Source organism: Allocatenococcus thiocycli (assembly GCF_921292965.1).
Classification (GTDB): domain Bacteria; phylum Pseudomonadota; class Gammaproteobacteria; order Enterobacterales; family Vibrionaceae; genus Vibrio; species Vibrio natriegens.
Genome location: NZ_CAKLCK010000052.1, coordinates 1 through 47,301, shown reverse-complemented (window position 1 = coordinate 47,301; position 47,301 = coordinate 1). Strand labels below are relative to the sequence as shown.

At 45.9% G+C, this 47,301-nt stretch carries 30 protein-coding genes and 1 pseudogene; 6 read left to right on the top strand and 25 right to left on the bottom strand.

Features of this window, described 5'->3' with window-relative positions; translation table 11 throughout:
* Positions 1–268: 268 nt before the first annotated feature.
* From L9Q40_RS21720 to L9Q40_RS21695, 6 genes are all read right to left on the bottom strand, one after another.
* Positions 269–2,287, bottom strand: a complete 2,019-nt coding sequence (locus tag L9Q40_RS21720; protein ID WP_498794614.1) for a polysaccharide lyase 8 family protein — start codon at positions 2,285–2,287, stop codon at positions 269–271.
* 107 nt (positions 2,288–2,394) lie between these two features.
* Positions 2,395–4,581 carry a 1,3-beta-galactosyl-N-acetylhexosamine phosphorylase gene (gene gnpA, locus L9Q40_RS21715; RefSeq protein ID WP_498794613.1) on the bottom strand — a complete coding sequence of 729 codons (2,187 nt, stop codon included), beginning with the start codon at positions 4,579–4,581 and terminating at the stop codon, positions 2,395–2,397.
* Between the two features lie 66 nt (positions 4,582–4,647).
* A complete protein-coding gene (locus L9Q40_RS21710) occupies positions 4,648–5,817 on the bottom strand; it encodes a glycoside hydrolase family 88 protein (RefSeq protein ID WP_065303149.1) in 1,170 nt (389 codons plus the stop codon).
* 255 nt (positions 5,818–6,072) lie between these two features.
* Positions 6,073–7,125, bottom strand: coding sequence for a UDP-glucose--hexose-1-phosphate uridylyltransferase (locus L9Q40_RS21705; protein WP_498794615.1), 1,053 nt, complete (start codon positions 7,123–7,125; stop codon positions 6,073–6,075).
* 14 nt (positions 7,126–7,139) lie between these two features.
* A complete protein-coding gene (galE, locus tag L9Q40_RS21700; RefSeq protein WP_065303151.1) occupies positions 7,140–8,156 on the bottom strand; it encodes a UDP-glucose 4-epimerase GalE in 1,017 nt (338 codons plus the stop codon).
* A 3-nt stretch (positions 8,157–8,159) separates the two neighbouring features.
* Complete coding sequence (locus L9Q40_RS21695; protein ID WP_498794612.1) at positions 8,160–9,785, bottom strand: SulP family inorganic anion transporter; 1,626 nt, start codon at positions 9,783–9,785, stop codon at positions 8,160–8,162.
* Positions 9,786–10,622: 837 nt separating this feature from the next.
* Between L9Q40_RS21695 and L9Q40_RS21690 the strand changes: the two genes are divergently transcribed.
* Positions 10,623–13,331, top strand: coding sequence for a glycoside hydrolase family 2 protein (locus L9Q40_RS21690; protein WP_498794611.1), 2,709 nt, complete (start codon positions 10,623–10,625; stop codon positions 13,329–13,331).
* A 103-nt stretch (positions 13,332–13,434) separates the two neighbouring features.
* On the opposite strand, the gene L9Q40_RS21685 is transcribed toward L9Q40_RS21690, so the two are convergent.
* The 8 genes from L9Q40_RS21685 to L9Q40_RS21650 form a co-directional block, all read right to left on the bottom strand.
* The gene (locus L9Q40_RS21685) at positions 13,435–14,598 is read right to left on the bottom strand and encodes an ROK family protein (RefSeq protein ID WP_498794610.1); all 1,164 of its coding nucleotides are present in this window, start codon (positions 14,596–14,598) and stop codon (positions 13,435–13,437) included.
* Between the two features lie 14 nt (positions 14,599–14,612).
* On the bottom strand, positions 14,613–16,616 hold the full coding sequence (locus L9Q40_RS21680) for a methyl-accepting chemotaxis protein (protein ID WP_498794609.1): 2,004 nt from the start codon (positions 16,614–16,616) through the stop codon (positions 14,613–14,615).
* Positions 16,617–16,729: 113 nt separating this feature from the next.
* Complete coding sequence (locus L9Q40_RS21675) at positions 16,730–18,403, bottom strand: dipeptide ABC transporter ATP-binding protein (protein WP_014235058.1); 1,674 nt, start codon at positions 18,401–18,403, stop codon at positions 16,730–16,732.
* Between the two features lie 10 nt (positions 18,404–18,413).
* Positions 18,414–19,589 carry an ABC transporter permease gene (locus tag L9Q40_RS21670; protein ID WP_498794607.1) on the bottom strand — a complete coding sequence of 392 codons (1,176 nt, stop codon included), beginning with the start codon at positions 19,587–19,589 and terminating at the stop codon, positions 18,414–18,416.
* Positions 19,590–19,605: 16 nt separating this feature from the next.
* On the bottom strand, positions 19,606–20,601 hold the full coding sequence (locus L9Q40_RS21665; protein WP_498794606.1) for an ABC transporter permease: 996 nt from the start codon (positions 20,599–20,601) through the stop codon (positions 19,606–19,608).
* A gap of 113 nt (positions 20,602–20,714) precedes the next feature.
* On the bottom strand, positions 20,715–22,634 hold the full coding sequence (locus L9Q40_RS21660) for an ABC transporter substrate-binding protein (protein ID WP_498794605.1): 1,920 nt from the start codon (positions 22,632–22,634) through the stop codon (positions 20,715–20,717).
* 68 nt (positions 22,635–22,702) lie between these two features.
* A complete protein-coding gene (locus L9Q40_RS21655; RefSeq protein ID WP_498794604.1) occupies positions 22,703–24,424 on the bottom strand; it encodes a DUF2264 domain-containing protein in 1,722 nt (573 codons plus the stop codon).
* 364 nt (positions 24,425–24,788) lie between these two features.
* Positions 24,789–25,991, bottom strand: coding sequence for an anaerobic sulfatase maturase (locus L9Q40_RS21650; RefSeq protein ID WP_498794603.1), 1,203 nt, complete (start codon positions 25,989–25,991; stop codon positions 24,789–24,791).
* 135 nt (positions 25,992–26,126) lie between these two features.
* Between L9Q40_RS21650 and L9Q40_RS21645 the strand changes: the two genes are divergently transcribed.
* Both L9Q40_RS21645 and L9Q40_RS21640 read left to right on the top strand, forming a co-directional pair.
* Complete coding sequence (locus tag L9Q40_RS21645) at positions 26,127–27,623, top strand: sulfatase family protein (protein WP_498794602.1); 1,497 nt, start codon at positions 26,127–26,129, stop codon at positions 27,621–27,623.
* The gene (locus L9Q40_RS21640) at positions 27,620–29,086 is read left to right on the top strand and encodes a sulfatase family protein (RefSeq protein WP_498794601.1); all 1,467 of its coding nucleotides are present in this window, start codon (positions 27,620–27,622) and stop codon (positions 29,084–29,086) included. Before L9Q40_RS21645 ends, L9Q40_RS21640 begins: the two co-directional genes overlap by 4 nt.
* A 112-nt stretch (positions 29,087–29,198) precedes the next feature.
* On the opposite strand, the gene L9Q40_RS21635 is transcribed toward L9Q40_RS21640, so the two are convergent.
* Genes L9Q40_RS21635 through L9Q40_RS21625 form a run of 3 tightly spaced genes read right to left on the bottom strand, consistent with a single transcriptional unit; the run spans position 29,199 to position 32,573 of the window.
* Positions 29,199–30,443 carry an ABC transporter substrate-binding protein gene (locus L9Q40_RS21635; protein WP_498794600.1) on the bottom strand — a complete coding sequence of 415 codons (1,245 nt, stop codon included), beginning with the start codon at positions 30,441–30,443 and terminating at the stop codon, positions 29,199–29,201.
* Between the two features lie 2 nt (positions 30,444–30,445).
* Entirely contained in the window at positions 30,446–31,876 is a 1,431-nt protein-coding gene (locus L9Q40_RS21630) for an ATP-binding protein (RefSeq protein WP_498794599.1), read from the bottom strand.
* The gene (locus tag L9Q40_RS21625; protein WP_498794598.1) at positions 31,866–32,573 is read right to left on the bottom strand and encodes a response regulator; all 708 of its coding nucleotides are present in this window, start codon (positions 32,571–32,573) and stop codon (positions 31,866–31,868) included. Before L9Q40_RS21625 ends, L9Q40_RS21630 begins: the two co-directional genes overlap by 11 nt.
* A gap of 253 nt (positions 32,574–32,826) precedes the next feature.
* On the opposite strand from L9Q40_RS21625, the gene ptsG reads away from it, so the two are divergent.
* The gene (ptsG, locus tag L9Q40_RS21620; RefSeq protein ID WP_498794597.1) at positions 32,827–34,269 is read left to right on the top strand and encodes a glucose-specific PTS transporter subunit IIBC; all 1,443 of its coding nucleotides are present in this window, start codon (positions 32,827–32,829) and stop codon (positions 34,267–34,269) included.
* Positions 34,270–34,364: 95 nt separating this feature from the next.
* On the opposite strand, the gene L9Q40_RS21615 is transcribed toward ptsG, so the two are convergent.
* The 8 genes and pseudogenes from L9Q40_RS21615 to L9Q40_RS21580 form a co-directional block, all read right to left on the bottom strand.
* Positions 34,365–35,288, bottom strand: a complete 924-nt coding sequence (locus tag L9Q40_RS21615) for a Fe(3+) dicitrate ABC transporter substrate-binding protein (RefSeq protein WP_498794596.1) — start codon at positions 35,286–35,288, stop codon at positions 34,365–34,367.
* Positions 35,289–35,374: 86 nt separating this feature from the next.
* Complete coding sequence (locus tag L9Q40_RS21610) at positions 35,375–37,516, bottom strand: TonB-dependent receptor family protein (RefSeq protein ID WP_498794595.1); 2,142 nt, start codon at positions 37,514–37,516, stop codon at positions 35,375–35,377.
* A 198-nt stretch (positions 37,517–37,714) separates the two neighbouring features.
* Positions 37,715–38,689, bottom strand: coding sequence for a porin (locus L9Q40_RS21605; RefSeq protein WP_498794594.1), 975 nt, complete (start codon positions 38,687–38,689; stop codon positions 37,715–37,717).
* Between the two features lie 735 nt (positions 38,690–39,424).
* Positions 39,425–40,267 (bottom strand): annotated as a pseudogene (locus L9Q40_RS21600) (IS3 family transposase); the annotation flags it as partial.
* Positions 40,264–40,773, bottom strand: coding sequence for a helix-turn-helix domain-containing protein (locus tag L9Q40_RS21595; RefSeq protein WP_498791700.1), 510 nt, complete (start codon positions 40,771–40,773; stop codon positions 40,264–40,266). The gene L9Q40_RS21595 and the pseudogene L9Q40_RS21600, both read right to left, overlap by 4 nt.
* Positions 40,774–40,873: 100 nt before the next feature.
* Positions 40,874–41,863, bottom strand: a complete 990-nt coding sequence (gene araH / locus L9Q40_RS21590) for an L-arabinose ABC transporter permease AraH (RefSeq protein WP_014235069.1) — start codon at positions 41,861–41,863, stop codon at positions 40,874–40,876.
* A gap of 17 nt (positions 41,864–41,880) precedes the next feature.
* Positions 41,881–43,398 (bottom strand): L-arabinose ABC transporter ATP-binding protein AraG, encoded by a 1,518-nt coding sequence (araG, locus tag L9Q40_RS21585; RefSeq protein WP_498794593.1) that lies wholly within the window; start codon positions 43,396–43,398, stop codon positions 41,881–41,883.
* A gap of 59 nt (positions 43,399–43,457) precedes the next feature.
* A complete protein-coding gene (locus L9Q40_RS21580; protein WP_081281040.1) occupies positions 43,458–44,456 on the bottom strand; it encodes an arabinose ABC transporter substrate-binding protein in 999 nt (332 codons plus the stop codon).
* 381 nt (positions 44,457–44,837) lie between these two features.
* Here L9Q40_RS21580 and L9Q40_RS21575 point away from each other — a divergent pair, with 381 nt between their 5' ends.
* The gene (locus tag L9Q40_RS21575) at positions 44,838–46,541 is read left to right on the top strand and encodes a ribulokinase (RefSeq protein ID WP_498794591.1); all 1,704 of its coding nucleotides are present in this window, start codon (positions 44,838–44,840) and stop codon (positions 46,539–46,541) included.
* Positions 46,534–47,268, top strand: coding sequence for an L-ribulose-5-phosphate 4-epimerase (locus tag L9Q40_RS21570; RefSeq protein WP_498794590.1), 735 nt, complete (start codon positions 46,534–46,536; stop codon positions 47,266–47,268). Before L9Q40_RS21575 ends, L9Q40_RS21570 begins: the two co-directional genes overlap by 8 nt.
* Positions 47,269–47,301: the final 33 nt, after the last annotated feature.

Below are 47,301 nucleotides of genomic sequence, written 5' to 3'. Positions count from 1 at the left end.
GTTGGTGTCAGCCTGAATCTTTGTCGAGTTAGGGGTAACAACACAGCCCGACAATATTAAGGTCGAGGCTAACAAACTATAGCGCATAGCAATGATCCGAGATGATGACCATGCAATTCAAACCCTTTCTAGTCGCATAGCCTTAATATAAGTGATGGGGCCTTCGGCTTAAATCCATGCTCCAGACCCCGCTTTAGCGGTGGCTTATATCCAATTGAAGTCTAGGTGCAGGACTCAAAGCGTAGCCACCAGCTCAAGTTAAAGAAAACTAATGCAAGTGTAGGTCAAAACGAACACTCTCTCCGAGTCGATCAAGCTTGTCGGAAGTCTCGACAAAAAACTGATGACTCTCCCCTTTCGAGTGAAGATCTAAATTGACTCTATCCCCTCTTCCGGGCGTTGATACGGCAAACTGAAAACCTGTCTGTGTTTTCTCACAAAGCAATAAACACGGCTTATCGACCTCTAAAGTTACACCTTCTTGCGTATCAGACTCAGGTATTTCAATACGGCCCGGGTGACGAAAAACACAGCCAATATGGCCTTGATAAACCACCGCCTGAAGCGCAGGCGTATTCTCCAATACCTTAACATAAGGTTGAGCGGCATAATGTTTCGTCTCTGCTAATGAAGACCCAGGTAACAGCGTGTATTCATAACAGGCATTTTTAGGTTGAACACCATGGTCAATTGACAATTTAAACACCCTGCCACTCACTTTGTCGGCACTCAAGTGGGCATTAATTCGCTGCCAACTGCCTTGTTGTATGTGACTCTGTAAGTGAGCATTCACATTACCTAGAACGTAACCCACATTTGCATGATGCAACCAACTTTTGGCTTTAACTGTCGTCGACTCCCCATTATGGTATGCATCATTTACACACGCTGGGAAATCATAGTGGCACTGGTTAATAGTGGTCATTACCGGTTCAGGGTGCGTCGAACTTATCCCCGCACCAAGAGCGATAATCACCCCCTCACAAAAGAACCAAGATTTTAGCCCCTTGGTTTGCATCACATCCAGCTCGAAACTGGTGATCCCCCAACGGCGATTGCTGACGCCGCCCGTCCAGTCGGTTTGTTGTTCTATTCTTCCCCATTCATGGGCTGGCATTACAATTTGTGGACACGTCACACCCGGAATTTTAGCCCAATCCCAATAAGGATAAATATCGTGGTACTCGTTACCCGTCACCCCAATATTCATACTGCCAAAACCCAACCAAAAACCCGTCAGATTTTCCTGATTACCAGTTTCAATCGGCGTGATTCGACAAGAATTGGCTTTCACAGACACAGCGTATTTATTATTAGCCATAACCGCGTAATCAGAACGCCAGAAGTGTTTAAACCCAGAAAAAGGGTAGTCATGCCCCTGAAGGTGTTCGAGATATCTCTGCAACTGAAGGCGATAATCAGGGAACAAAGCCAACAACATCTTCGCTTGAGTTGTCAGCATCGTTCGACAATGCGGTTTTTCCAAATCAGGTTTGGCGATAGCCCGGCCACAAGCGTTGTAGTCCCAGCGCCCGGTCCGAGTCATCCATACTGAGCCTTGGAGATAGTAAGTCAATAACAAACGTTGTTGCTGTGATGAAAAACGGAATCGAGTCTGCGCGCAAACATAAGCCCAGGGAAGCGCAACATTGATAAACGATTCACCATAGCCACCATTTTGTAATTGCGGACCGTGCTGTTGATAGGAGAAATCAGCCTGTATGCCCTCTTCCTGAGTGATGGCAATCGTTTCTGCTATCGCTTCCATCGCCTTTGCAAAAAGAGATTCATCGCTTTCTAACAACCCACGATAGGCTATTCCATTGGCAAGATCGACACGATTGGCGCCTGTCATTGACGCGTTATTGGGCAGATCTTCTATCAACTGCTTGATTAACGCTTCACTAAGCTCTTCACTGAGCAACAGAGCGATTGGCCCCATCAGTCGTTGCTTACCGATTTGGTTCCACCACCAGTTCCAGTTAGTTGGATTTATTTGATACCAATACGCCAAGGCCTGTTCAGCAATAGTACACGCGTTTAAACAGCGCTGACGTTTAAATTGGCAAGCGAGAACCAGCACACGCTGTAAATAAGCATGGATGATTTGTCCATCCTGTACGGCGTCTGCCAATTGGAGATCGGGCCAACCAGAATGAGGAGAAAAAGTGGCTTGCCACTGCGCTACTTGCCGTTGCCAGACTTGTTGTGTTTGAAGAGACAATTGCTGATCAACAATTGTTTGTGACACCTTATGTCGGATCTGCATCAAATGTTGTGAATACACGATGCGAATAACTCCTTAATTCAGCCAGAAAGAGGGATGCAACAGTCAACCTTGTTCACTGTCAGAAAATAAAAAAAGAAGGTGCTCTCACACCTTCTTTGACTTGATTAGTTATCGAACCAACTCCACTCATATGGCTGTAATGCCAATTGTTGTGGTTCACCTTGTGTATTGAATACCGTGACCTGCTGAGCTTGATCCGTGAAGTTCACGGCCGTGGCTTTGTTGGTCTCAGGATAAAAAGCAACATCGACGTACGGGTTGTTAGACAACCATGCGTGAGAAACCGTTTCCTGCTGGGTCAGCCACAACAGAATATGTTGTAGCAAACGCGCGTTTTCCATACTGAATGGCAAGTTACCCAGATACACAGCTCGACCAGCACCGTATCCGCGCGCGGTTAACGCCAAATGTTGTCCCTGTGCTGCCAATACCGTCAAGTCATCCGCTTGTGGGTACACATAGCTTGGGTTACCGAAGTCTTCGTCACCCTTAATGAACTGACTTAAGTAATGGTTTTCTGCGATTTGCAGTGGCATCGCTACACGTCCCATCGTCAGGGAGGTTTCTTTCTCTAAACCAAATACATCGCCAAGCTGGAAGTAACGGCCATTTTTCTGCCATGCAGAAGGCTCAGACACACCCAGTAAGCCACCGCCTTCAGCAACAAACTGACGCAGTGCAACGATGACTTTTGGATCGTTCCAACACTCACCACCACTCCATGCAGAGTTCGCATCACCCGTGTTGATGATAACTTTGATCTCTGGATCGATGCCTTTTTCTGCAATGTCATCAAAGCTGATGAACTCAACGTCAAACGGCAAACCAGACAGACACTCAAGGATGTTGTTACCTACCAGTTCCATCACATCAGGGCGAGGCGGAACGTAGAAACGCTGGTCTCGAGCCTGGTTTTGCAGCCAGCTACGTGCCGCGCCCCATGCGCTTAACACGGCAACTTTTCCTGCTACTTTCTTCGATTCACTGCGTTGTGTGAACTCAAGGTAGTCACCGAACTGACTTGAGATTTCCGTCACATGGTCAATAAAGTGCGGGAACTGGTTCGCAAGTGACAAGTAGCCGCCATAGCCAATACGGTCCAACGGTTTTTGCAACATCGCACGGCGAATCTTGGTCCAGTTAGACATAGATTCAACCACAGGATCATTCCCCTCGCGGAATACATCCGGGAAGAAGTAAGGATAAAAACGCGCTTCACGAATCTGATCACCACCTGAATCCGTTAAACGACGCAGAGCTACGCCATCTTCTACCGCGCCGACATTAATATCGATGCCAATCTTTTGGTAGCTCTCAAGGAACGGTTCCGTCCCGATCCAGTGATCACCCTGGAACATCGCGGTCTTTTTGCCTGCTTGATGAGCCATGTTGACCAGCTCTGCGGCAAACTCCACAACGAATTCCTGGACAAAGGTCATCCAATCTTGGTACTGCTTAGAAGGCACTTTATAGGTACCGTTGTAGTAACCGGCATCAACAAAATCTTCTGGAGACAACTTGTAGCCAAAACGCTTTTCAAAATCTTCTAGCGCTCGTGGGCTCACGGTTTCGCCATAGCCCGTCCAATCTCGATAGATGTCTTGGTTCTTTTCACCCGTATCGATAACAAACAAAAACGCAAAGGTGGTGAATCGAACCACTGTGGTATTTGGGTGCGTTTCCAACCAGTGTGCAAAATGGTTTAACAAATGTGCACGACATTCCGGATGGTATGGGTCAAGACTCTTAATACGAGGGCCTTTCCAATCGTTAGTCAGCGCGTTGTACATAGAAACGCTGTCCCAAACCTGACGCGCCATAAAGGTAATGGTGTACTCGTGATAAGGGATCGCATCAAAGATTTCAATACGTTGATGTTCCGCATCAAATTCCCACTTGTCAGCCGGAATCACTTCGTTCAAGGTACGGTTTCTAACTTCCCACCAAAGCTTCGGCTCACTGTCATCATCCAGTTCATATTTGTCTTTGCTGTAACCATTGAGTGGGTAAATCTCAACGCGATCACTCATCGCCGTCACAGGGAACGACATCAGATATTTACGATGTAAGTACTCCGGATGTTGGTTTGCGTATTCCTGATCGGCACGAACAAGGCACATCACTGAATAGATGTCGCTGTCTTGCTCAGCTAATGAATCTGGCATGGTTGTACCATCGCTGTCGCGAAGTGCATCCGCTTGCCAACGCTGATATAAATCCAGTACTACTTCTTCCTGCCCTTCTTCGACAGGCAGGGTCATATGACCTTTACGAGAGGCAACTTGGGTCATGATAGGCTCCAAAAAGTTGGGAGAGACAGGGGGCTTTCATCCCCCTGAATGGATATTCGAGTGTGCTTACCAGAAGAACTTCTGATAACCGTTTGCGCGCATCAAAGCTTCTAGATAGTAGTAATCACCGTACGGCAACATGTTGTCGCACAGACCAACTTTGACAAACGAAGCACCGTGCGCAAGCAAGCCAAGTGCAGATTCATCGCCCGTTAAATCACAGCTGTTCATCAGACCTTGCAACAGGAAGTTACCCCAATCTCGGTACTGCTTCGCTTCTTCTGGATCTTGAATACACTGCGAAATCAACAGTAAGCCCGCAGCAGTAATCGCGCCTGCTGAACTGTCTTTGTACTGAATTTCGTCACTTGGTAGCGAGTAATCCCAAACAGGAACGCCATCGTCTGTGATTTGCTCTACAGCGTAGCGAGCTAGCTTCTTCGCCAGCGTTAGGAATTTCTCGTCCTGGGTGTACAGATAAGTTTGAGCGAAACCGTGGATTGCCCATGACTGTCCGCGAGCCCAACAGGAATCATCCGCGTAACCTTGGAACGTCTCACCTTTGATCGGCTCCTGAGTGACCGGATGGAAGTTAAATGAGTGATACGTTGAGTAATCCTCACGCACAATATGCTTCGCTAGCGTCTCGCTGTGTCGAGTTGCGGCTTGGGCATAAACAGGAGAACCCGTCACTTTTGACGCCCAAAATAGTAACGCAGTATTTTGCAGAGAATCGATGATCGATTTGCCTTGCGTAATTTCAGGGCCAAGAGGATGCGTGTCATTCCACGCAACGATATAACCACCAATCTTTCTGAAACGATGGATAAGGTGATCAGCGGCGCGAATTGCCATCATTTTTGACTCTTCATCGCCGGTCAATTTGTAATCGGCCACGCAGCTTAAGCTGTATTGGAAACCTAAGTCGTGATCTAACCAGAATGGGTCAAGCAGCATGTCGGCAAAATATTGTTTGCGCAACTTGGCACTGTTTTTAAACTGCTGATCAGCCGTCATTTGGTAGCAGAGCCATAACTCGCCTGTCCAAAACGACGAAACCCAATCAAACTGGTCACAGTAATCCCATTGATGCTCCGACGTACCAATTTTTGGATTACGCTCACCAATTTTAGGAATATTACGCTTAATCGCTTCTACTACCGTGGTTAGATGGTTCACCACTTTTGTTTCGTCCAGTGTGCCTGGCAACGGACGCAAAGTAATCGTTTCACTCATACCGAAATTCTCTTAAAACCTTTGTAATGCAAACTCAGGGTTATGCTCGATGATATATCTATAGTTTACAGTGATACTTTTCTATAAACGCATAACTCGCTCACATTTTTAAAACGTCATTTCATTTTAAATATTAATTTCAAAAAAAAGCTGATTTCCAGCTTTCTATTACAGCGAATGGTCAAACTCGCCAACCGCCAACTACCTATATGTTTCAGCGGTTCGGAGAAGCGTTTCTTCTCCGAACGTCGCAAACTAGTCTTGTTGCTTGTAGTGCGTCTCTGAAGCGTTGCGTAGACGCTCTGCCGCTTGCTCAGGCGTTAGGTCACGCTGACTCTCTGCTAGCATTTCATACCCAACCATGAACTTACGTACTGTTGCACTGCGCAGTAATGGTGGTAAAAAGCTCGCATGTACTTGCCAATAAGCGTCGGGATTTCCGCCGATAAACGGTGCTCCATGCCAGCCCATTGAGTAAGGGAAAGAGCACTGAAAAAGGTTATCGTACTTAGTGGTTAACAACTTAATCGTCTTAGCGAGATCAGCCTGAAGCTCTGGTGTCATATCCGTCAGTCGGCCCAGCTTAACTTTTGGCAAGACCATCGTCTCGAACGGCCAAGCTGCCCAGTAAGGAACCAAGGCCACCCAGTAATCACTTTCGACAACAACACGCTCACCAGACGCCACTTCACGCTGCACATAATCCAACAACAGAGGGTTATGGTGTCGTTCAAAATAGTGCTGCTGCTGTTGGTCTTTTTTTGCCACCAAGGTTGGTACAAAACTGTTTGCCCAAATTTGACCATGCGGGTGAGGTTGAGAGCAGCCCATGCTTTCACCCTTGTTTTCAAACACCTGCACCCAAGGATAACGCTGGCTCAGTTCTTCCGTTTGCTCTATCCAAGTAGTAATCACATGTCCAATTTCTTCCAGGCTCAACTCTGGCAAAGTGCGGCTGTGATCAGGCGAGAAGCAGATCACTCGGCTTTCCCCTTTGGCACTATGAAGTTGAAAAAGAGGATCATCGCTCACTGGTGAATCAGGGGTTTGCTCTGTAAGGGCGGCAAAGTCGTTCTTAAACACGAACGTACCTTGATAATTCGGATTCACATCACCGCTGATTCTAGTATTTGTTGGGCACAAAAAGCATGAGTCATCATAATTCGGCAGGCTTTCAATATTGAGGGTTTCTTGTTGCCCTTGCCACGGTCTTTTCGCGCGATGAGGCGACACCAGCACCCACTCACCCGTAAGAGGATTAAAACGACGGTGAGGATGCTCTGCTACATCAAATGATTGAGACATTATGTTTCCTTAAAGAATTAAGATTGGTAACCATTCGGATTGCGCTGCTGCCAGTTCCAACTGTGCTCAACCATATCCATTAAATCGTGATTCGCGCTCCAACCGAGCTCTTTCTCAGCCTTATCCACTTCGGCAAAACACTGCGCAATATCACCGGCTCTTCGTGGCTCGATGCGCACTGGTAACTCTCGGCCGAGTACCTTATTCATCGCCGCAACCATATCTAATACGCTGACGCCATTACCCGTCCCAAGGTTGTAGACATGCAGCCCACTGACATTGCCTCGCTCTTCCAGTGCCGCCACATGGCCTTCGACGAGATCTTGAACATGAATGTAGTCACGCACGCCAGTACCATCATGCGTTGGGTAGTCGTTACCAAAAATAGAGAGCGTGTCGCGTCGTCCAATCGCCACTTGAGTAATAAACGGCATCAGGTTATTGGGAATACCGGTTGGGTCTTCACCAATTAAACCGCTAGGATGAGCCCCGATCGGGTTGAAATAACGTAACAGCGTGATGCTCCAGTCCGGGTTGGCAGCAGAGAAATCTCTCAAACAACTTTCGACCATATGTTTACTCGTACCATATGGGTTGGTCGTAGCGCCGGTTTGGGCTGTTTCAGAAATAGGAACCGTTAGAGGATCACCATAGACCGTCGCCGATGAACTGAAGATAAAACGGTAAACATGTGCGGCTCTCATCGCTGCCAGTAGATTCAGCGTGCCTGAGAGGTTGTTATCGTAGTATTCGAGGGGTTTGGCCACTGATTCGCCTACTGCTTTTAACCCGGCGAAATGCATCACGGCACCGATTCTGTGCTGTTCGAAAATGCAATCAAGCACGAGTCGGTCGCGAATGTCCCCCTGATATACAACCAATGAACGCCCAATCAACTTCTCAATACGACCCACGGCCTTAGGGTTACTGTTGCTGAAGTTATCCAGCACAATCGGTTCATGTCCTGCAGCAGCCAATGCAACACAGGCGTGACTACCGATATAGCCGCAGCCACCCGTCACTAATACTTTCATGAATTACCTCTTACAAATGAGCTTTAACAATGGCGTCAATCGATCGGAAAAATGTTCTTCTCGTACCGACGTTGCACCATTTAATAGTGATGCTTTGGCGTTCGCTTTAAAGCGACAGAAATAGACGCTCCGCCCGCTGGTTGACACGTAGTCATCGAGCATCTGTACACCAAGATGGTCAATGAAGTTGATCCCTCTTCCCAAAATAATCAGTTGCTTAGAACTGATCTTCTGCAACTCTTGGTGGAGGTATTGAACGCAACCAAAGAAAATCGAACCATTGATGCGGATAACCGCGATATCTTGCTGTTCATCAATATTCAGCTCGTCGCAATTTAATAATTCAATGGTAGGACGCGACGTTCTGCGCAGGTAAAAGAAGAGAGAAGCTGCAACGCCAACATAGATAGAAAGTTCAAGGTGAAGAAAAATCGCGGCTAGGCTGGTCACTGCCAAAATAAAGATTTCTTTACCATCATGTTTTGCAATCACTTTAATGTGATGAACATCCACCAGATTCCAGGCAACAACCAGCAACAAGCCACCCATACCTGCAATCGGTATATAGGCTGCGTACGGAGCAAACAGCACCATGATGATCAATAAGAATAAGCCAGCAAACACGGCAACTAGTGGGGTTTGTGCGCCGCTACTGTAATTCACGCCGCTGCGGGTGAAAGAGCCCGAAGAGACATAACAAGAGAAGAACGAGCCAACCATGTTTGAAATTCCCTGACCGATAAACTCTTGATTACTATCAAGCTGTTGGCGAGATTTCATCGCAACTGAGCGGCTAATTGAAATCGCTTCAACCAGACCCAACATCGCAACCGCGAAAATACCGTCAAGCATGGTAGATATATGGCTAAAACCAACAAAAGGAGAAGACAGGCTTAAATAGTTACTGCTTACTTGGCTCACCATCAAAACCTCGTTACCGGCATGATTCATCCAAGTCGCAAACCCCATCGCCACCAAGGTCGCGAATAACATGTGGGGTAGTTTTGGCCAAATGCGTTTACACAACACACAAACTGCGATGGTAACAATGCCCACTAATAGCTCTTTACTATTTAATGCATTGATATTACTGACTAGCAGTATGATATTTTCAACCGCCGTTTCGCCTGAGTCATATTGCAAGCCCAATACATGTTTAAGCTGGCTGACCCCGATAACAATCGCCGCACCTAAAGTGAACCCAAGCACCACAGAGTGAGACACAAAATTGACCACAACGCCAAAACGCAACAATCCGAAAAGCAGTTGAATAATCCCGGCACACAGGGTCAACGTAAAACACAGTTGGATGTAAAGAGGCGTTCCCGGATCAGCGAATTGACTTATGGTGGTAAAGACAATCACCGAAAGAGCCGCTGTCGGGCCCGAAATCAAATGATGCGATGAGCCAAACAGTGATGCCAAAATAGCGGGAATAATTGCTGTATACAGACCAAACTCAGGTGGCAAACCTGCAATCATGGCATAAGCAATACCTTGGGGGAGCACGATAATTGCTCCTGTAAGTCCGGCTAAGATATCCGCTTTAAGAGTTTGAGAGTTTACCTTGGAAGACCAGCTTAAAAACGGAAACAGAAGGGACAACTTGCGATGTTCAACAGCGCGCATCACGATTCCTCTAACAACAGTCGATTTATGACGGGAAGATGATCACCTCGCTTTCCTGTACTCACCCAGAAACTAAAAATTCATACAGAAGCAAAATGAGCACAAAAACTATAAACAATCGCCCCGATGCAATCAACATTAAATGAAACATCATTTCATTTTTAATTTTTATCAATTTCAATTATGTGACACAGATTATAAAACATCGTTTCAAAATTGATTTATCACTCCATAGTGATACTATTTAGCTGTGAACGCTAGTTAGCTATTAGTTGTTCTTATTTTATGAAATATTTCTTCACTATCAGATTAATATTTTAATCCAAAGATATTGAATATGAGTCATTTAAAATACGATGGTTTTAATGAGGTTAAGTTAGCAGCATTTGAAACTTAAAGTCTTTGATAGCTCAAAGTAAGTTTTAACTGGTATTGGCCCTACGAAAGTAGTTACTGGTTGAAATAAGATATAGCTTTATATTTCCTAAGATATTGTTTGCATACTAAAAGAGCCCTTATGGGCTCTTTCTTTTTAAATAAACAAAATCAAACAATTAACTTATTCATCACCACTTACACTTTCTATTAACAACCCATTCCGTCCCAAGAAAAATATAAGAAAAAACAATATTCCTTTATTTTTCGACCTTGTTTATTAATAAATAAATCGACAATTGAGTTTACACAATCGTAAATACCAACAATCACGCGATTAAATGGAACAATAGTAAACTTGGTTAACTTTGTAGTGTGATTTTGGATTCAAAACTGTTCCAAATTGAATTTTACGGCGTTGATATAATATCTCGGTCTAACTACCAGTATTAGGAACAAAACATGGCATCACAGATAGAACAGACTCGTTGCCTGTCACAACTCATTCACCACAAGCCAATTCACTTACTTAATTGTCAGCGTGACTTTTCTCATTCTGGATTTTTCTCTATGCCAGACCCGTCTCGTCACGTTTTTAATTTCAATGGGGGCTGGCTGTTCTACAAGGGTGATCCTGTAAACGCCAATCAACTTATTTGCGATGATAAAAACTGGACATCAGTTTCTCTCCCACATTGTGTGGAATTGTTGCCAGAAGATGCCAGTGGCACCATTAACTACCAAGGCGTCGTTTGGTACCGGAAGCACTTTGCTATTCCGGAGAATTTACAAGATCAAAGAATCGTCATTGATTTTGAAGCGATTCAAGGTAAATCAGAAGTGTGGATTAACGGAGAGCTGATTGCATCGCGTAAAGAAGGATTTCTACCGCTTGTTATTGATATAACGTCATTCCTGAACTTTGATTCAACCAATATTATTGCGGTCAAAGCAGATAATAGCGATGACTCAAGCTTCCCTGCAGGAAAAAATCAATACGAGCTTGATTTTACTTACGTTGGCGGTATTTATCGCGATGTGTGGCTTTATTCCACACAAAAGATGATGCATTTTGGCCATGAAGGAATCGCTAACACTCCAACCCCTAATACCAAACATTCTGGATTAAGAGTTCGCTATCGCAACGTTTCAGAACAAAGTGCGACAATTGATCTTGGCATGCAGATTATCAATCAAACGAATAATACGCAGCCAGTCACTATTGAGTGCCAACTGAGCTCTTGCCAAACTGGACACGTTACTACCAAACAGTCGTTGAATGTTTCGATAGAATCTAGTGATCAGCATGTCAGCTGTAAAATGCAAGTAGAGAAGCCAGAACTATGGCACCCCGACTCACCTAATTTGTACTGGCTTGACTGCCGACTCTTCGACAATTCTGGCGAACAGATTGATAGCGTGCGATTGAGAATTGGCATTCGTACTCTCGAACTAAAAGGCAAAGATGGCCTTTACATTAACGGCAAAGCCTACGAAGAAAAGTTAATCGGTGTTAACCGCCATCAGTACTACGCACACATCGGCACTGCATTAAGCAATAGTCAGCATTGGAATGATGTAAAGAAACTCAAAGATGCTGGCTTGTCGGTGATCCGCACTGCTCATTACCCGCAAGACCCAGCCTTTCTTGATGCCGCTGATCAATTGGGAGTATTAATTATTCAGCCTTCTATTGGTTGGCAATTTTGGAATGAAGAGACTCAGTTTGTTGAACAAGCCAAGCAAAACGTACGCGAAAAAATTCGTCGCGATCGCAACCACGCATGCATTTGGATGTTTGAACCCGCTCTAAATGAAACCCATCAGCCGAACTGGTTTTTAAAAGAGTTACACCAAATTGTTCATCAAGAAATGGATGAAGCGACTTGGGTTCCACTCGACAGCTATATTGATTGTCCTGAAGCAAGAGAAGTGATGTATGCACACCCTAACCAAGTCAAAGAAGGTGAAGCGGATGACGGTCAATTGACTTATCCTGCGGAATTTGACGTTCCCGTATTTACGCGCGAATGGGGAGATAACGTCGACGACTGGAATTCTCACAACTCTAACAGCCGAGTTCATCGTAGCTGGGGTGAACAAGCACAAATCATTCAAGCGCTGCACTACGCTACAGGCTCCGATAGTTCCGGCCATGAATATGCCACCAATCTCAACGTATTACATCAAACACCACGGCAGCATATTGGCGGCACTTTATGGCATGGTTTTGATCACCAACGCGGTTATCATCCTGAGCAGTTTTGGGGTGGTATTATGGATGCGTTTCGCCAAGATAAATACAGCTACCATGTATTCATGGCGCAGCGTAACCCAAACAAAACCCATCCTATTTGCCAATCGGGTTACCATTTAAAAATACTCCACGAAGCTACGCCTATTTCTGGTTCAGATATCGTGGTGGTGAGCAATGTGGACAGAGTTGAACTGAGCGTCGCGGGTCAATATTTCGGTACGCAAGTTGTCAAAAATCCGAGAAAAGGCATTCCGTTTTTGCCTGCTATATTCAAAGGCGCTTTTGATTTTATGGACTTTAAGCACCTGCACCGCGAAGAAAGGTTCACCGAAGCCTGCATTATTGCCAAAGGCTTTGTGGGTGACGAATGTGTGATCACCGAAATCAAGTATCCGGCAAAACGACCAACACGTCTGCGCCTTAGTATCGACAACTCATCGCTCATCGCCAATGGTTCTGATATTGGTACCATCGTTGCTGAAGTCACTGATGAAGATGGAAATGTAAAACGCTTGGCCCGACATCAAATTAAGTTTGAGGTTTATGGTGAAGCGAGCCTAATCGAAGCCGACAACATTTTTGCGAACCCAAGGGCGACGGAATGGGGGAGCGCACCAGCGTTGATTCGTACCACGCAAACGGCCGGCAAGATACTGGTGATTGCCCGTCCGGTAAATGAAGGGATGAATACGCTTGTACCCGCTATTTTGGAATTAGATACCAAGCCTAATACGCTTCCTATTCTGCAATCGGAGCTACCAACTCAATCATCCGATAGCATTGCGCGATTAGCCGAAATTAAACACTCTTTTGTTGAGGAAGTTGATAATAGAATCGCTCGCAACGCCTATATAAGAGCCAAGCATCGAGGTGTTGAACTGCAACAATCAGATTGTGGCGAATTTCATTTCTAATCTAACGCGCCAACTCAGTTGGCGCATTTTTCTCAGCCAAAAATCTTGGGTACTAAACTTACCCCGACTCTAAATACCTAGGTGTTAATCAATAATGCTCAGGCTAATTTAAGCTTTTCTCAATAAATAGATACGCTAACCCCTTAAGTTGTTGAGACGTTGATAATTCGCCATAAATAACTTGAGTTTGATGCTGAGTTATATCGTCGTAGTCATTAAAAGGGTGTGAGGCAATTGCTTCACGAATACTGCTTAACCAAGCGTCACCCAATTTACATAGACGGCCATACAGTAAAATTTGCTCAATACCGACTAAATTTAAGCAATTGCTTAATGTTCGACCAATCGCATTGACTGCATTTTCACTTAGACGGATGGCACTTGGATGATTCGCTAATACCGCATCAATAAAATGTACATTCCCTATACACCCGTTCTGTATAACCTTGTCCCACTCACTTTGTAATGCCGATAACGAGGCAACCGTCTCCAGACACCCTCGCTGGCCACAGCCACACTGCTTGCCATGAATATCCACCAAATTGTGCCCAATTTCGCCATTCGCATGAGAACGGCCAAAAGATACTTGCTCATCGATGATAAAAGCCGAGCCAATGCCATAGTCTAAATTCACCACGCAAAAATGCTCAGGACGCTCACTTTGCCACTTTTCTGCCAATGCTAATCCAACACAGTCGTTTTCGACAATGACGTCAGTATCAAGCCTTTGCGCTAACAAATATCGACATTCAAAGCCACCTTTCCACTTGGCAAGAGGCATATGTAAAGATGCCCCACTGTGCCTGGAAACTTGACCGTGCAAGCCGATAGCAACACGTAGTTTGCGCTGTTTACTGGCGTTTCGTGCGTTATCATATACGTCACAGACCGCGTCAATTAACGCTTCTGGTGTTTCGACATTGATCTCGGTCTCTGAGGCTTCTAATAGCAACTCCAGGTCTGCAGTAACAACGAGTGCCGCAATTTTATTAGGTGATACATTCAAACAAAGAATTGGACTGAGTTTATTACTAAGTGCATAAATTCCCGCACTGTTACCACGACTTTGAACAGGTCCAGGGAAAAGCATGATTTTTGATTCTGCATCCAGATCCGACAGTATCTTGCTCACAGCAGGTATCGAAAGCTGAGTGCGGGACGCCAGCTCTGATTTACTCAAGGGACCACTTTTCGCCAAATGCGTTAAGATGGAACGCTTGTTGTGAACTCGAATCGCTTTATTGGATAAACCTAATCCTTGACGCATCACCATCACTCACCTCAGCTCAGCTTATAGTGCTCAATCAACTTAAGTTGCTCTATCGACAGCTCTTGCAACTTCTGTCCGTTTTCTGCAACTTCCACAGCACCTTTTGAATTCGATGACGCGATGTCTGAGATTCGACTGATGTTTTTTGCTATGTCTATCGCGGTGTTTTGTTGCTGTTCTGTCGCCGAAGCGATATGTGCTCCCAACTGAGCAAGTTCAGAAATTGAAGCTTGAATACCTTGCATTACCATGCTGGTTTGATTGGATGATTCGCGCGAGTGCTGCATATAAAAATGGCATTGCTCCACTTGTTGGACCGCCTGCTCAACCGATTTATGCAACAATTGAGTCATTGTATGAATCTCTTGGGTTGAACGACCTGTACGACCAGCTAGCTCCCTAACCTCATCCGCAACGACGGCAAAACCGCGTCCCATGCTTCCAGCTCTTGCGGCCTCAATGGCGGCATTAAGCGCGAGTAAATTGGTTTGATCCGCTATGGCTTGAATCACTTCGAGTACCCGGCCTATCTCTGTGCTTACATCACTCACTCGCGATATGGCATCTGCGGACTCTTTGAGAGCTTGTGAAAGCTGATGTTGAGCCTCGAGGTTGTCGGTGGTTTGTTGTTGTCCTTTCACGACCGAACGCTCAATATCAGTTAACTGAGTTTGGCTGGTACGTGTGGCTTGGGAGACCTCCGCGACCGAGCTTTCCATTTCGCTCATCGCCGCTGCGACACTTTCGGTTTCGATGCGCTGTGACTCCAGCGATTTTTGACTTTTAGAGGCAGTGACTTGATTGTGATTAGCAAGCTGGTTTTGCTGATGGGATACCGACTGTACCAATGCCACCAAGTGCTTGAGTGTATTGATCATTTGATCTATCGAGTTAGACAATTCGCCAAACTCATTCTTGCTTTTAATGCCGGTAGTTAACGTCAGATCGCCATTTTCTATACGATTTAACGACGCTTTAAGCATGTATAACGCGTTACGAATCGTCCGGCTTAGTGTCACAGCAACCATTGACACGATTAAGAAAGAGAATAACGTAACCAAAATGATCAGTTTTTCTCCCCTGGCTTGCATCACATTGACTTCAGTAACTTGCTGTTCAGACAGTTGTCGAAGCTGTTCAGACTGATGGACAAACAGATCGATCAACTGTGCCGTATCTGACTGAACCTCGGCGAGGAGTTCGAAAACTTCGGCCTGTTGCAACATGGCGTGATAATGTTTGACCAACACGCCTTGCTCGTCCGTCGCATGATCGATCACAGTCTTCAGGAGTTTTTGATCGCGCGTTGTATAACTGCGTGTTTTTTCCGCGAGAGACTGGCTGGTTTTAATAATCCGCTCGGCGACGGCGCGATTCTTTTTAATCAGTCCATCGATAACGTCTGCCGAACTCGAATTTAAGCCTTGGTTGGTATTAAAAATAAGTGAATCAATAGTGGCTGCTAGATTGTTTGCCATAAAGCTGGCATTCATATCATCAACCGAGCCAGACAAGCTATAAGCGGCACGTTTCATTTTGGTGCTGTCTAAAACAAACTGCCTAGTCCGACCCTCTACCCATTGCTCTGTGTCGACAACTTGTTGATACCGTTTGAACAAATCGTGTGTTTGAGAAAATAGGGCGATGTCATGTGGAGTTTTTAACAAATCAATTTGGTGTTCGTTGAGTTGGGTGAACAACGCATCCAACTCCAACAATTTTTCACCATAGCGCTGATGGTTTTTTAAAAACTGAGATTCAATTCTTGTATACACGTCGGCATCCAACGGTGTGAAATAAGAGTTAGCCAAGGCTTGGCTAGTGAGCAGATGCACTGTCACTCGATTCAACTCAACCATATAAGGAGAAATCACTTCAGTCACGATATGGGTACGTTCAGACTGCAAGTTACCCTGGAGCAAACTCACTCCTGCAATCGAAATCATCGCCAGCAGCAACAAGGTAAAGCCAATGTAGATACGTCTAACAATGGACAGATCTTGCCAAAACTTCATAGGAACCTTTTAATATTTTTATAATTTACTAATTGTGAAAATAAAAAAGGCCGCATAACGCGGCCTTTTAAAGACAACTTAAAGTCACCCTGAGTTAGAGTAACCAGTGAACTTTACGCCACTTCTTTAGGTAGTTCGGCAACAGGAACCGCTGCAATCAATTTTTGAGTGTATGGTTCTTGTGGGTTATGAATTACCTGCTCGATGGTACCCTGCTCCATTATCGTGCCGTGTTGCAGTACGATCACTCGATCACAGAAGTACTTCACGGTTGCAATGTCGTGGGTGATTAAGATGAACGATGTGCCAAATTCGTTTTGGAATTCAATCAATAGGTCCAAAACCTGTGCACGCAATGATACGTCCAATGCTGCCGTCGCCTCATCTGCAATGATGAGTTTAGGGATCGTCACCAGCGCGCGAGCAATAACAATTCGCTGGCGCTGCCCGCCAGAGAATGCGTGTGGATAGCGGCTTGAGAACTCCGCTGGCAAACCCACTCGACGCATCATATTGCGTACGCGATCTTTACGTTCTTGCGCGCTCATCTCTGTGCGAAGCAGTTTCAGCGGCTCTTCAATGATATCCGCAACCGTCATACGTGGATTTAAAGAAGACCATGGGTCCTGGAAAATCAAACGTAGATCGGCAAACAAAGGATCGCGTTTCACACGCTTGTAGTCAGCAAGCTCAAGCTCGACGTCACTACTTTCGTCTACGTAACGAATGTTACCTGACGTTGCAGGCTGCATACCTAAAATCGCTCGACCTAAGGTACTCTTGCCAGAACCGGACTCACCAACAATTCCCAAAGACTCGCCTGGGTGCAGCGTCAACGTCGCGTTGTTAACCGCCGTCATAAACTGTTTTTTCTCGAACATCTTGCCCGGTTTTTCAAACACTTTAGTGACGTTGTTTACATCTAAAAGTGGCGTTTGCCCTGTGTAAACAAACGGTTTTTTCACCTCAGAAGGTAGCTCAAGCGCACGCGTCGCATTCATCAGCTTAATCGTATATGGGTGCTCAGGTCGCTCGAAGATTTGGCGCACATCACCTTGCTCGACAACTACACCTTTTTCCATAACGACGACTCGGTCCGAGATTTGTGCCACTACCCCTAAATCATGGGTAATGAACAAAATAGCCATGCCTATCTCTTGCTGCAGTTTGGCAAACAACTCCAAAATTTCAGCCTGAGTGGTCACATCTAACGCCGTTGTTGGCTCGTCGGCAATTAATACATCCGGACGACTGGCAATCGCCATCGCGATGACAACTCGTTGACGCTGACCACCAGATAACTGGAACGAGTACTTGTTAATCAAACTTTCCGGCTCAGGCATTTGTACCTGAGTCAAAAGTTCAATTGCACGTTCATGCGCCACTTGTTTCGTGATGCCTGGGTCAACAAGACAAAGCACTTCTTTAATTTGATCGCCAACCGTATGAACAGGGCTCAGTGCTGCCATTGGCTCTTGTGATACCAATGAGAAGTTAAAGCGACGCAAATTACGCATTTCTTCACTACGCGGATGCAACGTGGTGATATCCACCTTGGATCCATCGGTATAATAAAGAATTTCCCCTGAATCAATGCGTCCTGGTTTGTCCAGCAGCTGAAGAATCGCGCTGGTTGTCACAGACTTACCAGAACCCGATTCACCGATGACTGACAAGGTTTCCCCACGATTTAAATGAAACGATACGTTTTTAACAGCGTGGAAGGTTTCCATCGTTGTCGGGAAGCTGACGTTCAGATCTTTAACTTCAAGAATTTTATCCGCCATTTTAAATACCTTATTTTGCACCTTGTTCATGGTAAGGGTCGCAGGCGTCACGTAAACCGTCACCTACAAAGTTCATCGCTAGAATGGCAATAACCACACTTGCTGCTGGAATTAACAGCCAGATTGCATCCGCTAGAGCACGGATGTTTTGAGCTTCTTGTAACAATACACCCCAACTCACCATAGGTGGTTGAAGGCCTAGACCTAAGAAGCTAAGCGCCGTTTCGCCCAAAATCATGCTCGGAATCGCTAGCGTAACCACTGCGATGATATGACTTAGGAAGTTTGGCACCATGTAACGGCGGATAATTTCAAATGGCGAGTTGCCATCTAACCATGCCGCTGCAACATACTCTTCGCTCTTCAATGACATGAAGCGGCTGCGGACAACGCGAGCCATATCAGGCCATGCAACCAAACCTAAGATAATGGTGATCAGGAAGTAACGCTGCAACGAGCTCCAGTCATTAGGTAATGACGCACCTAGCGCCATCCAAAGTGGAAGCGTTGGTACCGATTTAACAATTTCCATGGTGCGCTGGATGAAGTTATCCACTCTGCCACCAAAGTAACCGGAGATACCACCCACCAAAATACCGATGAAAAAGGTAAAAAATACACCAATCAGACCAACCGACAACGAGATACGCGCACCATGAATTAGTCGCGATAACATATCGCGTCCCATTCGGTCAGAACCGAGGATGAAGAAAGGATCACGTTTATTCTTAGGTACCAGTAACTTGTACTTCATCGGAATGAAGCCCGCTAGCGTGTACGGTTCTACCTCACCAAAAAATTCAAAATAGACTTTCTTCTCTGGATTCTCGGTGTAATGACGTTTTAGCGAACGAGGGTCGGTTTTCACTGTGTAGCCGATTAAATGTGGCGCCCAATCCCAACCTTCGCTGGTTTTCTCAAACAGATTTACCTGTTGCGGCGGCGCGTAAGTGTATCGACGCCAGTTGTCACTTGAGTTAAACGGTGCAAAAAACTCCGCGAATGCAGCGACAAAATAGATTAGTGCTAAAAACCACATACTGTACCAAGCCAGTTTGTGACGTCTTAATTTAAGACCAATCAATTGCCAAGCGGTTGCTTCCGATAGATCAATCTGTTTTTTCTTTCGCTTCCATACTCGAGCAAACATGCTATTGGAAGGAGCAGTTTGAATATTAGCTGTCATGATGATTACTCCTTGATTACAGACCAGCGCGTACGCGAGGGTCTACCCAATACATGATGAGGTCAGAAATGATGGTACCGATAATGGTTAAGGTAGACATCAGCAATAGAATGTCGCCAGCCAGGTACATATCTTGGTTACGCAATGCGCTAAGCATGGTTGGTCCCATTGTCGGGATGTTCAACACCTGGCTTACAATCACGTCTGCACTGATAAGAAGTGGTAACTGCCAACCAATCGTCGCAGCTAGAGGTAGACACGCGACACGAATTGGGTATTTAACTAAAAGCGTAAATTCTTTTTGGCCTTTAGCTCGTGCGGTTTTTACATAAGGTTTAGTCAATTCATCAAGTAAGTTGGCACGCATAATACGAATGATACCCGCCATACCTGCGGTACCAGCAACAAGAATATACAGCCAGCTGCGACTAACACCGTCCATGAATTTTTCGAAACTCATCGGTTGAGAGATATATTCTGGCGAGTAAAGACCAGACAGCATCACATCAAAAGAGTGGTAACCAATCAGCAAAGCAACAATCGCAATAACAAAGTTAGGCGTTGCCATGCCGATGAAGCCAAATATAGTTGCGATGTAATCGCCAAAAGAATATTGACGCAGAGCAGAGTAAACACCAATTGGAATAGCCAACGTAAATTTGAATACCAGTACGGCACAGGCTAAAAGAATGGTAGGTAACAGTGTAGGCTGAATGTTATCCCAAACTGGTTTATTGTTAACCAGAGAAAGCCCCAAATCACCTGTAAGCAGACCTCCCATCCAACTTATGTAACGCTCATACAACGGTTTATCCAAACCAAACATTTCACGTAAAACAAGGATCTGCTCTGGGTCGACATCTTGACCCATAGCGGCCATTTCTGCGATTTTTGCAGAAGCAAAATCACCCGGTGGTAAATCAATAACGACAAAAACTAAAATAGACACGACCAGCAAAGTGGTAAATACCGCCGCTAATCTTTGTCCTATATACAGAAAAAAACTGCTCATAATTATTCCTACATTTGCAACTTCGCAAACAGTTAAAACAAAAGGTTCGTTAGCCGCAGCTGCTAGTGACTGCGGCTAACAGGTCTGGTTTAACCATACCTAGTTCAACGAAATTACTTTGATTCCTTCCAAAGTTGAGCGGTACGCATAGGACCTGGCGAAGCAATACTGTATGAGTTTGGAACCTCAGTATCAGCGTTGCGAACGCCTTTACGAATGATCACACCTTCATCCAGAGGCTGAACCGTACCAATCACAAAGAAGTTTTCTTTCGCGATATCAACGATTTGTTGCATCAGCTTAGACTGTTCTTCATGAGAAGATGTTTTGCCCATCGCTTGGTAAAGCTCAATTTGCTTCTTAACGTGCGCAGGTGGCTCAACAGCATTAGCGTGTGAAGTATCTGTCATCCAGTAGTAGTAACCTAAGCCCCAGGTAGACTCTGGGTTTTGAGGTGCATAGCTGCGGAAAGTGTCCAACACACCGATACCACCGTCACCTTTCGCTGGTGCTAAATCGTACTCGTTAGCCAGACGTTGTGTTTGTAGGTAAGAACCTTCAACGATACGGATATCTAGGAATACGCCGACTTTCTGCCAGTCATTCTTAACCAACTCAAGGATGTCGGTATTTTCGCCAACGTTTTGTTGGTTAACGAGCGCTTCGATGCGTAAACGGTTACCCGTTTTGTCCAGGCGGTAGCCATCTTCGTCTTTTTTGTTTAGACCTACTTTGTCTAATAATTGATTTGCTAATTCAGGGTTAAACTCTGTGTACTGAGTTGCAAATTCCTCGTCGTAGAATGCACTACCCTCAGAAGGCGCTGCTTGGTATGGCGCAACTACGCCAGAGAAAACAGTCTCACTAATACCTTCACGATCAATCGCATGAGAAAGTGCTACACGGAAATCTTTGTTAGAAAATAGTTCACGCTTAACAGGATCTTTGTGTGTTTGGTTTAAGCCAAGGATCAGCGCGTTCATGCTAGTGCTTGGACGAGTCGCGTAAGTGTAGTCACCCTTCTTCTCGTTTTCGATTAACATTGGACGGTATTTAGCTACGCCAATGTGACGAGTTTGGAAGTCTGTCTCACCTGCGGCTGCGCGAAGAACCATCTCTTCTTTATTCTCAGAGTAAGAGAAGTAAACCGAATCCAGGTAAGGTAATTGGTTACCCGCCGTATCGACTTGCCAATAGTATGGATTGCGTTCCCAAATCGCGTATTGAGTTTGCGGACCTGGAACCACTTTTACTTTCCAAGCGTTTACTGTCGGACGGTCTGGGTTTTGGTAACTTTCCTGGAAGTAAATCGCACGACACTTAGTTTGGAAGTATTGCTGCCAGCTATCAAAGCCTGCTGCTTTCGCCTCTTCAGTTGCTTTAGGGTTTACTTCAGGCAGAAATTGCTCACAGTAATGTTTCGGGAACTGAACGATGTTAGAACCATCCGTGTTCGCCAATTTACGAATGAACATACCATCGGCATTTTTTAGCGTGATTTTGATTGTGTGCTTGTCGACAACGGTACCGACTGCATCACCTGAGTGGCGAGCATAAAGAGGTTTGTTGCCAGACCAATCTTCACGGTTAATTAAATCTAGGTAGAACTTGATGTCTTCCGCGGTAAACTCTTTTCCGTCAGACCATTTAACGCCTTTGCGCAAGCTGATCGTGTACTCAGTCAGCTCTGGGTTTACTGTGTAGCTCGTTGCCAAGTTTGGCTCAATACCCGTGTAGTGGCGGTTAAAGTTAAATAAGTTGTCGTACTTCAGCATACGCATACGGTGACCACGGTCTGCTTTTAAACCAAGCAGACGCAATTCACCACCGTATTGACCGATAGATTCAATTGGCTCAACAACGAGTGGGTTTTCTGGCAAACGCTCTACCACTGGTGGTAGTTGGCCCGCATCAACTAAATCTTTAAGTTGAGGAGCTTCGTTGTACGTACCCGCCAAAGCAGAAAAAGAGACAGAGGCAGCAACCGCGATAGCGACTTTGCCAAGTAGAGGTAAGCTATTCTTATAACTCATCAGTAACTCCCTGATTTCGTATACAAATTTAAGGATTAATTCTTTCGCACTTCGCTTAGCTATTTAATTCAGCGAGGCACATTGCCAGCGTTCACGGCGACAATATACTGGTGTGTACCGGGTTCGATACGGCCAGTAATGGCAGGAACACTTGCTTGGGGATAAAGTAAATTGGTGTTAGGTGCGCATGGGTATACTCGGGTTTGCCCTTCACCTTGCAATAAAATCAGTTCACTAAATAGCTGCTCTGATTCGACGTGCGCAGGCTGAATCACCTGATGACTGAACCAAGCTGACCAGCCATCTACGGCATACCCTGTCATCACAAATTCCAAAGCAAAATCAGTGGTGATTTCATGGCTACGAAGTTCACCCTGCTCAGTAAATTGTTGGCGCGTTTTCACCACACAACCTTCAAACGGCTGCCATAAAGAGACCAGTGAATCGCCTTCGCGATAGCTATTGATATTTCGGGTGCGACTAAACCATTGACGAGTCTGTGGATGAGCAAAAGCAAAAATATTGTCTCCCGCCCAACCCTGATCCAACCAATTAGTTGATTCAACACACAGTCCGTGCGCGGAGCTGTAGGCAAACTTGCTGTATTTGTCATTACAATTACGCAGCTCGTTTGCAGGTGCGCTATTGGTCAGCAGATAACTGCCCTGACGGCGGGTAATCAGGTGGCGTTCACCAATCCACGTGGCGGGCATATTGCTCGATAATGGTTGTTCTTCTACCGTCCAAAATGGATGCTGTTCAGGTAAATAAAGTGCGTTAAAGGCTTTAAGTGCCAGCATCGGTGACGCGTAACTGGTATAGAATTCACTCACGAGCAAGTTAGGGTAAGCAAAGCCCGGTAGCAACTGTGCCTGTTGATCCCAGATTGGCTGATTCGCCCACCAGCGCATGGTTTGCATCCAGTAGCTTTTTGCCGTTGCGATATCAATATCAGGATGTTCAGTACGCGCCAATTCCGCCCAAAAAGCAGCACCAGCAAAGCGATAATTCAACGAGCGGCCGTAGCACAGAGGCTGACCATCTTCGCCAAACCAATATTGATAGCGATGAGAAAACTCTATTGCACGGTCAAGCAAAAGCTGACTGCCAGCACTCTGATAGTTGTCCCAGCGGGCGTACACCAATGCGTAAAGTTGGAAAGCAAACGGGTTGTAATAGTCCACCACACCTGTGAGACCATCCTGATACCACCCGTTTTTCAAATGCATTTCATCAATAAAAGCGAGGTCTTGTTCAAGCACCTGTTGCTGAATTTCCACACCCAGTAACGATAGTGCTTTTAAGATCAGAACCCTAAACCAGCGCCAGTTGTTTGGTGGCAACTCTAAATCGGAGACGGAATTTAACCAACTCACAAGATTGGTGCGTTGCTCGCGATCTAACGGCTGCCAGTAAAATTCGTTAGCATCGATCAACGCGACTGCAATCGATGACATCTCCACAACACGTTGGTCATAATTGCGTGGAAACTGCCAAAAGTCTTGGTGCATGGGATTGGTACCGTTGGCGATTAACTGGCACAACTCGGCATGCTCATCTTTCAGCGCCTCTCCAGCAGGCACTGCGCCCCACATCAAACGACAAACATGTTCGATACCCGCAACGTCTGCAGTATAGTGCGCAGCACTATTGAAATTTGGCTCGTCCTGTGTTGTTCCACGAACAACGTCCATTTGGCGCTCTACAATCGCTTTTAGCATTTTCAGCGTTTCAGAGCGGCTGATGCATCCTTGCTCCGTATTTGCCAAACAATTCAAACTTATTGCCACGGGTCACTCGCTTAACAACAAAATCATCAATGAATGAATTAAAACTCATAAGCTATAATTATTGAAACGCTTTTTTATATTTTTGATATAAAGATCAAAACTACGTTTTATTTTTTTATCTCAACGCCCACCTAGCTCACAAAATTGAACTAGAGCAAACAATATAATTAAAACATTGTTTCAATAATTTATTGTGGGCTGTATGAACCTTGCTCTGTTACTCATGGAGCAAACACGCTGAGATATGCTGGGTTGATAGGACTACGGGATTGTAAGCACACTGAAACAGGGAAAATTAACCTATGACAGCGTGCTCTTTAACAATGCTTATAGAATTACGCAAAAGATGGATGTGCACGCCAGATTAGTTCTGGCGCATAAATCGCGCGTAATAGAGAGGTGGTAATCCTCGATGCAGACATCGCCCCATCGCATCCAGATAAGGGCGAAGGTGAGAGAAAAACTGATAATACCCTTCGCATAGATAGTGCTTTGCGGATATGGATAGCTCTCCGTTTGCATCAATGCGCTGCGCTGGGCACGCGCCATGACAAAGCGAACGTTGGTCGCATCGTTGACAATGAGTTTGGCTGCCAATCGGCTTGCGGGTAGAAAATTGTTGCTGGATGGGCGTTTCAATCAAGTCAGGATAATCTCGCTGGTTGATGTTGCCCACTTTGAATTGTGGATAAACAAAGTGGTCACAGCTATACACATCACCATTGTGCTCGACAACGAGGTTCTCACCACACTGAGGGGAATGAACACAAATAGAAGACGGCATACCCAAATGCATGCCGAGCGCATTGTCAAAATGACTGACGTACACCTTGCCAATGTCTTCTTTACGCCACTCTTCAAACACATCCACCATAAACTGACCAAACTGCTCTGGAGATACGCTTCGCTCAGAGACACCTTTGCCTTTCTCCGGTTCAACAATTGGGATGAACTGAATGAACGTCACGCCAAGCTGTTTCAGGTGTCGATACACTCGTTTGCCATGGTCGCCGTTATGATTCTGAATCACAGTCAGCACGTTAGTATCAACCTGATACTTTTTTAACATCTGCAAGCCTTGGATGACCTGACGATAGGAGCCTTTTCCGCTACGGGTTTTACGATAGTGGTCATGCAGTTCTTCGTCGCCATCGATACTGATACCAACCAAAAATTCATGTTGTTTTAGAAACGCCGCCCAATTATCGTTGATCAGCACGCCATTGGTTTGCAGCGTGTTGATGATCTTCATTCCCGGACGAGCGTACTTCTTTTGCAACACGACGGCTTGGCGGAAAAAATCCAGCCCTCTTAGTGTCGGCTCCCCACCCTGCCAACCAAACGTCACTTCAGGGCAACCTACGGGTTGGCTCTCAATATAGCTTTTAATGTGAGCCTCAAGTGTCGTATCACCCATATCAAACTGTTTGGTTTGCGGGTAATAGTCGGTTTTGTCGAGATAGAAGCAATAATCGCAATCCAAGTTGCACAAAGGGCCAATCGGTTTGGACAAAATATGAAACGGACGCTTTGCTTTCGCTTTACTGGTGGGGATTATAAGTGACACCGTAACCAAAACTTATTCTTAGTAGGAAAATTATTTTAAAATGCCATTTCAATTTATCATCAATCCGTGATCGCAAACAACAATTATAAAACCATGTTTCAATATAATAATTAAAACCCTCTACTATTATGAATCATGAAAAAACCCAATTTACTCTATGTATTTCCCGATCAATTTCGCCTGATGTCGTTAGGTATCTGGCAAGATCCCAACTATCGTGACTTAATTCCCGGTGTGGGGGACCCTGTCCATACACCCAACCTTGATGCGTTTATCCAACAATCAACGTTGCTTAACAACGCAGTAAGTAACTGCCCAGTTTGTAGCCCGCACCGCGGTAGCTTGATGACCGGACAATTCCCATCTCGCAGTGGTGTACCGCTGAATTGTAACTCAGACCGTGTAGATTCCGAGTTGCCAGAAACTGCGATTTGTTTCACTGATGTGCTGTCAGAGGCTGGCTATAACGTCGGTTATATCGGCAAATGGCATTTGGATGTACCGACACCAAACGATCCGGCTAAGCCCGGTCATTATGTTGATCCAAGAGTCCCAGCCTGGGACTCGTACACCGAGCCACAGCGCCGCCATGGTATCGATTTCTGGTATGGTTACGGCACGTTTGATGAGCACAACAACCCACACTACTACGACACCGACGGCCGCCGTCACGAGCCAAAAGTGTGGTCGGCAGAACATGAAACCGACAAGGCGATTGAGTATCTGAAGAACGAACAAGGCCAGCGCGACGCAGACAAACCTTTTGCGCTGTTTATGTCGATGAATCCGCCACACAGCCCATACGACAGCCTTGACGATTGCCGTATGGAAGATTGGTTACGTTACAAAGACACGCCTGTTGATGAGCTTTTATTGCGCGAAAACGCTGATACGAGCCTCGAAAAAGCCAATAGCGCGCCTTATTACTTTGCCAATGTTACAGGCACCGACAGTGAGTTCGGCCGTCTGGTTGAGACACTGAAAGCGATGGGTGAATGGGACAATACGATTGTCGTATTTACCAGCGACCACGGCGAAACCTTGTGCAGCCAAGGTGTTGATGATGCCAAAAATTGCCTTTACAACGAGGCGTTCTCAGTACCTTTCATCGTGAAAGCTGCCGAGCAGAGTCAAGCAAATCAACACCCTGCCTTTTTGAGCAGTGCTGATATTATGCCAACCGTATTGGGCTTGATGGGGCTTTCATCATCTTGCCCAACCAACATTCATGGCCGCGATCTCGCAGAGATTTTCCGCTCAGGTGCGATTGATAACAGCCCGACTTATGCTCTCTATCTGAAGAACATGAATACCGCTCCAGGTGCAGACGGTAAAATCCGTGGCTATTTCGCTTCCGTCCGAGGCATTAAAACGGAGCGTTACTCCTTAGCACTGCATATTGATGATTTCGGTCAGCTCGAGAAAACCCAATTTTTCGACAACATCCAAGACCCATACCAAACCAATAACCTGGAATTCGAGCCTGAACAACCAGACCTTCGTCGCCTATTGCGCGCCATGGCGGAAGAATTAGTTCGAACTGACGACCCGTGGGCCGATGGCCGAGTGCTTGACCACTTGCTTCCATATGACTTGTTCAACAAACGTGACACAGAGAAGGAATTCTCATGAGTAACGATACACTCCCTAATGTCATTATTATGTATGCCGATGATCTCGGTTTCGGCGATTTGAGCTGTTACGGGGCAAACGACATTCCAACGCCTAACCTGGATAAACTGGCTGAAGAAGGGCTTAAATTCCATCAAGGTTATGCCACGGCAGCGACATGTACACCGTCGCGCTACAGTTTACTGACAGGCTCTTACCCTTGGCGTAATCCTAACGCGGCCGTTTTACCTGGCGATGCCCCGCAGATCATCACCATCTCTGATTTTACAATGCCAAAAATGTTCCAAAAGGCAGGCTATCGCACTGGTATCGTCGGTAAATGGCATTTAGGACTCGGCAATGGTGAACTCGATTTCAATCAAGAAATTCAGGGAACACCAAACGATGTCGGTTTTGACGATTCCTACATTATGGCTGCGACCAATGACCGTGTTCCATGTGTTTACATCGACAATCGCCATGTTGATAACCTCGATCCTTCAGACCCGATTGAAGTGACCTACGATTGGGATCAAGCCTTTGATGACGTACCTACAGGCCGTCACAACCCAGAGCTTCTGGATGTCATGTACGATCATGGCCACGACGGCACGATCATCAATGGCGTTAGCCGTATCGGTCACATGCGCGGCGGTCAATCCGCAATCTGGGATGATGAAACCATGGGCGAAGTGTTTGCTGACAAAGCCATTGAGTTTATCGAGCAAAACCAAGATCAGCCGTTTTTCCTTTACTACGCCTTGCATCAACCGCACGTACCGCGTATTCCGAACCCTCGCTTTAGAGGCGTGACACCTCACGGTGTTCGCGGCGATGTGATCGTCGAAATGGATTGGTGCATTGGGCAGGTCCTCGATAAGTTGGAAGAGCTACAGCTGGCTGATAATACGATCGTGATCTTCTCCAGCGACAACGGCCCTGTATTAAACGATGGCTATAAAGATCAAGCGGTAGAGTTCAACGGCGAACATAGAATGGCTGGCCCACTGCGTGGCGGAAAGTACAGCCTGTTTGAAGGTGGTACCCGAGTGCCATTTATTGTCCGCTGGCCAAACGGCGCTACCCGAGGGGAAACGGAAGCCTTGTTCAACCACGTCGATCTTTACCATTGTTTTGCTCAGCTAACTGGCAGTGAACTGCAAGCGGAAGAAGCACCGGACAGCCAACCGCTGCTAGACACGTTACTGGGTAAGGAACCTCAAGGCCGAGACAATATGGTGCTTGAAGGGATGCAATACAAAAAGGTATTCAGAGACCAGCGTTACGCTTATATTCCGCCGCACGATGACGATTTTATCTGCCAATATACGGGGAATGAAAAAGGCAACCTCTCTAGCGCTCAGTTATTTGATTTGCACGATGATATTGGCCAAGTCGTTAACCTCGCCGAGCAGTATCCCGAAAAAGTAGAAGAGTTAGCAGCTCTGCTTGAAAAGAGTATTAAAGCACCACGCACTCGTTAATCGCTTCTCGTTTATCGTCGCTTACACCACGAGAGCCCAAACTTGGGCTCTCTGATTTCCAATTCGAAAGCCCAGCTTCTCGTTTCACCTGACCTACAGTAGCGACTCCTCATTAGCCACTTTGCGAAATCGCAATAATACGCTTAATCAACTCATCAGCGCTCATGTCTGGGTTTCGGTAAAAACGGAAGATTTCTGAGTTTATTGCCTGTTGTGCGACAGGATTCACCGCCATGGAATCGATCATGCTTGGCACGGCGAGGTTGTGTTCCAATCCATAGTGAAAGTCCCGATAAGACTGAATCTGACAAGGATTAAAATCGCTGATATCGATATCGGTGCGCACTGGAATCGAGCCTTTCACGCGGTTAAATTCGGTTTGAAAATCCACATCGGCAAGCACGTTTGCAGTTTGGTGTGCGACTTCTGCAGAAAACGACTTACTCGACATAAACACTAAGCTGTCCATGTTGTAGAGAAACACACCATCGCTATCTGGCGTCGGATAACAGCCGATCTCGGAGGGTACGGACACTTGATTAGCAAGCAGTTCACCCAAAATCCAGTCGCCACCAATTTGAAACAGCGCCTTATCGTTAGCTAAAGCTTTGGTGGCGGTATCCCATTTACTGTCCGGTAATTGGTTGTCGATAAGTAAACTCAGGCGACGAAACTGGTTTAGTGCTTCGCGCAACGTCTCGCTGTCGATACTGTCTCGCTGCAATTTAACCATCGCATTGGTGTAAAACTCAACGCCACCCGTTGAGATAACCAAGTTTTCGAACAGTTGAGCCACTTGCCAGAGTTGCTCACCTACCGCAATTGGGATCATGCCATTTTTCTTCGCCAGTTCCATCGCGCTGAACATCTCTTGCCAGTTTTTAGGTGCAGACAAGCCAAGCTGTTTGAGCAAATTGTGGTTGACCCAAAGCCAGTTCAGGCGATGCAAGGTTAAAGGTAGCGCGACATAACCGTTTTGTGTTTTGTTTATATCGATAGAAAGTGGGTACAACACTTCGTTCCAGCGCTGCTTTTCCGCGACCGCATTGACGTTGTATAAAATACCAATCGCGTCCCATGCTTTGATACTCGGCCCTTCAATTTGAGCGAAGCTCGGCGGATTGCCCGCAAGCGCTCTGGCTTGTAACACCGTCATGGCGCTATCGCCACCACCGCCCAATACCGGGCTTTGAATCAGTTCGATATCGTGCTGTTTAAGCTGTGTTTTCAGGATTTGAAGTGCTTGTTTTTCTCCATCAGATGTCCACCAATGTAAAAACTCCACCCCTTGTGGCGGTTCTGCGTGAGCAAAACACGGTGCGATCAGCAATGGGAACAAAAATGCCAGTTTGTTCATAGTTAGTCTCTCGGGAAAATCAGTGTAGCGCAGAGGCCGCCAAACTGAGAATGGCTCAACGACAAACTGCCGCCATGAGCCTTTGCAATACTCTGCGAAATGGTTAACCCCAACCCGTTTCCTTCTTTGTCTTTGCTAACGCGAAAGTAAGGCTGGCAGAGCTTTTCTAATAGCGGTTCGCCAACACCATCTCCGTGATCTTCAATCTCTATCTGGATCGATTCTGGACTTTCACTCAGGGTAATGTCTGCTTGGTGGCCGTATTTAAGGGCGTTATCGACCAGATTCTGAATACAGCGCTTAATCGCCAGTGGCTTACCGGCAAAATGGGTTCGGATTTCGCCGTGAATACGAATGGCGTCTGGCGCATCGACGATATTGGAAGCGATGTGTTGAATCAGCTGATAGAGATTAATTGGTTCAATTTCCTCGTGGATATCGGTCTCTTTAATGCACTGCAGCGCGCCTTTAACCATCAAATCTAAGTCATTACTTAGGCGAGTAAAGCGCTCTCGGTCGTCATCGTTGTCCAACATTTCAGCCCTTAGTTTCAGGCAAGCAATTGGTGTTTTAAGGTCATGAGAAATGGCACTGAACAGCATTTCACGGTCTTTAATGTGGCTGTCGATGCGGCGATTCATTTTATTGAATGCTCGAACGGCGGCTTTGAGTTCGTTGCTGCCACGTTCAGACACTTCGGGCACGTCCAATCGGCTCGACATCAGAGTTGCCGCTTTCGCTAACTCGCGAATAGGTTGAATCTCTTTACGGACGATAAACCACGTACACACCAGTAGCATCAGTGCCGACAACAGCAGTGTAAGCCATTGCCTCCACTCAAAATAGTTGGTTTCTAAGTTGACGTAAGGAGCGGGTAGTACCGCCGCGAGATAAAACCATTCGTTTTGGGCCACTTCAACCTGCATCACCAGAATTGGCGGGTTGAGATCGCCAAACGAGAGCGAATAGTGTGCCCACAGCAAAGGCAACTCGTCGATAGGTAACTCGTTGTTAAACACTTTGAGCTTGTCGCGCTGAGTAAACTCAACATTGATATTGGGAATACCGTTCAACTCACTCTTTAACACTTGGCGAACCTGATTGATCACCAAGGTTTTGCGTTCACTCTCAGGCAACGGGTCAACTTGAATTTGATGATTATTGAGTGACACAAAAAACCGCGTCCCGCCCATGCTTCTTAATTGGTTAAGGACGAGGTGACGATATTCAGACGGCAGAGTTTGAAAAAAAGCGATGGTTGAAGAGGCGCTCAAAGCGAGGCTTTTTACCGTGGTTGTCAGACCCTCTTTGTCTCGCTCACTGGCATGCTGATACCAGATGATGCCCGACAAAACCTGCGCCAGAATAATCACCAACAGCAGGAAGACACTGGTTCGGACAACCAGAGATCCCGTCCAGCGTTTAATTCTCATAATGTACATCCGTTGTGAGCATGTAGCCTTTGTTGCGCACGGTTAGGATCAAAGATCGATCTTTATCTTCAAGGTGATGACGCAAGCGACTGATCTGCACATCAATCCCGCGTTCAAAAGGATCGGCATCGCGTCCCCAAATCTCTCGGGCAATATCATCACGAGAGAGGATCGATTGAGCATGGTTGACGAACAAACCGAGTAGCGACAGGTCAGCACCACTGAGCTGTTTTACCTCTTGGCTGGAAACGTGGGTTAACTGGCGAGTCACGGTATCTAATAGCCAATCATCAAAACGTACTTTACGTGTGAGTTTTGTAGTTGATGTTGATTGGCTACGTCTGAGGATGGTTTTTATGCGAGCAAGCAATTCGCGCGGGCTGAATGACTTGGTGATGTAGTCGTCAGCCCCCATTTCTAACCCCGCTACTCGATCAGCTTCTTCGGTGACGGCAGTGAGCATGATGATTGGAATATCGGAACTTTTACGCAGCTTCTGACAAAGGGTAAAACCGTCTTCGCCGGGCATCATTATATCGAGAATGATTAAATCAGGATGGTGCTCTTTTAGCAGTTGCCACATCACGTCACCGTTTTCTGCACAGAGAACCTCAAACCCCGCTCGACCAAGGTAATCCGACAACGCATCTCGAAGGTCGAGGTTGTCATCGACGACCAATATCTGCTTGCTTTCCATCCTACTCTCCCTGTGCCTGCCCCTGTGATTAGCGCTGGTCAATATGATGCATTCTTAATCACTTATGCACAATCGAGCCGATTGCAATTTTACTTATTGGTATCAGAGATTTGTAAGCTGCCACTTACAAACTGATTGCCTTTTGTAACCTTGGGCGCCGCCTTACTCGCTATGATCATCCTGACCTTACGTGAAACAACATGACCTGAAGGAATCAGGTCTCTATAACACTGACTTTCGTCAGGAGGAAACCATGTTTGCAACTATATTTGGACAACTACAAAAAATAGGGCGGTCTTTGATGCTGCCTGTGGCTGTGTTACCCGTCGCGGGCTTAATGCTGGGTATTGGTAATGCAGGTTTTGCCTTTATCCCAGACGCGGTAAACAAAGTAATGCTCGCGGCTGGTGACGGGGTATTTGGCAACATGCAGCTGATGTTTGCCGTCGGTGTTGCACTCGGCCTCTCTAAAGGCAATGACGGCGCAGCCGCACTAGCGGGCTTAGTCGGGCTTATCATAATGAATGCTTCGTTAGGTATCGTCATTGGGCTTCGTGGTCTGGAAACTGACGCCACCATTATGGGTGTCGAGACACTGCAAACTGGTGTATTTGGCGGCATTTTCATTGGTGCAGTGGCCGCGATCATGTATAACCGCTTCTACAATATAAAGCTGCCGGAATACTTGGGTTTCTTTGCAGGTAAACGATTTGTGCCTATCGTCACTGGCCTTTCCGCAATCGTAGTTGGTGCTATCCTCGCGTTCGCATGGCCACCTGTAGGACAACTTCTTGATGCCTTCTCTCATTGGGCAGCATACCAAAACCCAGTACTAGCTTGGGCTATGTACGGTGCAGGTGAGCGTTCTCTCCTTCCAGTGGGTTTACACCACATCTGGAATGCACCATTCTTCTTCGAAGTCGGTAGCTATATCGACCCTGAAACGGGCAAAGAGTTTACTGGTGAGCTAACTCGCTTCTTCGCCGGTGATAAAACCGCAGGTTATCTGTCAGGCGGCTTTATGTACTCAATGTGGGCGCTACCAGCAGCAGCTCTGGCGATATACCACTGTGCGACGCCTGAGCGTAAGAAAATTGTTGGTGGTTTGATGATGTCAGCGGCGTTGACCTCTTGGCTAACTGGTATTACTGAGCCAATCGAATTTACCTTCCTTTTCGTCGCGCCAGTGTTGTACGTGATTCACGTTTTCCTTACCGGTATTGCGTTTGCGATCACCGCATTTTTGGAAATCAAACACAGTACCGACTTTGCTCACGGCGCAATTCAGTTTTTCCTTTACTACCCGATGTCGAGCAACGCGTGGATGTTCATCATCATCGGTCCAATTTGGGCGACGCTTTACTACGGTTTGTTCCGCTTCCTGATTGTGAAGTTGGATCTAAAAACGCCGGGCCGCGAAACCGATATTGCAGAAGTGAAAATTGCCGGACAACCTGATGAAATCGCTGTTGATGTGGTTGCTGCACTGGGCGGAAAAGCCAACATTAAGTCAGTCGATGCCTGTATTACTCGTCTGCGTGTCTCGGTTAAAGACATTGCCAATGTTGACGTTGCGAAACTGAAGGCGTTGGGAGCAAGAGATGTACTGGTGATTGGCGATAGCTTACAAGCGATTTTTGGTACGCAGTCTGACTCAATTAAGTCAGAAGTGCACAGCGTACTTGCGACCTCCTGATCTTACCTTCCCCCATCCGGGTAAGATTTGCCAACCTCCCTGTGAGGTTGGCTTTTTCGTTTTTCCTTTATCGCAGGTTTTTGACCTGTGACGAATTAAGAGCGTTCCAAAAGCGCTTTAAGATTATGGGCGATCTCTTCAGCCGCCAGCATTCCGCGGTTAAGTGACCACAATTGTGGTGAAACCTCGATAACTTGTTGCTTTTTGACTGAAGTCAGCAATTTGAACAATGGATTTTTGCGCCATTCATCGACAACATTGGGGGTGGAATACAGCCCAATCAGTAACCAATCTGGGTTAGTTTTGAGAAGAAACTCAAAACTTGTCGGCAAATATGCCGTTTGAGTGTTATCAGCAAGAGGACTGTTTAGCCCCAGAGAATACAAAACCCCTCCAGCGTAAGAAACCGGACTATGCAGCCACATACCTTTGTCGGAAACGACGCCAAACTGTATGGTCTCTTGAGTAGCAAAGTGCTGTTTAAACTGCGCCATCGATTGATGATGCTGCTCGACTCGCTGCATCATTTGATCTTGCTTTCCAATCGCGACACCAATTTTTAATGCAGACTCCAGATTCTCTTGGTACGTCTCACCACGACTTTTTAGCAACAATGTTGGCGCTATTCGCTGCAAATCCTCATAGATAGTACGATGACGTTCCGCGTCAGCAATGATGAGATCCGGCTTGAGTTGCGCGATCACTTCTAGGCTAGGCTGTGATCTAGCACCAACAGACTGCCAAGGCTCAACTTTCTCTCTAACGGCGGCAATGACGCGTGTTGGGTCTTTATCATCGGCAACACCAACTGGCGACACATCTACTGCGGCTAAGGCATCCACAAAAGAAAACTCTAAAACAACGACACGTTCTGGAATCGTTTCTATCTCGAATGTGCCCTGCTCATCTTGAACGGTGCGCATCTGAGCCATGGCTGAAGATGAAGCAATGACAAGCATAAGCAACATTAGTGAACACACCAAGAAACGGTCAGTCGCCAATCGAGCTTTATTTTCCATAACAATATTCTCCAATACTATGATCGGCAAAGTCGCCAACTTAAGCTGACGACTTTTTTCTAGATCAGTAAATCAAGTTCAAGGCGCTAAAACTGGTAGTTCAGATCAAGCGTGTAAGAGCGTCCAGGCGCTGGGTAGCGACCAACAGGGCTAGTATCGATTCCGCGGAAGTAATAATCTTCATCAAACAGATTGTTCACGGAGACATTCATGCGCAGCTTACCTTTTTCATCCTTGTATAAGTCCGTACCTAAGTTAAAGTTCCAGACCATATAAGACGGTACTTTACCAGTCGCTCCCGTACTATCTTCAGAGCTAGTGTTGGCGTTATCGGTGTACGCCTCGCTGAAATAGAAGCCAGATAACGTGGTATCTACGCCAGAGAAGACATAAGTCGCATCCCAGCCAAGTTGGTGCTTGGAAGAGAACGGTAGCTGATTGCCTTTGTTGTCACCGTCTTCTTCGAGTGTGGCATCTAAATAGTTGTAGCTTGCCCCCAGGCTGAGTAACGGTAATGACTCGGGAACATATCGAGCTGACAGTTCAATACCCTGATGCAGTGTTTTACCAATGTTGTCAAAAGTTTGCGTCGCACTCTGCCATTGCAGTTGATCCTCGAAATCAACGCGGTAAATCGCCGCGTTGAAACTTGTCTCGTTCTGAGTAAAACGCGCGCCCACTTCGTAGTTCCACGCCAACTCACTGCCCTCTTCACCCAAGCCTCGAATGTAAGCTATCTGAGGTGCACGCAGAGATTTTTGCGCATTTGCGTACGTGACCCACTGTTCATTGAGACTATAAGCCAGCGTCAAACCGGGCAACCACTCCGTCACTTTATTATCTGCGCTTTGTTCTTTTCCAAGATCGTCAAAGCTCATATCAACCGATTCAAAACGCAATCCAGGCGTGATTTTGAGTGTATCGTTGAATAGACCAATTTCATTGCTGATGTAACCCGCAAACGCATCGGTATCTAAGTGCCAGTCACGCGGTACATTGGTGGTACCTCCAGAGATAGGCGTTTGCGTAAGTTTGTAATCGATATCTTCGTTTACGTAACGAGCACCAATAATCCAGTTTTGAGTAACGGACTGACCTTCACCAAAATACATTGCTAATTTCGGCTCGATACCATACACAGTAAATTCGCGAGGTGAGGTACGAATATCAGTGGACGGCAAAGCGGGATCAGCCCAGTGCCCACCAGCACTATTAAAGCCCCACTGGAAAAAACGCTCAGATTGATGACCAAAGGTGAGTAACTCAAGTTCAGCACTGTCTGCAAAGGCTAAATCGTGAATGTATTTTACGCTCCAACGCGTCGATTCACCCTGATACTCATCGTATTGGCGTTTCGACTGCTCACGGTCTTGCTGATAATCTTCAGGAGAAAGTGCACCCGGCATTTGAGTGTCTGCTTCATAACGTTGAATAAATGCCTGAAGCTCTTGCGTATCACTAAGTAACCACTGAACTTTGGCTTGGAAATTTTTCACATCCGTATCTGAATGTTCACGGAAGCTCTCACCTTTTAAAAAGTTACCTTCCAATTGCAAAGCGAAAGTATCACTTAACCAACCCCCAGTTCTCAGGTAGAAATCGTTAAGCGGTGTATCTCCGCCTTCAAATACTGTCAGACGATTGCTGATCTCCGTCTGCCAAGTGTGGGGAATCGGTTTGGTGACTAAGTTGATCACGCCACCTACGTTGTTTGGTCCGTACTGAACCGCCGCTCCGCCGCGAACAATGTCAATTCGTTCAATCATGGACAACGTCGCTGGGAAAATAGACTGACCAGTATGGCCATATGGTGCGAGAGTTAGGGGAACACCATCCATGAGCATTTGAGCATGACCACTGCGACTCGCATTTAAACCACGCACTGAAATGTTGGGTAGGACTCCCGTTCCGGTCTCATCCTGAACTTTAATACCAGGAACACTTTGCAGCGCGCCATCAATCGAGCTTGCCACCGTTTTTTTGATTTGATCACTGGTGATGATGGTTCGTGCGCCTGGATACTCTTTAACGTCTTCAATTTCAGAATTACCTATCACGCTACCCGTAACGACAACGGTTTCCATTGCTGTCGTATTGACTTCAGAAGGTGAAGCACTTGCCTGAGATACCATCGTTGTTGAAGCTAGCGAGGACACTATCGCAATAGCCAAAGGATGCATGGTCAACATTTTGTTCATTCGTTCATTCCGTTTCATTATATATGACATACAAATACGAATGAGAACAAATATTAATTATGTTTTCAACATTAACTTAGAAAACATTTTTTATTTACCTTAAAAACACAGACAACAACAAAAAACTAACGCAACATCCTCTCTTCAAAAACAAAAAACCCGCATTCAAACCGGAATGCGGGTGGCTTTAAGTAAGGTAAAGCAGTGGATTATTAATAGAACTGGAAATTAGAACGAGTATTTCGCTACAAACTTAAGGCCGTAACCGTCTTTCTTCTCTTCGCCTTGCTTTTCTACAGAACCAGTTTGAACGACAAAGTCTGTTTTGAATGAATCTGTTACATCGTAGCCAAGACCTAGGTATGCAGTTTGCGCTTCTACAGCCGTACCTTGTAGGTCACCGTCTGCGTATTGAAGTGAACCGTAAACTTTGAAACAGTCAAATGTGTACGCTGCTGCTACAGAGTAAGTTTCACCGTCGTTTGGAGATTCAAGCTTAAGTTCTACACTGTCGCTAGCTTTCAAGCTCGCTGCGTTTTCGAAAGAAATGAATGCCGCGCCAAATTTGAAATCACCCAGTGTTACGTCACCTGCTAAACCGACAGAGTTAGCTTTGTCACCGTCAGAACCGTAAGCTACCGCTGCAGAGAAATCGTCTACTTTGTAGTTTAGAGATGTAGCAAAGTTTGCGTCGTTATTTGAATCGCTATCAGTTTCGTAGTTTGCTGAAAACTCAAGGTCGTTAACTTTTTTCTTGTAACGGATGCCTTGGCCGTCTACACCACCTTGATTGATTTGGTATAGGTTAGAACCTTCACCTTGTTTCGCTTTTCCAAGTACACCAAATGAGTTACCTGTATCACCGAAAGAGAAGTTACCGTAAGTAGTGTGGTCAAATTCTAATTTAATATCAGCGAATTCTGCATTACGGTTTTCTTTTGTCACACTGTCGCCAGCATTAATTGCGAAAGAACCAATGAGTTTCGCATCTTCATTCAATTGATGCGTACCTTTAACTTTTAGGTGTGCATCTGTAAATACGTGTGGTTCTTTCTTTTTATCATCAGCATTAACGTAGATTGCGATACCTTTTGCCCAACCTGACATTTCAACTGTATTTTCATCTGATTTGTAAATTTCGCCAGCTGCTGCTGCGCCAGTAAATAGAACAGAAATTGCAATAGCTAAAGGTTTGATGTTCATATCGTACTCCATGTGTTGCATAAATTTCATCGCAACTAATTGTATTAAAAGTATTTATAGGCTAAGAGATTACATTCTTATGCTGAATGCGCTTCTGAGATAATATTATCGAAATAAATTTAATTTAAAATTGAAATATTATTTTAATTTTAATAAACAAGATCGCGATCATAATTAAACCTATATTTGCAAAGTCACGATATGCAGTTTCATGCACTTAAATTCATGGTTTAAGTGCAGTTAATTGATTAAGATCAAAAATAAAACCAGTCAGAATGGAGGTAACAGGGTTTGATATATAGATATGTATTAAAATCAAACAATACTGTAATGATAAAATTGTGAAATTATAAAAATAAAAATTAGATATGAATCGCAATTCTATTTTTGGATATATTAATTATTCTTTTAAAAATGCTAAGAGCGGGATCGGATATATAAATATATCTCTGAACATTGAAGATAATTGATTTCGCACCTTTGAGGATTATGCTTTTCACATGAATGAGACGCAGGCTAAACAGCAGACTAGAGCGCCAAATCCAGCATGATGGTCGAATGCTTGCGCGTATAAGTGCTGTATTCCAGGTTTCTGAGGGTTGGGATGTTATGATGAGTTCGTAAGCTTTGCAGATTCAACCAACCCGCAATACTCAGTAGATCAAAGGGTTTTAAGATAGACAAAATAAAAAGTCCCCTCATTATGAAGTGACCCCATAAAGTTGGACATTTCTGTTAAGCGGCTTGCAAGGCCTGATTTCGATACTCTATCGGAGTCAGGCCTTTTAATTTCACTTTAATTCGTTTGGTATTGTAATACTCGATGTATTCGTCAATATGAGCGATCAGGTCATCAGCATCTTCAAAGTGCTGGTTATGGTACATTTCTGTTTTCAGTAAGGCAAAGAAGTTCTCCGCAACTGCATTGTCTAGACAGTTTCCTTTCCGCGACATGCTCTGTGTTAAGCAACTTTCAGATAGCTTTTTCTGATATTTCTTATGCCTATATTGCCACCCTTGATCGCTATGAACGATTGGCTTAGCGCCTTCGCCTAAAGTCGCAACCGCGTCTGTCAACATTTCAGTGACCAGAGGTAGACGCCCATTTTTTGCGACCTTATAAGCCACAACTTCCTGTGTGAACAGATCAACGATTGGTGATAGATAGACTTTCTGCTGTTTAACTTTAAACTCAGTGACATCAGTTACCCACTTCTCATCTGGCTTCGTCGCTTTAAAGTCTCGTTCAAGAACATTGGGGGCCACAGTTCCCACTTCTCCTTTGTAAGAGCGGTACCGTTTGGGTCTGACGGTAGACTTCAAGCCTAGTTGACCCATGAGCCGTTGAACCGTTTTGTGGTTAAGCATAACGCCCTGTCTTCGTAGCTCTAAGTGAATACGACGATACCCATATCTGCCTTTATGCTCATGGTAAATTTGCTCTATTAGACTCTTTTCATCTTGATACTGTTCGGCGTCGTTATTTGGCTTCGCATGATAATAGAAAATACTTCTCGCTAACTTTAAGGCATGCAAAAGGTGTTTTAGTGGATAACAGCTTTTAAGAGCTAGAGCTACGTTCGCTTTTTCTTTGTTCGGCGAGGCTTTTCCTGCTCCAGCTCTTCTAACTTTTTTAGAACGGCATTCTCGGCGCGTAAGTAGGCTAACTCCTCTTTTAGCTCCTCCAGCGTTTTTTCATCATCACTTTTTTGCTGGATAAAAGGGTGCTTACTCATTGGTGATCGTCCTCTACTACGTTCAAGCCCCTGAATGCCATATTGTTTGTACTGTTTAAGCCAAACGGAGAGTGTTCCAGAGGAGGAGAAATTTAATACCGCACTAGTGTGGTTGATAGACCAGCCATTCGTCCACATTTTTTTTAACGCTTGGAGCTTGGTTTGAGCATTTTTAGCGAAATCATGAGGCTTAAATGAATCAGCACCATGAATCTCAAACACTTTTCCCCAGTAACGTATTATGCGTGGTGCAATGGAGTAAGTTTGAGAAAGTTCGTAAGATGAACACTCACCCAGTAAATATTGTTTGGCGACCGCACACTTAAATGCTCGGCTATATTTGGACATAAAGAGACCCCCAATAATTGGTGTCCAACTATTGGGGGTCAGTTCATTACTGAAGGGACTCTTTCTAGTGATTTGTAGCGTTCTTAGGTCAGCAATTCATTTATGCTTTTGCTGTCTGTTTGTAGCGGTCAAAGATAACCGCTGCTAGTAGAATTAAACCACGAACAACGTATTGAGAAAACGGAGACATGTTCAGTAGGTTCATCGCGTTTTCTACAGTACCCAGAATAAGTACACCAGCGATAACGTAAGAGACTTTACCGATACCACCTTTAAGCGAAACACCACCCAGAACACAAGCAGAGATAACCACCAGTTCAAAACCAACCGAAGTCATTGGCTGACCAGAAGTCATACGTGCAGCCAGAATAACACCCGCTAGTGCAGCCATGAAACCAGAGATGGTGTAGATCATCATCTTGGTCTTAACCACGTTTACACCTGCCAGACGTGCAGCTTCTTCGTTGCCACCAATCGCCAGTGTATTACGGCCATAAACGGTACGGTTCAGTAAGAATGTGAAGACAGCGAATGTAATCAGTGTTAGCCAAATTGGGGTCGGAATACCGATGAAAGAAGAGTTACCTAACGCGAAGAAGCTCTCTTCTGTGATACCTACCGCTTTACCGTCAGATATGATGTAGCCTAGACCACGAGCGATCTGCATGGTTGCGAGCGTCGTGATCAGTGCGTTGATTTGCAGTTTGGCGATAACAAAGCCGTTTAACAGACCAAATGCCACACCAGAAAGCAGGCCAGCACCCACACCCAGAACGACGCTGCTGGTCGCGTTGATAGCCACAGCGGTGACAACTCCTGAACATGCGATTACTGAAGCAACAGAAAGGTCAAGGTCACCACAAGCAAGGCAGAACAGCATGGCACATGCCACCATACCACTCATTGAGATTGCCAGGCCTAAGCCTTTCATGTTGATGAAAGTTGCAAAGTAGGGAACGAAAAGGCAGCAGAGTATAAACAGGCCTGCAAACACCATTAGCATTCCGAATTTATCCCAGATTTTACCGAAGCTAAAGCTGCCAGTTTTTGGAGCTGACTCTATCGCTTTTGTAGGGTTAGAAGTAGACATAATGATATTCCTTAATTTTAAGCGGCTGCCGACTCTTCTTTATCTAGCATGGCTAGACGAAGTGCGGTTTGTTCATTAAATTCGTCGCGTTGTAGCTCACCGGTTACCGCGCCGTCTTTCATAACAAGTACACGGTCAGAGATACCCAACACTTCTGGTAAATCGCTGGAAACAACGAGTACCGTTACTCCGTTTTCTGCCAGCTTAAAAATGAGTTCGTAAATTTCAGATTTGGCGCCCACATCGATACCACGAGTAGGTTCATCCAGTAAGATGACGCTCATTGCCGTTGACAACCAACGACCAAGAATCACTTTCTGCTGGTTACCGCCTGATAGCTTGCCAATTGGCTGCTCCAGAGAAGAAGCTTTGACATTCAGCGCTTCTTTTTGCTTCGAGGCATTCTTCTTTTCCCAGTCGAAATCAATCAAGCTCTTGAATTTTAAATGCCAAGGGCGAGCACTGATGTTGGTGTTCTCTTGTACCGACATGATAGGAACGATGCCGTCTGCTTTGCGGTCTTCCGAACAAAGCGTAATACCGTAACGAATTGCATCTTGCGGGTTTTTGACGCCAATTTTGACATCGTGTAAGTAAAGATCGCCGCCTGTCTTTTTGTCTGCACCGAAAATAAGGCGAGTAAGCTCAGTACGACCTGCGCCAACCAATCCAAACAAACCAAGAACTTCACCTTGTTTGACATCCAGTGACACCGGTGCGGTTAACCCTGGGCCTTCGAAGTTTTCAATACGTAAACCACTCTTACCATGTTCACGCGGGCGGTAGTTGAAGATGTCACTAATTTCACGGCCAACCATCAGTTCAACTAGACGATCGTTAGTCAGCTGAGAAAGGTCAGTAAATGACTGCACGTGCTGACCATCTTTGAAGATAGTTAATGCATCACACAGGTCGAAGATCTCTTCCATACGGTGCGATACGTACATAATGATTTTGCCCGCATCACGCAGTTCTCGGATAACCTTGAATAAGTTTTGAATTTCGCGCTGTGACAAACTACTTGTTGGCTCATCAAATGCGATAATTTGTGCGTTTCGGCTCAGTGCTTTGGCGATTTCAACCATCTGCCATTGGCCAATAGACAACTCTTTTAGCTGGCATGATGGGTCGAATGTTTCACCTAAACGCTCCAACTGAACTCGTGCGTTCTTGTTGAGGGTTTCTGTATCCACTCGGCCACCCTTGGTCGGTAGTTGACCAAGATAAATATTTTCCGCAACCGTCAACTCAGGGACCAAGTTGAGCTCTTGATAAATAATGGCAATACCGTGCTCAAGCGCATCATTGGTTGAATTCAGCGCTACTTCTTTACCATCAATAGCGATGTGACCTTCCGTAGGCTGATGAAAACCACTTAAGGTTTTGAGTAACGTTGATTTACCAGCACCATTTTCACCCATCAAAGCATGAACACTGCCCGCATCGGCGCGGAAGCTCACGTTGTTCAATGCCTTAACACCTGGGAAGTGCTTCGAGATGTTTCGAAACTCTATGTAAGAGGGGGACTTCGCCATGACATTCTCTCCGTTAAATCAGTTGGTGACGACCAAGCTGGCCGCCACCGAAAGTGAGCTTACAGCCCTTTTTTCGCCAGTTCGTCTTTGAAGTTGTCACGAGTGATAAGAACAACGTCCGTAACTTCAACAAATTTCTCTGGTTGAACGTCTTCTTTTACCCACTTGTATAGAGACTCGATACTCTTGTAGCCGTGTACGTCCGGGCTAGGTAGTAGTGAACCGTAGAAACCGGTTGGTTGAGATTTCGCAAGCTCGTTAACCGCATCCACACCGTTGATACCAATGCCGATTACGTTGTCTGAACCAAAGCCCTGACCTTCCGTTGCACGTACGCCGCCTAATACTGTGTTGTCGTTCATACCAACAATTAGCCATTGCTTAACTGTTGGGTATTGAACTAGTAGAGAGTTCGCAGCGTCCAGTGCTCCTGGAATATCATTGGTTTTGGTTGGTACGCGGTAAATTTGATCAGCTGGGAATCCAGATTGCTCCAGAGCCGAGATAGCACCGTCTACGCGGCGACGCGCCGTATCAAGTTCGTCCGCAGTGATTGCCATAACGCCAGTTGTCGAAGCATCCCAGCTACGCTTCTGCATTTCTTTGTACAGTTCAGTTCCCTGGCGTTCACCGATAGCAGTAGCCGCCATCATAACCAATGGTACGTCTGTCATTGGTTCGCCTTTCGCATTTAGGAACTGGTCATCGACCGTAATCACTTTTAGGTCATAGCTTTTTGCTTTCGCCATGATTGCAGGACCTAATTTAGGATCAGGAGTACAGATAACGAAGCCTTTCGCGCCTTGCGCCGCTAGTGTGTCGATAGCATTCAGGGTTTTTTCGCCATCTGGCACCGCCATTTTTACTACTTCAAAGCCTAAATCTTTACCGGCTTTTTCAGCAAATGACCATTCCGTCTGGAACCAAGGCTCTTCAGGTTGCTTAACTAGGTAGCCTAGTCGGGTGTCATCATTTGAACCGAAAAATGCGTTGGCCGAAGCACTAAGCATAGTTACGCCAGATAGGGCAGCGATTGTGAGTAGTTTTTTTAGTTTCATTGTTATCCATCCACTGGTAGAGGTGAGTGTTCGCTATACATATTTGTGGATTTAGGGACATTTGTTAGTGACAAAAATCACAGCGGAAAAATGTAGCGAATTTGTCCATTCATTTAGCCAAAGGGGCTATGACACAGATCTCAATTATGCGACCAATGATCCAAATTCTCAGTAAGCAACCCAATACCAGCCTAATGAAAACGATGAATTCGCTGGTTTCTTGCCATTCCTACCTGACAGAAGAAGGTGTTAAAAAGAACACAAAAAATCGTCCATGACGTTTTTGTCCATAAAGTTAGCAGACCTCTTTATGGGATAACGTCCCTCCTCTAGCTATAACAACAAGTAGATTTAGTTTGCTGACCAAAAGCTGGAGCAGTCATGGACACATTAAACACACAACAACAGCATGTCATTGGTTTGGACTTCGGTTCAGACTCCGTACGTGCCCTTATCGTAAATGCACAAACAGGCAGTGAAGTATCTTCGTCTGTCGTCTATTACCCGCGATGGATGAAAGGGCTATATTGTCAGCCTGCTCAATCTCAATTCAGACATCACCCTCAAGACTATCTGGATGCAATGACCAGTGCGATCCAAGAAGTACTGACCACGGTTTCGCCTGAACTGGCCTCTTCCATCGTTGGTATCGGTGTCGATACCACAGGCTCAACACCAGCCCCAATTGATGAAAACGGAAACATCCTGGCATTGCTACCGGAGTTCGAAAACAACCCAAATGCGATGTTTGTCCTTTGGAAAGATCACACGTCGGTAACTAAGGCGGATCTGATTAACGAGCTTGCCCACTCAGGTGATTTCACCGATTACACCCGTTACATCGGTGGTATTTATTCGTCGGAATGGTTCTGGGCTAAAGCCGCTTGGGTCAGCGAACAAGACGAACAAGTCGCTAAAAGCGCGTACAGCTGGGTAGAACTTTGTGACTGGATTCCAGCGATTCTCGCCGACGCTCAGCATCCACAAAAACTGCGTCGCGGTATTTGTGCTGCCGGACACAAAGCCATGTGGCACGACAGCTGGGGTGGCCTGCCTGACCAAGCGTTTTTGAGCGCGATTTCTCCAACACTGGATGGCATACGCGATCGTATGTTCACAGAAGTATTCACTTCGGACCAAGCCGCTGGTTACTTGTCAAAAGCATGGGCAGAAAAACTGGGCTTGCCAGAAGGCATTGCGATTGCAATTGGCGAGTTTGACTGTCACATGGGCGCGGTGGGTGCCGGTGCCGGTGCCAATGACTTGGTTAAAGTGATTGGTACCTCTACGTGTGACATCTTGATGGTTGAAGCCGATCAGGTTGGCGATCGCACCATTCACGGCATTTGTGGCCAGGTTGAAGGCAGTGCGATGCCAGAGCTACTGGCGCTAGAAGCAGGACAATCTGCATTTGGTGATATGTACGCTTGGTTTAAGAACGTTCTGATGTGGCCATTGCAAGCTTACGCTGAGCGCAATCCAGACTTTGCAAAGACCGCTGACGAAATTGCGTCTGACTTATTGCCAATGCTTTCGCAAGCCGCTGAGCAGCAGGGTATCGACAAATACACACCTGTCGCGATGGACTGGCTCAATGGCCGACGCACACCATACGCCAACCAACGATTAAAAGGTGCTATCAGTGATTTGAACCTTGGCAGTGCTTCACCAGCCATATTCTCTGCACTGGTTGAGTCAACGGCTCACGGTGCCAAAGCGATTGTGGATTGCTTTATCGAGCAAGACGTCAAGGTTGAACGCGTGATTGCCATCGGTGGTATTGCGCAGAAATCCCCGTTCGTGATGCAGATGTGTGCGGATGTGATTGGTCGAGAAATCATCGTGGTTGAGTCGGATCAATGCTGTGCTTTAGGGGCAGCGATATTTGCGGCAGTCGCGGCTGGCGTTTACCCAGGCACCAAAGCAGCACAAGACGTAATGGCAAGCCCTGTTCGTCAAACATACTCACCAAACCCCCAAGTGCAAGCTTTGCGATCAGAGCGCTACGCGACGTATCGTCAACTTGGTCAACACATGGAACAAATGGCAGAGTTCCATCAATCTCAGGAGCGTGAAGATGTCTGAACAAACAACATGGAATGACGTCGACTCATTCGCTGAACGCATGAAAACACTTCGCCATCAGGTGTGGCAGGCGAACATGGATCTTCAGCGTCATAACCTCGTGACCTTCACCTGGGGCAATGTGTCAGGCATCGATCGCGAATCCGGTTTAGTGGTGATTAAGCCAAGTGGCGTCGAATACAGCGAACTCAGTGCGGAAAATATGGTGGTTGTGGATCTGCAAGGCGAAATCATTGAAGGCAATCTTAAACCTTCTTCTGATACCGCGACGCATCTAGAGCTATACCGCCAGTTCCCGTCAATCGGCGGCATCGTGCATACCCACTCGTCTTATGCGACGTCATGGGCGCAAGCGGGCTCAGCGATTCCCGCATTCGGCACCACGCACGCGGACTACTTCTACGGTCATATTCCTTGTGCCCGCGCTTTGACTCAACAAGAGATTGAAAGCGACTACGAGCTGAATACCGGCAAAGTCATCGTTGAAACGATTGGCGCAACTGATCCAATGGCGATTCCCGGAATTTTGGTTCGCGAGCACGCGCCATTTACCTGGGGAACCGACCCACATAACGCCGTACATAACGCCGTGGTGGTGGAAGAAGTGGCAAAAATGGCGTTCCGCACACTCTCTATCAACCCGAGCACGTTACCGATTCCACAGACCTTGCTGGATAAGCACTACTTACGCAAGCACGGTAAAGACGCGTACTACGGTCAAAAATAATCAACAATTGTCGCCTGGCAAGTAGCGAGGCGA

Coding starts and splice junctions, on each gene's coding strand:
- L9Q40_RS21625 (WP_498794598.1), bottom strand. CDS start 32,573: ATGGAAAGCAAGCAGATATTGGTCGTCGATGACAACCTCGACCTTCGA.
- L9Q40_RS21595 (WP_498791700.1), bottom strand. CDS start 40,773: ATGTCCAAATATAGCCGAGCATTTAAGTGTGCGGTCGCCAAACAATAT.
- L9Q40_RS21640 (WP_498794601.1), top strand. CDS start 27,620: ATGAGTAACGATACACTCCCTAATGTCATTATTATGTATGCCGATGAT.
- L9Q40_RS21690 (WP_498794611.1), top strand. CDS start 10,623: ATGGCATCACAGATAGAACAGACTCGTTGCCTGTCACAACTCATTCAC.
- L9Q40_RS21570 (WP_498794590.1), top strand. CDS start 46,534: ATGTCTGAACAAACAACATGGAATGACGTCGACTCATTCGCTGAACGC.
- L9Q40_RS21605 (WP_498794594.1), bottom strand. CDS start 38,689: ATGAACATCAAACCTTTAGCTATTGCAATTTCTGTTCTATTTACTGGC.
- L9Q40_RS21685 (WP_498794610.1), bottom strand. CDS start 14,598: ATGCGTCAAGGATTAGGTTTATCCAATAAAGCGATTCGAGTTCACAAC.
- L9Q40_RS21665 (WP_498794606.1), bottom strand. CDS start 20,601: ATGAGCAGTTTTTTTCTGTATATAGGACAAAGATTAGCGGCGGTATTT.
- L9Q40_RS21635 (WP_498794600.1), bottom strand. CDS start 30,443: ATGAACAAACTGGCATTTTTGTTCCCATTGCTGATCGCACCGTGTTTT.
- L9Q40_RS21710 (WP_065303149.1), bottom strand. CDS start 5,817: ATGAGTGAAACGATTACTTTGCGTCCGTTGCCAGGCACACTGGACGAA.
- L9Q40_RS21645 (WP_498794602.1), top strand. CDS start 26,127: ATGAAAAAACCCAATTTACTCTATGTATTTCCCGATCAATTTCGCCTG.
- araH (WP_014235069.1), bottom strand. CDS start 41,863: ATGTCTACTTCTAACCCTACAAAAGCGATAGAGTCAGCTCCAAAAACT.
- L9Q40_RS21675 (WP_014235058.1), bottom strand. CDS start 18,403: ATGGCGGATAAAATTCTTGAAGTTAAAGATCTGAACGTCAGCTTCCCG.
- L9Q40_RS21660 (WP_498794605.1), bottom strand. CDS start 22,634: ATGAGTTATAAGAATAGCTTACCTCTACTTGGCAAAGTCGCTATCGCG.
- L9Q40_RS21680 (WP_498794609.1), bottom strand. CDS start 16,616: ATGAAGTTTTGGCAAGATCTGTCCATTGTTAGACGTATCTACATTGGC.
- L9Q40_RS21615 (WP_498794596.1), bottom strand. CDS start 35,288: ATGGAAAATAAAGCTCGATTGGCGACTGACCGTTTCTTGGTGTGTTCA.
- L9Q40_RS21575 (WP_498794591.1), top strand. CDS start 44,838: ATGGACACATTAAACACACAACAACAGCATGTCATTGGTTTGGACTTC.
- araG (WP_498794593.1), bottom strand. CDS start 43,398: ATGGCGAAGTCCCCCTCTTACATAGAGTTTCGAAACATCTCGAAGCAC.
- L9Q40_RS21630 (WP_498794599.1), bottom strand. CDS start 31,876: ATGAGAATTAAACGCTGGACGGGATCTCTGGTTGTCCGAACCAGTGTC.
- galE (WP_065303151.1), bottom strand. CDS start 8,156: ATGAAAGTATTAGTGACGGGTGGCTGCGGCTATATCGGTAGTCACGCC.
- gnpA (WP_498794613.1), bottom strand. CDS start 4,581: ATGACCCAAGTTGCCTCTCGTAAAGGTCATATGACCCTGCCTGTCGAA.
- L9Q40_RS21580 (WP_081281040.1), bottom strand. CDS start 44,456: ATGAAACTAAAAAAACTACTCACAATCGCTGCCCTATCTGGCGTAACT.
- L9Q40_RS21610 (WP_498794595.1), bottom strand. CDS start 37,516: ATGTCATATATAATGAAACGGAATGAACGAATGAACAAAATGTTGACC.
- ptsG (WP_498794597.1), top strand. CDS start 32,827: ATGTTTGCAACTATATTTGGACAACTACAAAAAATAGGGCGGTCTTTG.
- L9Q40_RS21695 (WP_498794612.1), bottom strand. CDS start 9,785: ATGCGCGCTGTTGAACATCGCAAGTTGTCCCTTCTGTTTCCGTTTTTA.
- L9Q40_RS21670 (WP_498794607.1), bottom strand. CDS start 19,589: ATGACAGCTAATATTCAAACTGCTCCTTCCAATAGCATGTTTGCTCGA.